Origin of the sequence: Streptomyces sp. NPDC059224, assembly GCF_042754285.1 — a bacterium.
In the GTDB taxonomy this organism is placed as follows: Bacteria; Actinomycetota; Actinomycetes; order Streptomycetales; family Streptomycetaceae; genus Streptomyces.
This window is the reverse complement of the sequence record NZ_JBHZAN010000003.1, coordinates 169894-226210: the sequence shown is the minus strand read 5'-3', so window position 1 is coordinate 226210 and position 56317 is coordinate 169894. Positions and strand designations below refer to the sequence as shown.

Annotated in this window: 51 protein-coding genes, 3 pseudogenes and 1 riboswitch (1 of these 55 cut by a window edge); of the genes and pseudogenes, 29 read left to right on the top strand and 25 right to left on the bottom strand. The window is 72.7% G+C overall.

Annotated elements, in window-relative coordinates; genetic code table 11:
- Together ACFXI4_RS04900 and ACFXI4_RS04895 are read left to right on the top strand one after the other, a co-directional pair.
- Positions 1 to 682, top strand: partial view of a neutral zinc metallopeptidase gene (locus ACFXI4_RS04900; protein ID WP_384988231.1) — the 3' portion only. It extends 209 nt beyond the left edge of the window; only the last 682 of its 891 coding nucleotides appear in the window; its start codon lies off the left edge, out of view; its stop codon occupies positions 680 to 682.
- Positions 683 to 788: 106 nt separating this feature from the next.
- Complete coding sequence (locus ACFXI4_RS04895; protein WP_384988229.1) at positions 789 to 1202, top strand: VOC family protein; 414 nt, start codon at positions 789 to 791, stop codon at positions 1200 to 1202.
- Positions 1203 to 1224: 22 nt separating this feature from the next.
- Here the strand turns inward: ACFXI4_RS04895 and ACFXI4_RS04890 are convergent, their stop codons facing one another.
- The 3 genes from ACFXI4_RS04890 to ACFXI4_RS04880 all read right to left on the bottom strand — a co-directional run bounded on the left by ACFXI4_RS04890 (position 1225) and on the right by ACFXI4_RS04880 (position 4872).
- Positions 1225 to 2619, bottom strand: coding sequence for a hypothetical protein (locus tag ACFXI4_RS04890; protein WP_384988227.1), 1395 nt, complete (start codon positions 2617 to 2619; stop codon positions 1225 to 1227).
- Between the two features lie 332 nt (positions 2620 to 2951).
- A complete protein-coding gene (locus tag ACFXI4_RS04885) occupies positions 2952 to 4079 on the bottom strand; it encodes an alpha/beta hydrolase (RefSeq protein WP_384988225.1) in 1128 nt (375 codons plus the stop codon).
- 61 nt (positions 4080 to 4140) lie between these two features.
- Positions 4141 to 4872, bottom strand: a complete 732-nt coding sequence (locus tag ACFXI4_RS04880) for a class II aldolase/adducin family protein (RefSeq protein WP_384988223.1) — start codon at positions 4870 to 4872, stop codon at positions 4141 to 4143.
- 440 nt (positions 4873 to 5312) lie between these two features.
- On the opposite strand from ACFXI4_RS04880, the gene ACFXI4_RS04875 reads away from it, so the two are divergent.
- The 11 genes from ACFXI4_RS04875 to cobI all read left to right on the top strand — a co-directional run bounded on the left by ACFXI4_RS04875 (position 5313) and on the right by cobI (position 18740).
- Positions 5313 to 5453, top strand: a complete 141-nt coding sequence (locus ACFXI4_RS04875) for a hypothetical protein (protein ID WP_384988221.1) — start codon at positions 5313 to 5315, stop codon at positions 5451 to 5453.
- Positions 5454 to 5486: 33 nt separating this feature from the next.
- On the top strand, positions 5487 to 5873 hold the full coding sequence (locus ACFXI4_RS04870; RefSeq protein ID WP_384988219.1) for a GH25 family lysozyme: 387 nt from the start codon (positions 5487 to 5489) through the stop codon (positions 5871 to 5873).
- A 22-nt stretch (positions 5874 to 5895) separates the two neighbouring features.
- Positions 5896 to 7125 (top strand): anion permease, encoded by a 1230-nt coding sequence (locus ACFXI4_RS04865; protein WP_384988217.1) that lies wholly within the window; start codon positions 5896 to 5898, stop codon positions 7123 to 7125.
- A gap of 19 nt (positions 7126 to 7144) precedes the next feature.
- Positions 7145 to 7372 carry a hypothetical protein gene (locus ACFXI4_RS04860; protein ID WP_362731115.1) on the top strand — a complete coding sequence of 76 codons (228 nt, stop codon included), beginning with the start codon at positions 7145 to 7147 and terminating at the stop codon, positions 7370 to 7372.
- A gap of 190 nt (positions 7373 to 7562) precedes the next feature.
- Positions 7563 to 7707, top strand: a riboswitch (cobalamin riboswitch).
- Between the two features lie 98 nt (positions 7708 to 7805).
- The gene (locus ACFXI4_RS04855) at positions 7806 to 8756 is read left to right on the top strand and encodes a cobalamin biosynthesis protein (protein WP_384988215.1); all 951 of its coding nucleotides are present in this window, start codon (positions 7806 to 7808) and stop codon (positions 8754 to 8756) included.
- Positions 8753 to 10288 carry a cobyric acid synthase gene (locus tag ACFXI4_RS04850; protein ID WP_362724335.1) on the top strand — a complete coding sequence of 512 codons (1536 nt, stop codon included), beginning with the start codon at positions 8753 to 8755 and terminating at the stop codon, positions 10286 to 10288. Before ACFXI4_RS04855 ends, ACFXI4_RS04850 begins: the two co-directional genes overlap by 4 nt.
- On the top strand, positions 10285 to 13938 hold the full coding sequence (cobN, locus tag ACFXI4_RS04845) for a cobaltochelatase subunit CobN (RefSeq protein ID WP_384988212.1): 3654 nt from the start codon (positions 10285 to 10287) through the stop codon (positions 13936 to 13938). Before ACFXI4_RS04850 ends, cobN begins: the two co-directional genes overlap by 4 nt.
- Complete coding sequence (locus ACFXI4_RS04840) at positions 13935 to 15935, top strand: putative cobaltochelatase (protein ID WP_384988210.1); 2001 nt, start codon at positions 13935 to 13937, stop codon at positions 15933 to 15935. Before cobN ends, ACFXI4_RS04840 begins: the two co-directional genes overlap by 4 nt.
- A complete protein-coding gene (gene cobO, locus ACFXI4_RS04835) occupies positions 15935 to 16534 on the top strand; it encodes a cob(I)yrinic acid a,c-diamide adenosyltransferase (RefSeq protein WP_384988208.1) in 600 nt (199 codons plus the stop codon). The genes ACFXI4_RS04840 and cobO overlap by 1 nt, the downstream gene beginning before the upstream one ends.
- Positions 16534 to 18012 carry a cobyrinate a,c-diamide synthase gene (locus ACFXI4_RS04830; RefSeq protein WP_384988206.1) on the top strand — a complete coding sequence of 493 codons (1479 nt, stop codon included), beginning with the start codon at positions 16534 to 16536 and terminating at the stop codon, positions 18010 to 18012. Before cobO ends, ACFXI4_RS04830 begins: the two co-directional genes overlap by 1 nt.
- Positions 18009 to 18740 carry a precorrin-2 C(20)-methyltransferase gene (gene cobI / locus ACFXI4_RS04825; RefSeq protein WP_384988204.1) on the top strand — a complete coding sequence of 244 codons (732 nt, stop codon included), beginning with the start codon at positions 18009 to 18011 and terminating at the stop codon, positions 18738 to 18740. Before ACFXI4_RS04830 ends, cobI begins: the two co-directional genes overlap by 4 nt.
- Before the next feature lie 5 nt (positions 18741 to 18745).
- On the opposite strand, the gene ACFXI4_RS04820 is transcribed toward cobI, so the two are convergent.
- Positions 18746 to 19474, bottom strand: a complete 729-nt coding sequence (locus tag ACFXI4_RS04820; RefSeq protein WP_384988202.1) for a ZIP family metal transporter — start codon at positions 19472 to 19474, stop codon at positions 18746 to 18748.
- An 84-nt stretch (positions 19475 to 19558) separates the two neighbouring features.
- Here ACFXI4_RS04820 and cobM point away from each other — a divergent pair, with 84 nt between their 5' ends.
- From cobM to cobC, 6 genes are read left to right on the top strand one after another with little or no spacing between them, the layout of a single operon-like run.
- A complete protein-coding gene (gene cobM, locus ACFXI4_RS04815) occupies positions 19559 to 20407 on the top strand; it encodes a precorrin-4 C(11)-methyltransferase (RefSeq protein ID WP_384988200.1) in 849 nt (282 codons plus the stop codon).
- Positions 20404 to 21672 (top strand): precorrin-6y C5,15-methyltransferase (decarboxylating) subunit CbiE, encoded by a 1269-nt coding sequence (gene cbiE / locus ACFXI4_RS04810; RefSeq protein ID WP_384988198.1) that lies wholly within the window; start codon positions 20404 to 20406, stop codon positions 21670 to 21672. Before cobM ends, cbiE begins: the two co-directional genes overlap by 4 nt.
- Positions 21669 to 23372, top strand: coding sequence for a precorrin-3B C(17)-methyltransferase (gene cobJ / locus ACFXI4_RS04805; RefSeq protein ID WP_384988196.1), 1704 nt, complete (start codon positions 21669 to 21671; stop codon positions 23370 to 23372). Before cbiE ends, cobJ begins: the two co-directional genes overlap by 4 nt.
- Positions 23369 to 23953: a precorrin-8X methylmutase gene (locus ACFXI4_RS04800; RefSeq protein WP_384988194.1), complete on the top strand. Its 585-nt coding sequence runs from the start codon at positions 23369 to 23371 to the stop codon at positions 23951 to 23953. Before cobJ ends, ACFXI4_RS04800 begins: the two co-directional genes overlap by 4 nt.
- Positions 23950 to 24873, top strand: coding sequence for a sirohydrochlorin chelatase (locus ACFXI4_RS04795; protein ID WP_384988192.1), 924 nt, complete (start codon positions 23950 to 23952; stop codon positions 24871 to 24873). The genes ACFXI4_RS04800 and ACFXI4_RS04795 overlap by 4 nt, the downstream gene beginning before the upstream one ends.
- Entirely contained in the window at positions 24863 to 25939 is a 1077-nt protein-coding gene (cobC, locus tag ACFXI4_RS04790) for an Rv2231c family pyridoxal phosphate-dependent protein CobC (RefSeq protein WP_384988322.1), read from the top strand. The genes ACFXI4_RS04795 and cobC overlap by 11 nt, the downstream gene beginning before the upstream one ends.
- Before the next feature lie 108 nt (positions 25940 to 26047).
- On the opposite strand, the gene ACFXI4_RS04785 is transcribed toward cobC, so the two are convergent.
- The 5 genes from ACFXI4_RS04785 to ACFXI4_RS04765 all read right to left on the bottom strand — a co-directional run bounded on the left by ACFXI4_RS04785 (position 26048) and on the right by ACFXI4_RS04765 (position 30900).
- Positions 26048 to 26953, bottom strand: coding sequence for an SCO1860 family LAETG-anchored protein (locus ACFXI4_RS04785; RefSeq protein WP_384988190.1), 906 nt, complete (start codon positions 26951 to 26953; stop codon positions 26048 to 26050).
- A 142-nt stretch (positions 26954 to 27095) separates the two neighbouring features.
- Positions 27096 to 28187, bottom strand: coding sequence for an amidohydrolase family protein (locus tag ACFXI4_RS04780; protein WP_384988187.1), 1092 nt, complete (start codon positions 28185 to 28187; stop codon positions 27096 to 27098).
- A gap of 246 nt (positions 28188 to 28433) precedes the next feature.
- A complete protein-coding gene (locus ACFXI4_RS04775) occupies positions 28434 to 29219 on the bottom strand; it encodes an amino acid ABC transporter ATP-binding protein (RefSeq protein ID WP_384988185.1) in 786 nt (261 codons plus the stop codon).
- Positions 29216 to 30049, bottom strand: a complete 834-nt coding sequence (locus tag ACFXI4_RS04770; RefSeq protein ID WP_384988183.1) for an amino acid ABC transporter permease — start codon at positions 30047 to 30049, stop codon at positions 29216 to 29218. The genes ACFXI4_RS04775 and ACFXI4_RS04770 overlap by 4 nt, the downstream gene beginning before the upstream one ends.
- Complete coding sequence (locus tag ACFXI4_RS04765) at positions 30046 to 30900, bottom strand: ABC transporter substrate-binding protein (protein ID WP_384988181.1); 855 nt, start codon at positions 30898 to 30900, stop codon at positions 30046 to 30048. The genes ACFXI4_RS04770 and ACFXI4_RS04765 overlap by 4 nt, the downstream gene beginning before the upstream one ends.
- Positions 30901 to 31116: 216 nt before the next feature.
- Between ACFXI4_RS04765 and ACFXI4_RS04760 the strand changes: the two genes are divergently transcribed.
- The 5 genes from ACFXI4_RS04760 to thpD all read left to right on the top strand — a co-directional run bounded on the left by ACFXI4_RS04760 (position 31117) and on the right by thpD (position 35648).
- Complete coding sequence (locus ACFXI4_RS04760) at positions 31117 to 32217, top strand: pyridoxal-phosphate-dependent aminotransferase family protein (RefSeq protein WP_384988320.1); 1101 nt, start codon at positions 31117 to 31119, stop codon at positions 32215 to 32217.
- 312 nt (positions 32218 to 32529) lie between these two features.
- A complete protein-coding gene (gene ectA / locus ACFXI4_RS04755; protein WP_384988179.1) occupies positions 32530 to 33045 on the top strand; it encodes a diaminobutyrate acetyltransferase in 516 nt (171 codons plus the stop codon).
- An 11-nt stretch (positions 33046 to 33056) separates the two neighbouring features.
- Positions 33057 to 34328 carry a diaminobutyrate--2-oxoglutarate transaminase gene (gene ectB, locus ACFXI4_RS04750; protein ID WP_384988177.1) on the top strand — a complete coding sequence of 424 codons (1272 nt, stop codon included), beginning with the start codon at positions 33057 to 33059 and terminating at the stop codon, positions 34326 to 34328.
- 31 nt (positions 34329 to 34359) lie between these two features.
- Positions 34360 to 34758, top strand: coding sequence for an ectoine synthase (locus ACFXI4_RS04745; protein WP_362720622.1), 399 nt, complete (start codon positions 34360 to 34362; stop codon positions 34756 to 34758).
- A gap of 2 nt (positions 34759 to 34760) precedes the next feature.
- Entirely contained in the window at positions 34761 to 35648 is an 888-nt protein-coding gene (gene thpD / locus ACFXI4_RS04740) for an ectoine hydroxylase (protein WP_362720625.1), read from the top strand.
- Between the two features lie 70 nt (positions 35649 to 35718).
- On the opposite strand, the gene ACFXI4_RS04735 is transcribed toward thpD, so the two are convergent.
- From ACFXI4_RS04735 to ACFXI4_RS04715, 5 genes are all read right to left on the bottom strand, one after another.
- Entirely contained in the window at positions 35719 to 36780 is a 1062-nt protein-coding gene (locus ACFXI4_RS04735) for an aminotransferase class V-fold PLP-dependent enzyme (RefSeq protein ID WP_384988174.1), read from the bottom strand.
- A gap of 97 nt (positions 36781 to 36877) precedes the next feature.
- The gene (locus ACFXI4_RS04730; RefSeq protein WP_362720630.1) at positions 36878 to 37594 is read right to left on the bottom strand and encodes a DsbA family oxidoreductase; all 717 of its coding nucleotides are present in this window, start codon (positions 37592 to 37594) and stop codon (positions 36878 to 36880) included.
- Between the two features lie 60 nt (positions 37595 to 37654).
- Positions 37655 to 38158, bottom strand: a complete 504-nt coding sequence (locus tag ACFXI4_RS04725) for a GNAT family N-acetyltransferase (RefSeq protein WP_384988171.1) — start codon at positions 38156 to 38158, stop codon at positions 37655 to 37657.
- Positions 38159 to 38206: 48 nt separating this feature from the next.
- On the bottom strand, positions 38207 to 38815 hold the full coding sequence (locus tag ACFXI4_RS04720; protein WP_362720636.1) for a DUF1349 domain-containing protein: 609 nt from the start codon (positions 38813 to 38815) through the stop codon (positions 38207 to 38209).
- 66 nt (positions 38816 to 38881) lie between these two features.
- Positions 38882 to 40411 carry an aldehyde dehydrogenase (NADP(+)) gene (locus ACFXI4_RS04715; RefSeq protein WP_384988168.1) on the bottom strand — a complete coding sequence of 510 codons (1530 nt, stop codon included), beginning with the start codon at positions 40409 to 40411 and terminating at the stop codon, positions 38882 to 38884.
- 145 nt (positions 40412 to 40556) lie between these two features.
- Between ACFXI4_RS04715 and ACFXI4_RS04710 the strand changes: the two genes are divergently transcribed.
- Positions 40557 to 41330: an IclR family transcriptional regulator gene (locus ACFXI4_RS04710; RefSeq protein ID WP_351694752.1), complete on the top strand. Its 774-nt coding sequence runs from the start codon at positions 40557 to 40559 to the stop codon at positions 41328 to 41330.
- An 81-nt stretch (positions 41331 to 41411) separates the two neighbouring features.
- Positions 41412 to 42869: a peptidoglycan D,D-transpeptidase FtsI family protein gene (locus ACFXI4_RS04705; RefSeq protein WP_384988166.1), complete on the top strand. Its 1458-nt coding sequence runs from the start codon at positions 41412 to 41414 to the stop codon at positions 42867 to 42869.
- 60 nt (positions 42870 to 42929) lie between these two features.
- On the opposite strand, the gene ACFXI4_RS04700 is transcribed toward ACFXI4_RS04705, so the two are convergent.
- A complete protein-coding gene (locus tag ACFXI4_RS04700) occupies positions 42930 to 44381 on the bottom strand; it encodes an NCS2 family permease (RefSeq protein WP_384988164.1) in 1452 nt (483 codons plus the stop codon).
- Between the two features lie 161 nt (positions 44382 to 44542).
- Here ACFXI4_RS04700 and ACFXI4_RS04695 point away from each other — a divergent pair.
- A pseudogene (locus ACFXI4_RS04695) lies at positions 44543 to 44825 on the top strand (sigma factor-like helix-turn-helix DNA-binding protein); the annotation flags it as partial.
- A gap of 440 nt (positions 44826 to 45265) precedes the next feature.
- Here ACFXI4_RS04695 and ACFXI4_RS04690 read toward each other — a convergent pair.
- From ACFXI4_RS04690 to ACFXI4_RS04655, 8 genes and pseudogenes are all read right to left on the bottom strand, one after another.
- A complete protein-coding gene (locus ACFXI4_RS04690) occupies positions 45266 to 46063 on the bottom strand; it encodes an HAD family acid phosphatase (RefSeq protein WP_384988162.1) in 798 nt (265 codons plus the stop codon).
- A gap of 191 nt (positions 46064 to 46254) precedes the next feature.
- Positions 46255 to 46572, bottom strand: a pseudogene (locus ACFXI4_RS04685) (hypothetical protein); the annotation flags it as partial.
- Positions 46491 to 46768: pseudogene (locus ACFXI4_RS04680) on the bottom strand (sugar ABC transporter permease); the annotation flags it as partial. The pseudogenes ACFXI4_RS04685 and ACFXI4_RS04680, both read right to left, overlap by 82 nt.
- Positions 46769 to 46887: 119 nt before the next feature.
- Positions 46888 to 48630 (bottom strand): L-arabinonate dehydratase, encoded by a 1743-nt coding sequence (gene araD / locus ACFXI4_RS04675; RefSeq protein ID WP_384988160.1) that lies wholly within the window; start codon positions 48628 to 48630, stop codon positions 46888 to 46890.
- On the bottom strand, positions 48618 to 49529 hold the full coding sequence (locus ACFXI4_RS04670; protein ID WP_384988158.1) for a dihydrodipicolinate synthase family protein: 912 nt from the start codon (positions 49527 to 49529) through the stop codon (positions 48618 to 48620). The genes araD and ACFXI4_RS04670 overlap by 13 nt, the downstream gene beginning before the upstream one ends.
- A complete protein-coding gene (locus tag ACFXI4_RS04665; RefSeq protein WP_384988156.1) occupies positions 49526 to 50182 on the bottom strand; it encodes a GntR family transcriptional regulator in 657 nt (218 codons plus the stop codon). The genes ACFXI4_RS04670 and ACFXI4_RS04665 overlap by 4 nt, the downstream gene beginning before the upstream one ends.
- A gap of 170 nt (positions 50183 to 50352) precedes the next feature.
- Positions 50353 to 51102 (bottom strand): MBL fold metallo-hydrolase, encoded by a 750-nt coding sequence (locus tag ACFXI4_RS04660; protein WP_384988154.1) that lies wholly within the window; start codon positions 51100 to 51102, stop codon positions 50353 to 50355.
- Positions 51103 to 51176: 74 nt separating this feature from the next.
- On the bottom strand, positions 51177 to 51758 hold the full coding sequence (locus ACFXI4_RS04655) for a TIGR03086 family metal-binding protein (protein ID WP_384988152.1): 582 nt from the start codon (positions 51756 to 51758) through the stop codon (positions 51177 to 51179).
- A gap of 162 nt (positions 51759 to 51920) precedes the next feature.
- Here ACFXI4_RS04655 and ACFXI4_RS04650 point away from each other — a divergent pair, with 162 nt between their 5' ends.
- Positions 51921 to 53147, top strand: a complete 1227-nt coding sequence (locus tag ACFXI4_RS04650; protein WP_384988150.1) for an MFS transporter — start codon at positions 51921 to 51923, stop codon at positions 53145 to 53147.
- Here the strand turns inward: ACFXI4_RS04650 and ACFXI4_RS04645 are convergent.
- Together ACFXI4_RS04645 and ACFXI4_RS04640 are read right to left on the bottom strand one after the other, a co-directional pair.
- A complete protein-coding gene (locus ACFXI4_RS04645; protein ID WP_384988148.1) occupies positions 53090 to 54247 on the bottom strand; it encodes a hypothetical protein in 1158 nt (385 codons plus the stop codon). The two genes, ACFXI4_RS04650 and ACFXI4_RS04645, sit on opposite strands and share 58 nt — an antisense overlap.
- Positions 54244 to 55185 (bottom strand): 5-dehydro-4-deoxyglucarate dehydratase, encoded by a 942-nt coding sequence (locus ACFXI4_RS04640; protein WP_384988146.1) that lies wholly within the window; start codon positions 55183 to 55185, stop codon positions 54244 to 54246. The genes ACFXI4_RS04645 and ACFXI4_RS04640 overlap by 4 nt, the downstream gene beginning before the upstream one ends.
- A 224-nt stretch (positions 55186 to 55409) precedes the next feature.
- Here ACFXI4_RS04640 and ACFXI4_RS04635 point away from each other — a divergent pair, with 224 nt between their 5' ends.
- Positions 55410 to 56219, top strand: coding sequence for an NAD-dependent epimerase/dehydratase family protein (locus tag ACFXI4_RS04635; protein ID WP_384988144.1), 810 nt, complete (start codon positions 55410 to 55412; stop codon positions 56217 to 56219).
- The last annotated feature ends 98 nt before the right edge of the window (positions 56220 to 56317 follow it).

The window sequence follows — 56317 nt, the reverse complement described above, 5'->3', positions numbered from 1 at the left end:
GGTGCAGCAGAGCTGCCGTACCGGACGGGACGCGAACACCAAGGACGACCGCCGGATGGTGGCGGTGGTCAACAGCGTGCAGGACTTCTGGAAGCAGGAGTTCCAGGAGCGCCGGGGCGTCTACACCAACGCCCCGACGGTGTTCTTCACCGGCCGGGTCGGCACCGCCTGCGGTACGGCGACCTCTGCGGTCGGGCCGTTCTACTGCCCGGGCGACCGCAAGGTCTACCTGGACCTCGGGTTCTTCGACGAGCTGCGGTCCAAGTTCGGCGCGAGCGGCGGCCCGTTCGCCCAGGCGTACGTCGTGGCGCACGAGTACGGGCACCATGTGCAGGACCTGATGGGCACGTTGAGCAGGTCGCGGGACAACCTGACCGGGGTGAACAGCAATGCGGTGCGGGTGGAGCTCCAGGCCGACTGCTATGCCGGGGTGTGGGCGCGGCACGCGACGACCACGAAGGACGAGTCGACCGGCCGGCCGCTGATCACCCGCCTGACGGACGCCGACATCCGGGACGGTCTCGACGCGGCGGCGGCGGTGGGCGACGACCGGATCCAGGAGCGCTACCAGGGGCGGGTGACACCCGAGACCTGGACGCACGGGTCGGCGCAGCAGCGCCAGCAGTGGTTCTACCAGGGGTACCGGACCGGGGACATGGCGCGGTGCAACACCTTCCGGTGAGGGCGCGGCGCCTTCGGCCGGGGGCGTTGTCAGTGCCGGGTGCAAGACTGTGCAGCAGGCCGGACGACGGCTCTCGGGGGACCGGCACAGGAGGGGAGTGATCGGCATGGCAGGCACGACCGGCGGACGGCCGAGCATCTATCCGTCACTGCTGTACACGGACGCGAAGGCGGCGATCAGACAACTGACGGAGGCCTTCGGCTTCACCGAACTGTCGGTGTACGAGGGCGAGGACGGCATGGTGCTGCACGCCGAACTGGTGCAGGGCAACGGCGCGGTGATGCTGGGTTCCAAGGGCCGCGGCGGCCGTTTCGACGCGGCGATGGAGGGCGCGGGCCCGACCGGGGTGTACATCGTCGTGGACGACGTAGACGCACACCACCAGCGGGCCGTGGATCACGGCGCCGAGATCCTGATGCCCCCGACGGACCAGGACTACGGCTCGCGGGACTACATGGCCCGGGACGTCGAGGGCAATGTCTGGAGCTTCGGCACCTACGCCCCGGAGACAACGGCCTGACCCGCCCGCCCCGCCCGGCCCGTCAGCCCCCGGTGTGCACCTGGAAGGCCGCCCGGCGGACGGCCTTGGCCAGCGCCGGGTCGGGGTGGGCGGCGGCGAGGGCGACCAGGACCTGCACGGTGCGCGGGTGACCGACGGCCCGCACCTCGTCGAGCAGCGCGGGGACGGTGGGCTGCAGCGCCGACTCCAGGTGGCGGACCAGCAGCGGCGCCTCACCGTGGTCGGCGACCGCGGCGGCCGTGTCCACCCACAGCCAGGTGGCCTCTTCGCGGGTGAGCACCTCGTGCGCGTCCTCCGGGTCGACTCCGTCGTGCTCGGCCAGCCACAGCAGGGCGTACGGCCGCAGGGTCGGCTCGTCGACGACCGCGTGGACGTCCGGTTCGGCGGGGGCGCCCACCACGCGGAGCGCCTCGAAGGCGAGACCGCGCAGCAGGGCGTCCTCGCCGCGGGCGGCGGCGACGAGTTCGGCGACCGCGCTGCCGACGGGGCGGGCGGCGAGCCAGGCCCGGTACTCGGCGCGGGCCGCGTTGGGGCGGAGCTGCGCGCAGCCGCGCAGCATCTCCTCGGCGGCGACCTCGATGTTCCCGGCGGGGCTCTGCGCGGCCACGCAGATCTGCTCCAGCTTGACCCAGACCGCCCAGCTGCCCAGCGGGGTGAGGGTGGCCTGGCCGGTGCCGTAGGTCAGCGCGCCGACGGAGGCGAGCGCGTGCAGGGACCAGTCGAGGAGGGGAGCGAGCTCGGCGTCCTCGGCGGGCGCGGGGTCGTCGGCCGGTGCGCGGTCGGCCAGGTCGGTGCGGGCGGCGGCCATCGCGGCGACGGGGACCGGGGACCCGGCACCGATCCCGGCCTCCGTCTCGTAGGGGACCTCGCAGCGCTCGGTGCGCAGTTCGGTGACCCGCTGCCGCAGCAGGTCCAGGAGCTGCTCGACCGGGACGGGACCGGCGGACAGCTGGAGGAAGGAGAGCACCTGGGGCATGGCCGAGACGACCTCGGCGACGGCCGCGGCCTCGAACTCGGCGGGCTCCGGATGGGCGAGCGACCAGGCGTCGAAGAGGGCGACCCAGCCGCGCAGCACGGCGCTGTCGTCGCGGTCCCAGGCGCGCAGGCGCCACCCTGGGCGTGCGCTGTCGCCGTGCACCTCGACCAGGCCGGCGAGCCGGGCGGTGTCCCAGTCGGCGCGGACCTGAGCCACGGTCAGGCCCAGATCGCCGGACGCGCGTTCGGCGGACGCCTCGGAGAGAGTGGCCTTGCCGTCAGCGGTCGCGCCGTCGCTGCCCGGACCGAGTGCCGTGTCGGCCCAGCGGGCGACTCGGGCCGCTCCGGCCAGCCCGGACCGCGCCATTCTGGCCAGCTCGGCGGGGGCCGGGGTGCCCTCGGGCGGGCGGGGTGCGGGGCGGCGCGCGGGCCGCTGGTTCATCGCTCGGGGGGCTGCGGCCAGGGGTCGCGTTCGGACGAGTCGAAGCCTTGAGTCGCGCGGGATACGGGACGTCACGGGTGCAGTCTTCCGGTTGACGGTCCGAAAACCCAAACGGAATGTCACGGCGGGCGACGGGGCTGGCCAACGCACGGGGCCCGAGGGGAGGCGAAGAGACATGTTCAGGCCAGTGGTACGGCCTTAAACGGAACCCTCGGGACCGGCTGGAATCGGGGCCTCCGGCCTGTGCCGGCACAGGTTCCGGGGCGGCTCGCCCGCCAGGGGCGAATCACATCAATACGGTCATACATGAGGAGTAAGGATATTCATGAACATCACATAAGAGGTGTGAGGAATCTGCGCAGCCGCTCCTCGTACTGCCGGGGGCCGACGTTCCACATGGCGCTGTGCGGGGCGTCCGGCACGGTGTGCAGGGCGATGCGGTCGGGGTGCCGGGCCGCGAGCCGGCGGGAGTACACCCAGGGGGCCACCGCGTCGTCCGGGCCGTGGACGATCAGGGTGGGCACGATGAGCCGCTCCGGGTCGACCGGGTGGCCGACGTGGTCACCGCCCAGGCCCGCGCGGCCCTGGGCGGCGCGCACCGCTAGCGGCAGCAGCGGGTCGGGGGTGTGCCGGGCCTGGGCGAGGGCCCGCAGGGTGGCCTCCCAGTTCAGCACCGGCGAGTCCAGGATCAGCCCGCAGACGCGCTCACGCAGCGCCGAGTGGGCGGCGGCCCGCAGCGCCATGGTGGCGCCGGTGGACCAGCCGTACAGGACCACACGGCGGGCGCCGTAGCGGACGGCGTAGCGGATCGCCGCGTCCAGGTCGCGCCACTCGCTCTCGCCGAGGTGGTTCAGGCCGTCCGGGGGGCGCGGTGCCCCGAGGTCGCCGCGGTAGCCGAGGGCCAGGACGGGCAGCCGCCGGCCGTGCAGGAACCCCATGACGTTCATGGCGAGCTCGCGGGTGGCACCGAGGCCGTGCACCGCGATCACCCAGGTGTCCCGGTAGCCCGGCACGAACCAGGCGGGCAGCGCGCCGAGTTCACCGGGTATGTCGATGTCCGCGTGGTCCAGGCCCAGGGCCGCGCCCGGGTTGCCGACGTGCACGTTGGGGGTGAGCCAGACCTTGTCGCCGGTTTCCAGGGTGCCGTGGGTCACGCGCTCCAGCCGCCGCACGACGGTGTCCGGGGTGGTCGCGGCGGATTCCAGGACGGCGCCGACGACCGCGTGTGAGCCGTCGCCGGCCAGGCCGTAGGTGCCGGGACGTCGCGAGGCGAGATCGCGGGTGAGGGTGATGCGGCCGGCCGCCGTGCCGTGCACGGTGAGCCGGGGCTCGGTGGGCAGGGGCCGGCCGGGCGGCGCCTTGAGCGCGGCGTCACTGGCGAACCGCCCCGCGGCCACGCTGGCCGCGCCGGCGGCGAGTACGGCACCGACGGCGGCGGCCGTGACTTTGACTGGGCGCACCTGTCCAGTGTCGGGGCGGACCGGGACGGCGGCCAGTGGAAGCGGGCCCACGGTGCCGGATTCAGCCCCGCGGCTGGCCGTATCCGCGCAGGCGGTCCGCCACCTGAGCCAGCTGGTCCGGTGAGAGCAGCGCCGGGGTCCGGCCCGGGACCGAGGACGCCGTCAGCCACAGGCGGCACATCCACTCCAGCTGGGCGGTGCGGTCATAGGCCTGGGCCAGGGTGGCGCCATAGGTGACCGTGCCGTGGTTCTGGAGGAGGCATCCGGAGCGTCCGGCCAGGGCGAGGAGCATGTTCTCGGCCAACTCGTCGGTGCCGTACGTCGCATACGGGGCAACCCGGACGGCACCGCCGAGCGCGGCGGACATGTAGTGGATCAGCGGCAGCTCCGGCACGAGGGTCGAGACGGCCGTCGCGTGCACGGCGTGGGTGTGCACGACGGCACCGGCGTCCGTGCCGCCGTAGACCGCGAGATGCATCGGCAGTTCACTGGTCGGGACCAGGGCGCCCAGCACCTGGCGGCCGGCGAGGTCGACGCCCGTCACGTCGTCGGGGGTGAGCGCGTCGTACGGCACGCCCGACGGCGTGACCAGCACGGTGTCGCCGACACGGACCGAGACGTTGCCGGAGGTGCCGACGACCAGCCCGTCGGCCACCGTGCGGCGGGCGGTGGCGACCAGTTCACGCCAGGCGCTCGCCTCCTCCGCATGCACCTTTCGCCTTCGCGGCTCCGACACCCCCTGTGCGCCGCGCCCATACCGCCCGTCACGCTCGTCCCGCCGCTGCTCAGCCATGGCCCGATCCTGTCAGGCGGCGCCCCAACGAGCCTGTACGGCAGAGCACTTTGGGGAGGAAGATCCGAATCCAGCAGAGCGCATAGCGGTACAGAAAGGCACATTTCCGGGCTTGGCGGAAGATCGTCGAAGTTACACCGCTCTTCCAGCCATCCCTGGACGATCTTTCGTGCACGTCGCCGTTCCGGGGGGAAACTCGGCCCGTGACCGCACTCCGTCACACCACCGCCGCCACCACGCCCGCACACTCGCCGCGGCCGCGCTCGTGCTCGCCGGAGCCGCCACCGCCCTCGCCGGGACACCGGCCGGGGCGGCCGGTCCGCCGAAGGCGGCACGACGTCTCCCTCCCACCAGAAGAACATCGACCGGCAATCATGCGCGGCGCCTACCGCTTCGCCCTGCCGGACATGTAGCCGGGCGCCCGGCGGGCCGCGTGTTTCGTGAGCCACGGCGGCACCGGGACGGCGGACGGCTGGACGCTGCCGCCCGCGCTCGACATCGAGTACGACCCGTACGAGGAGAAGCACAGGTGCTACGGGCTGAGCCACTCCGGGACGGTCCGGTGGATCAGGTCCTTGTAGTGACGAGCTGAACCGGGAGACCGGCGGCGGCCGGTGATCCACACGACCGCCCGCTGGTGGAACCTGCGCACCGGCGGCAGCGCCGCCTTCGCCGCGGACCGCGCCCCGTGGATCGCCCGCCACGGCCCGGCGGACGCGGGCGCGCTCCCGGCCCGGTGGTCGCGGTGGACCTTCTGGCAGTACGACAACAGCGGCAGCCTGCCGGGTGACCAGAATCTCCTCAACGGTTCGGCGGCCCGGCTGAAGGCGTTCGCCTCGGGCCGCTGGCCTACGGGCGACTGGGCCGCCGGACCGGACGACGGGACGGCGGTCTCACCCGTCCCCGCGTACGGATACCCTGAGGTCAATTCCAGACACCACAGAGACCATCTCAGTTCACCTTCCGTTCATCCAGGTTGCCTACGGTCCAACGGCCGATGACCTCTAAAGATTGTCTGGGTAAATGGAAAACTTCTCGCTGATCCTCGCGATTGTGGTGGTGACCGCACTCGCGTTTGATTTCACGAACGGTTTCCACGACACCGCCAACGCGATGGCCACGACCATCTCGACCGGCGCGCTCAAGCCCAAGATCGCGGTGACCATGTCCGCCGCGCTCAACCTGGTCGGCGCCTTCCTCTCCGTGGAGGTCGCCAACACCATCTCCAAGGGCCTCGTCGACGAGAACGGCATCCGCCCCGAGGTCATCTTCGCCGCGTTGGTCGGCGCGATCCTCTGGAACCTGGTGACCTGGCTGGTGGGCCTGCCCTCCAGTTCCTCGCACGCCCTGATGGGCGGCCTGATCGGTGCCACCGTCGCCTCCGCCGGCTTCGGCGCGGTCCACAGCGACGTTCTGGTCACCAAGGTCCTGCTCCCGGCGGTCGCCGCCCCCGTGGTCGCGGGCCTCGCGGCGATGCTCTCCACCCGGCTCTCCTACGCGCTCTCCAAGAACGCCGAGGACGAGGCCGCCCGCAAGGGCTACCGGGCCGGCCAGATCGCCTCCGCCGGCCTGGTCTCGCTCGCGCACGGCACCAACGACGCGCAGAAGACGATGGGCATCATCACCCTCGCGCTGATCGCGGGCGGCTCCATCGCCCCCGGCTCCAACCCTCCCACCTGGGTCATCCTCTCCGCCGGCCTGGCCATCGCGCTGGGCACCTACATCGGCGGGTGGCGGATCATCCGCACCATGGGAACGGGCCTGACCGACCTCCAGCCGCAGCAGGGCTTCGCCGCCCAGACCAGCGCGGCCACCGCCATCCTGGCCTCCTCCCACCTCGGCTTCTCCCTCTCCACCACGCACGTCGTCTCCGGTTCCGTGATGGGCGCGGGTCTGGGCCGCAAGGGCGGCACGGTCCGCTGGTCCACCGCAACCCGCATGATGGTCGCCTGGGTGCTCACCCTCCCCGCGGCCGCGCTCGTCGGCGCGCTCGCCGAGTCCGTGACGGACCTCGGCGACTGGGGCACGGCGGTCGTCGCCGTCTTCCTCGTCGCCTCCAGTGCCGCGATCTGGAAGCTCTCCCGTCGCGAGGTGGTGGACAGCGCGAACGTCAACGGCACCGAGCCGGCCGGCGTGGTGACCGCGGCGATGGCCGCCGTGACCCCGCCGCCCGCGGGGACCGTCACGGACGGCCTGACGGCCACCATCCCCTCCCCCGCCGCTCCCGCCACCGACCCGGCCGCGACCGTCTGACCCCCGAGGAAGAACCGACATGAACATCGACTGGGCAGCCATCGGCTCCGTCTTCGGCGTCAGCCTCGTGGTGACCGTGGGCATGGTGGCCCTCTTCACCCTCGGCATCAAGGGTCTGTCCGCCCGCGAACGCGCCACCGCCCAGGGCAACTCCGCGGCCCTGGCCGTCACCACCGCCTACCTGTGCTTCGCGGCCTGCGCGGCCGCCGTGGCCTACGGCATCCACCTGATCGTGGCGAAGTCCTGACCACGGCCGAGAACTGACCACCGCCAAGGCCTGACCACCGCCGAGACCTGACCTCGCCGGCCGCCCGCGGCCGTCGAAAGGCCCCTCCCCGCCCGCCGGGAAGGGGCCTTCGGCATACCCCACGAGCCCGGCTGGACCACCGGTGTGGGCCTTCCCACACACTCCCCTCGCAGGTCAACGGCAAGTTGACTGGTCTTCCGGGGCCGTGGTGGACTTCCGGAGCCAAGTACGGCGGCAAGAGAGGAAGCCGGTGCGAATCCGGCGCGGTCCCGCCACTGTCACCGGGGTAGCAATCCCCGGGAGCCAGGAACTCTCACCGCCGGTCTCGTCGAACCAGGGCGTGGACACCCTGAGTGAGGACATATCGCCATGCGCGGCTGCCGAACGAGGTTGAGTACCCGGCCCATTCCCGCCCCCGCGGCCGGCTGAGCCGATGGGTGCCGGTCGCGTCTTCGCGTACGGCGCCGCCGCCGGCCTTCTCGGCGATCTGCTGCTCGGCGATCCGCGCCACGGGCATCCGGTCGCCGCGTTCGGACGGGCGGCCGGGGCAGTCGAACGGGTGCTGTGGCGGGACCACCGCGGCTGGGGCGCGCTGCACACCGCTGTCTGCGCCGGTGGCGCCGTGGCTCTGGGCGCCCTTGCCCAGCGGCTCGTACGGCCGTCCACCGCCGCGTCCGTCGCGCTCACCGCGAGCGCCACCTGGGCCGTCGTCGGGGGCACTTCACTCGCCCGTGAGGCCGGGGTCATCGGGCGCGCCCTGGAGGCGGGGGACGTGGCGGCCGCCCGGGACCGGCTGCCGCATCTGTGCGGACGGGATCCGCAGGCCCTGGACGCCGACGGGATCGCCCGGGCCGTCGTGGAGTCCGTCGCCGAGAACACCAGCGACGCGGTCGTGGGTGCGCTGGTGTGGGGGGCCGTCGGCGGGGTGCCGGGACTGCTCGGGTTCCGGGCCGTCAACACCCTGGACGCCATGGTGGGGCACAGGTCGGCCCGCTACCGGCGGTACGGGTGGGCCTCGGCGCGGCTGGACGACGTGGCGGGGTGGCCGGGGGCCCGGCTCACCGCCGTACTGGCCGCCGTCGCCGGAGGTGACACCAGGGGGGCCGTGCGGGCCTGGCGGTCCGACGCGGCGAACCACCCGAGTCCCAACGCCGGGCCGGTGGAGGCGTCGTTCGCGGGAGCGCTCGGCGTACGGCTCGGAGGGACGTTGTCGTACGGAGGGCGGGTCGAGCACCGGCCGGTGCTGAACGGGGAGGGACGGGCTGTGGAACTCGCCGACATCGGGCGGGCGGTGCGGTTGTCACGCCGGGTGGGGTGGCTGGCGCTGGGGGTGAGCGCGGCGGGAGCCCTGCTGCGCGGAGCGCGTCCGGGGAGGACCTCATGAACAACGGCGGTCTGCTCGTGGCCGGTACCACCTCCGACGCCGGCAAGAGCGTCGTCACCGCCGGTATCTGCCGGTGGCTGGTGCGCCAGGGCGTCAAGGTCGCGCCGTTCAAGGCGCAGAACATGTCCCTCAACTCCTTCGTCACCCGCGAGGGTGCCGAGATCGGGCGGGCGCAGGCCATGCAGGCCCAGGCCTGCCGGGTGGAGCCGACCGCGCTGATGAACCCCGTGCTGCTCAAGCCGGGCGGCGAACAGAGCAGTCAGGTCGTGCTGCTGGGGAAGCCGGTCGGTGAACTGAGCGCGCGGGGCTACCACGGGGGACGGCAGCAGCGGTTGCTCGGGACCGTGCTCGACTGTCTCGCCGAGTTGCGGGGCACGTATGACGCGGTGATCTGTGAGGGGGCGGGCAGTCCGGCGGAGATCAACCTGCGCCGGACCGACATCGTGAACATGGGGATCGCACGCAACGCGCAGATTCCCGTGCTCGTCGTCGGCGACATCGACCGCGGGGGTGTGTTCGCCTCCTTCTTCGGCACCGTCGCCCTGCTCTCCCCCGAGGACCAGGCCCTCGTCGCCGGATTCCTCGTCAACAAGTTCCGGGGCGACGTCTCCCTGCTGGAACCCGGCCTGGACATGCTGCACGGGCTGACCGGGCGGCACACCTACGGCGTCCTGCCCTTCCGCCACGGGCTCGGTATCGACGAGGAGGACGGGCTGAGGGTCTCGCTGCGCGGGACCGTCCGGGAGTCGAGCACGGCCCCGCCCGTCGGTGCGGACGTGCTGCGGGTCGCCGTCTGCGCCCTGCCCCTGATGTCCAACTTCACGGACGTGGACGCGCTGGCCGCCGAACCGGGTGTCGTGGTGCGGTTCGTGGACCGGCCGGAGGAACTCGCCGACGCCGACCTCGTCATCGTCCCCGGTACCCGGGGGACGGTCCGGGCTCTGGAGTGGCTGCGGGAACGCGGCCTCGCGCGGGCGCTGGAGCGCAGGGCCGTCGAGCAGCGGCCCGTCCTCGGCGTCTGCGGGGGCTTCCAGATCCTCGGCGAGCACATCGAGGACGACGTCGAGAGCCGCCGGGGCCACGTCGACGGGCTCGGGGTGCTGCCCGTACGCGTCCGGTTCGCCCGGGAGAAGACGCTCACCCGGCCCGTCGGGGAGGCCCTCGGCGAGCGGGTCGAGGGGTACGAGATCCATCACGGGGTCGCCGAGGTCACCGGAGGGGAAGCGTTCATCTCCGATGGCCGGGGAGACAGCCTGGACGGGTGCCGGGTCGGCCAGACCTGGGGCACCCACTGGCACGGTTCCCTGGAGTCGGACGGTTTCCGCCGGGCCTTCCTGCGCGAGGTGGCGGCCGCCGCGGGCCGCCGGTTCGTGCCGGCCCCCGACACCTCCTTCGCCGCGCTGCGCGAGGAACAGCTCGACCGGCTCGGCGACCTGATCGAACAGCACGCGGACACCGACGCGCTCTGGCGGCTCATCGAGTCGGGCGCGCCGCAAGGACTGCCTTTCCTTCCACCGGGAGCGCCCGCATGAGCACTGTGTTGTTGTTGTCGACCGCCGACACCGATCTGCTGGCGGCCCGGGCCGCCTCCGGTGCCGGCTACCGGATCGGCAATCCGACGCGCGTCGACGTCACGGAGGAACTGCCCGCGCTGATCGAGGGCGCGGACATCGCCGTCGTACGGCTGCTCGGCGGCAGGCGGGCCTGGGAGGACGGGCTCGCCGCGCTCCGGGCCGCCGGGATCCCGACCGTGCTCCTGGGCGGCGAGGCCGTGCCGGACGCCGAGCTGATGGCCGAGTCGTCGGTGCCGGCCGGTGTGGTCGCGGAGGCGCTGCGCTATCTCGTCGAGGGCGGGCCCGCGAACCTCCTCGAACTGTCCAGGTTCCTGTCCGACACCGTGCTGCTGACCGGCGAGGGGTTCGCCGAGCCGCGGAAGATGCCCGAGTTCGGGGTGCACGGATCGTACGAGATCCGGGCCGGTCGCCCCACGGTCGGCGTGCTCTTCTACCGGGCCCACGAACTCAGCGGCAACACCGCCTTCGTGGACACCCTGTGCGAGGCGATCCAGGCGCGGGGCGCCAACGCCCTTCCGGTGTACTGCGGTTCGCTGCGCGGCGCGGACGCCGGGCTGTACGAGATCCTGGCCGGTGCGGACGCGCTGGTCGCCACCGTGCTGGCGGCCGGCGGCACCCACGCCTCGCAGGCCTCGGCCGGCGGTGACGAGGAGGCCTGGGACATCGGGGCGCTCGCCGACCTGGACGTCCCGGTGCTGCAGGGCCTGTGCCTGACCTCCTCCCGGCAGGCCTGGGGCGAGTCCGACGCCGCCCTCTCCCCCATGGACGCGGCGATGCAGGTCGCCATCCCGGAGTTCGACGGCCGTCTGATCACCGTGCCGTTCTCCTTCAAGGAGCAGGGGCCGGACGGCGTCCCGGTCTACGTCGCCGACCCCGAGCGGGCCGGGCGCGTCGCCGGGATCGCCGTCCGGTACGCCGGGTTGAGGCACAGGCCGAACGCGGAGAAGCGCGTCGCGCTGGTCTTCACCGCCTACCCGACCAAGCACTCGCGGGTCGGCAACGCGGTCGGTCTGGACACGCCCGCCTCGGCGGTACGGGTCCTCGACGCCCTCAAGGAGTCCGGGTACGGCGTGACCGAGTACCCGTCCGGCGGTGACGAGTTGATCCACCGTCTGATCGAGGCCGGCGGGCACGACGTGGAGTGGCTGACGGAGGAGCAGCTGGCCTCGGCGCCCGCGCGGGTACCGCTCGCCGACTACCAGGCGTGGTTCGACAAGCTCGACCCGGCGCTGCGGGACGCGATGACCGAGGCGTGGGGCGAGCCGCCGGGCTCTCTCTACGTCGACGGGGAGGACATCGTCCTCGCCTCCCTGCGGTTCGGGAACGTCGTCGTGATGATCCAGCCGCCGCGCGGCTTCGGCGAGAACCCGATCGCGATCTACCACGACCCGGACATGCCGCCGTCGCACCACTACATGGCCGCCTACCGGTGGCTCGACCACTCCTTCGGCGCGGACGCGATCGTGCACATGGGCAAGCACGGCACGATGGAGTGGCTGCCCGGCAAGGGGCTGGGGCTCGGGGCCGGCTGCGCGCCGGACGCGGTCCTCGGCGACCTGCCCCTGATCTACCCGTTCATCGTCAACGACCCCGGCGAGGGCACCCAGGCCAAGCGGCGCGGGCACGCCACCGTGGTCGACCACCTGGTCCCGCCGATGGCCCGTGCCGACACCTACGGCGACCTGGCCAAGCTGGAGCAGCTGCTCGACGAGTACGCGCTGGTGTCCGACCTGGACCCGGTGAAGGCTCCGGCCGTGCGGGCGCAGATCTGGACACTGGTCAAGGCGGCCGAACTCCACCACGACCTGCATGTGGACGACCAGCCGGACGACGCCGACTTCGACGCGTTCGTCATGCACATCGACGGCTACCTGTGCGAGATCAAGGACGTGCAGATCCGCGACGGCCTGCACATCCTCGGCGGCGGACCGGTCGCCGAGGCGCGCGTGAACCTGGTGCTGGCCGTGCTGCGGGCCTCGCAGGTGTGGGGCGGGCAGGCCAACGCGCTGCCGGGGCTCAGGGCCGCGCTGGCCGCCCACTTCGGCCTGGTGGAGAAGGAGTTGCTGGCCGAGCCCGGCGCGCCCCTGAAGGTGCCGGTCGAACTCTCCGATCTGGTCGAGGGTCCGTCCCGCACGGCAGCCGACGCCGTCGACCTGCTGGAGCAGCTGTGCCGGCGGATCGCGGAAGGGATGGAGGAGCGCGGCTGGGCGGTCGCGGACAGCCGTTCCCTCGTCCGTGACGTCCTCGGCACCGAACTGCCGGACGCCGTGGCGGTGCTGGAGTTCGCCTGCACGGAGGTCGTGCCCCGGCTGGCCCGCACCACGGACGAGATCGGCCACATCCTCAAGGCGCTCGACGGCGGTTACGTCCCGGCGGGACCGTCCGGCTCCCCCACCCGCGGGCTGGTCAACGTCCTGCCGACCGGCCGCAACTTCTACTCGGTGGACCCCAAGGCCATCCCCTCCCGGCTGAGCTGGGAGGTCGGCCAGTCGCTGGCCGACTCGCTGGTGCAGCGCTACCTCCAGGACACCGGCGCCTACCCGAAGTCCGTCGGACTGACGGTGTGGGGCACCTCCGCGATGCGCACCCAGGGTGACGACATCGCCGAGATCCTGGCGCTGCTGGGCTGCCGTCCGCTCTGGGACGAGGCGTCACGCCGCGTGACCGGCTTCGAGGTGGTCCCGCTGGACGAACTGGGCCGGCCGCGCATCGACGTCACGGTCCGGATCTCCGGCTTCTTCCGGGACGCGTTCCCGCACGTGGTCGGGCTGATCGACGACGCCGTGCGCGCGGTCGCCGAGCTGGACGAACCCGCCGACCGGAACTACGTGCGCGCCCACGCCGACGAGGACACCGCCGGGCACGGCGACCGGCGGCGCGCCACCGCCCGTATCTTCGGCTCCAAGCCGGGCGCGTACGGCGCGGGCCTGCTGCCGCTGATCGACGCCCGCAACTGGCGCTCCGACGCCGACCTCGCCGAGGTGTACGCCGTCTGGGGCGGGTACGCCTACGGGCGCGGGCTCGACGGGCGCGCGGCGCGCGGGGACATGGAGACCGCGTTCAGGCGGATCGCGGTCGCCGCGAAGAACGTGGACACCCGCGAGCACGACCTGGTCGACGCCGACGACTACTTCCAGTACCACGGCGGGATGGTGGCGATGGTGCGCCATCTGACCGGTGCCGGCCCCGAGGCGTACGTGGGTGATTCGGCCACCCCCGACCAGGTGCGGACCCGCACCCTCGGCGAGGAGACGCACCGCGTCTTCCGGGCGCGGGTGGTCAACCCGCGGTGGATGGCGGCCATGCGGCGGCACGGCTACAAGGGCGCCTTCGAGATGGCCGCGACCGTCGACTACCTCTTCGGCTACGACGCCACGGCCGGGGTCGTGGACGACTGGATGTACGAGAAACTCAGCGCGGAGTACGTCTTCGACGCGGAGAACCGGGACTTCATGAAGAAGTCCAACCCGTGGGCGCTGCGCGGCATCACCGAACGGCTCCTGGAAGCCGCCGACCGGGGCCTGTGGGCCGAGCCGGACGCCGACACCCTGGAGCGGCTGCGCGCCACCTACCTGGAGCTGGAAGGCGACTTGGAGGGCGACCAGTGACCACCCCCTTCCCCTTTGCGGCCGTCGTGGGTCAGGAGGACCTGCGGCTGGCCCTGCTGCTGAACGCCGTGTCCCCGGCGGTCGGCGGTGTGCTGGTACGCGGCGAGAAGGGCACGGCCAAGTCCACGGCGGTACGCGCCCTTTCGGTGCTGCTGCCGACCGTGGACGTCGTCGCCGGCTGCCGCTTCTCCTGCGACCCGGCCGCCCCGGACCCGGCCTGCCCGGACGGGCCGCACAACCCGCCCGGCGCCTTCGAGTCCCGCCCGGCGCGCATGGTCGAACTGCCGGTGGGCGCCTCCGAGGACCGGCTGGTCGGCGCCCTCGACATCGAACGGGCCCTGGCGGAGGGCGTGAAGGCGTTCGAGCCGGGCCTGCTGGCCGACGCCCACCGGGGCATCCTCTACGTCGACGAGGTCAACCTCCTCCACGACCACCTGGTCGACCTGCTGCTGGACGCGGCCGCGATGGGCGCCTCCTACGTGGAGCGCGAGGGCGTCTCGGTACGGCACGCGGCGAAGTTCCTGCTCGTCGGCACCATGAACCCCGAAGAGGGCGAGCTGCGGCCGCAGTTGCTGGACCGGTTCGGCCTGACCGTGGAGGTGGCCGCCTCGCGCGAACCCGGCCAGCGGGTGGAGGTGGTCCGCCGGCGGCTCGCCTACGACGACGACCCGGCCGGTTTCGCGGCCCGCTGGGCCGACGAGGAGGCCGTCCTACGGCAACGGATCGTGGCGGCACGGGCGTTGCTTCCGTCGGTGCGGCTGGGCGACGGTGCGCTCCGGCAGATAGCGGCGACCTGTGCGGCCTTCGAGGTCGACGGCATGCGCGCCGACATCGTGATGGCGCGGACCGCCACCGCGCTGGCCGCGTGGGCCGGGCGGACCGAGGTGCTGGCGGAGGACGTCCGGCAGGCCGCGCTGCTCGCGCTGCCGCACCGCAGGCGCCGCAACCCCTTCGACGCGCCCGGACTCGACGAGGACAAGCTGGACCAGACGCTGGAGGAGTTCTCCGGCGAGTCCGGGTCCGAGGACGACGATCCCGGTCCGGACGGTCCCGGCGGGGGCGGCGGGCGGCCGGCGCCCGACGACGACCCGCAGGGCGGCGACACGGGTGCGCGGCCCGAGGCCGGGAAGGACGGCGAGCCGCAGGCCCCCGGCGGCGGCTCGGGCGAGCAGGCGCCGACGCGGGCCGCCGAGCCCTTCCGCACCAAGGTCCTGACGGTGCCGGGGATCGGTGCGGGCGCCGCCGGGCGGCGCTCCCGGGCCCGCACCGAGCACGGCCGTACGACGGGTGCGCGGCGGCCCCGGGGCGCTCTGACCAAGCTGCACCTGGCGGCGACCGTGCAGGCCGCGGCCCCGCACCAGCGGGCGCGCGGGCGGTCCGGCCCCGGCCTGGTGGTCCGGCGGGACGATCTGCGGCAGGCGGCCCGGGAGGGCCGCGAGGGCAACCTCGTGCTGTTCGTGGTCGACGCGTCCGGGTCGATGGCGGCCCGGCAGCGGATGAGCGCCGTGAAGGGAGCCGTGCTGTCGCTGCTGCTCGACGCGTACCAGCGGCGGGACAAGGTGGGGCTGGTGACCTTCCGGGGCCCGGCCGCCGAGGTGGCCCTGCCGCCGACCTCGTCGGTGGACGCGGCGGCGGCCCGGCTAGAGGCGCTGCCGACCGGGGGGCGTACGCCCCTCGCCGCCGGGCTGCTCAAGGCGCACGACGTGCTGCGGGTGGAGCGGCTGCGGGATCCGGCGCGGCGGGCCCTGGTGGTCGTGGTGACGGACGGGCGGGCCACGGGCGGCCCCGAGCCGGTCGCGCTCGCCGGGCGGGCGGCCCGGCTGTTCGCCGCCGACCGGGTCGCCTCGGTGGTCGTGGACTGCGAGTCGGGGCCGGTACGGCTCGGGCTCGCCCGGGAGCTGGCCGGTGAGCTGGGCGGTACGGCGGTGACGCTCGACGAGTTGCGGGCGGACTCGATCGCCGGGCTGGTCAAGGACGTGCAGAGGAGGGTCGCGTAATGCCGCAGGGACAGCCGGGTGTCGTACCGGACGACGGGCTGACGACGCGTCAGCGTCGTAACCGGGCTCTTGTCGTCGTGCACACGGGCGTCGGCAAGGGGAAGTCCACCGCCGCGTTCGGGCTCGCGCTGCGCGCCTGGAACCAGGGGTGGCCGATCGGGGTGTTCCAGTTCGTCAAGTCGGCGAAGTGGAAGGTCGGCGAGGAGCGGGCGCTGCGGGTGCTCGGCGACTCCGGGGAGGGCGGGTCCGTCGCCTGGCACAAGATGGGCGAGGGCTGGTCCTGGGTGCAGCGCGACGCGCAGGCGGACAACGAGGACAAGGCCCGGGAGGGCTGGGAGCAGGTCAAGCGGGACCTGGCGGCCCAGACGTACCGGTTGTACGTGCTGGACGAGTTCGCCTACCCCATGCACTGGGGGTGGGTGGACACCGACGAGGTCGTCGAGGTGCTCCGGAACCGGCCCGGGAACCAGCATCTCGTGATCACCGGGCGGAACGCGCCGCAGCGGCTGGTGGACTTCGCCGACCTCGTCACCGACATGTCCAAGGTCAAGCACCCGATGGACGTGGGACAGAAGGGGCAGAGGGGCATCGAGTGGTGATGCGCTCCGTCCCACGGCTGGTCATCGCCGCGCCGTCGTCCGGCAGCGGCAAGACCACCGTCGCCACGGGGCTGATGGCCGCGTTCGCCGCGCGAGGGCTCGCCGTGTCCCCGCACAAGGTCGGACCGGACTACATCGACCCCGGGTACCACGCGCTCGCGACCGGGCGCGTGGGGCGGAACCTCGACGCGTACCTGTGCGGGCCCGACCTGATCGGGCCGCTGTTCGCCCACGGTGCGCGCGGCTGCGACATCGCCGTGGTCGAGGGCGTGATGGGGCTGTACGACGGGGCCGCCGGGGAAGGCGAACTGGCGTCCACCGCCCAGGTCGCCAAGCTGCTGCGGGCGCCGGTGGTGCTGGTCGTGGACGCCTCCTCGCAGTCGCGGTCGGTGGCCGCGCTGGTGCACGGGTTCGCCTCGTGGGATCCACAGGTGCGGGTCGCGGGCGTGATCCTGAACAAGGTGGCGTCGGACCGGCACGAGGCGTTGCTGCGGGAGGCGCTGGAGTCGTCCGGGGTGCCGGTGTTCGGGGTGCTGCGGCGGGTGGCCCAGGTGGATACGCCCTCGCGGCACCTGGGGCTGGTGCCGGTCGCCGAGCGGCGGGGTGCGGCGCTGGACGCGGTGGCGGCGATGGCGGCGCAGGTCTCCGACGGGTGTGACCTGGAGGCGCTGCTGGGACTGGCACGGGGTGCGGGGGTGTTGCCGGGCGAAGCCTGGGACGCGGCCGAGGCGGTTTCCTCGCCCCCGCCGCCCCTGCCCGTCCCGTCCCCGGGGGCCGATGCCCCTTCGGCCCCCGCTTCGGGGGCTGCCGCCCCCGTGCCCCCGCTTCGGCCTGAACGGCCTCGTCCTCGAACGCCGGACGTACCGGGGGGCATGCGGCCCGTCGTCGCCGTCGCCTCCGGGGCCGCCTTCACCTTCTCCTACGCGGAGCACACCGAACTGCTGGCTGCCGCCGGGGCCGACGTCGTGCCCTTCGACCCACTGCGTGATGAGCAACTGCCGGACGGAACAGTCGGGTTGGTCGTAGGCGGGGGTTTCCCCGAGGTGTATGCCGCCGAGCTGTCCGCCAACGAGTCGCTGCGCAGGGCGGTCGGCGACCTCGCCCAGAGCGGTGCTCCGGTCGCCGCCGAGTGTGCCGGGCTGCTCTATCTCTGCCGGGAGCTGGACGGGCGGCCGATGTGCGCGGTGCTCGACGCGTCCGCCCGGATGACCGAGCGGCTGACTCTGGGCTACCGGGACGCCGTGGCCGTGAACGACAGTGTGCTGGCGGTCGCGGGCACGCGGATGCGGGGGCACGAGTTCCACCGCACCGCGGTCGAGCCGGGGGCCGGTGCGGCGCCCGCGTGGGGTGTGCGCACCCCGCGGCCGCGGGTCGAGGGTTTTGTACAGCGGGGCGTGCACGCGAGTTATCTGCACACGCACTGGGCGTCCGAGCCCGGTGTGGCCCGAAGGTTCGTGGAGAGGTGCCGGACGTCATGAGCAGCAGGCTGATCGGAGTCGGGGTGGGTCCCGGTGACCCCGAACTGGTGACCGTGAAGGGCGTCAACGCCCTGCGCGCCGCCGAGGTGGTCGTCGTACCCGTGATGGACAGCGGTGAACGGGGACGTGCCGAGGCGACCGTGCTGCACCACGTCGGCGCGGAGAAGGTCGTCCGGGTCGTGTTCGCACTGAACGAGCGCGGTGACCGGGGGCGGCGCGAGGCCGCCTGGGACGCGGCCGGCGCCAGGGTCGCGGAGTTGCTGCGCGAGCGCGGCTCCGTCGCCTTCGCCACCATCGGGGATCCGAACGTCTACTCGACCTTCACCTATCTCGCGCAGACCGTCACCGGGCTGGTCGAGGACGTGGTCGTGGAGACCGTGCCCGGCATCACCGCCATGCAGGACCTCGCCGCCCGGTCCGGTGCCGTGCTCACCGAGGGCACCGAGCCGCTGACGCTGGTGCCGGTGACGGCGGGTGCCGAGGTGCTGAAGGACGCGCTGAGCGGGCCGGGGACGGTCGTGGCGTACAAGTTCGGGCGGCAGGCCGGGGCGGTCGCCGAGGCGCTGCGGGAGACCGGGCGGATCGGGGACGCCGTGTGGGGGTCGGCGCTGGGGCTCGACGAGGAGTCCATCCGCCCCGCCGCCGAGCTCGACGGCGCCCCGCTGCCGTACCTCTCCACGCTCATCGCGCCGCCGCGCCGGGACGGTGGCAGAGGCGGGAAACTGTGAGCGCCTCAGCCCGAGATGCCCACCACCAGCCAGATGAAGGCGGCACCGGCCACCGTGCACAGCAGGGTGGAGCGTGCCGGGTGTTCATGGTGGGCCTCGGGCAGGATCTCGGCCGCGGCCAGATAGAGCAGGACACCTCCGAAGAGGCCGAGATAGCCGCCGAGCACGGCCTCGGGAATGGTGAGGAAGACGGTGGACAGGGCACCGACGACGGGTGCGCAGGCGTCGGCGACCAGCATGCCCATCGCCCGGCGGCGCGCGTTGCCGTAGAGGCTCGTGATGGTGAAGGTGTTGAAGCCGTCCGCGAAGTCGTGCGCGATCACGGCCAGCGCGACCGCGGTGCCCATCCCGCCGCCCACCTGGAAGGCCGCGCCGATCGCCACGCCGTCCATCGCGCTGTGCCCGACCATCGCGCCGGCCGCCGTCAGACCCACCTCGGGCGCCCGGTGACCGTGCTCGTCGCCGCCGTGCGCGGCCTGGCGCAGCGCCAGGGTGCGTTCCACCAGATGGGCCAGCAGGAAGCCCGCCACGAAGAGCAGCAGGGCGGCCGGTACGCCGAAGACCTCCCGGCCGGCCGCACGCAGCGCCTCCGGCAGCAGGTCCAGGCCGACCACCCCGAGCATCAGGCCGCCGGCCAGGCCCAGGACCAGGTGGCGACGGTCGGTCACGCGCTGTGCCGTCCAGCCGCCGGCCAGCGTCATCAGGAACGCGCCGAGCGCGACGAAGACCGCCATGTGCCCTTGCTATCCGATCGACCGGCCTCAGCGCACATCCAGCAGCGCCTGTAACACCCTTTGTCCAGAGAGGACCGAATTTCCATGGCCGATGCCGCCGCCTCCGCCGCCGTCCCCGGCGACGCCCCGACCGGCAAGGTGACCTTCGTCGGTGCCGGTCCCGGCGCCGCCGATCTGCTGACGTTCCGGGCCGCGCGCGCGATCGCCGAGGCCGACGTGGTGATCTGGGCCGCGAGCCTGGTCCAGGCGGAGGTGCTCCAGCACGCGCGCGAGGACGCGGAGATCCTCGACTCCGCGACGATGTCGTTGGAGGACGTCGTCGCCGTGTACGAGCGGGCCCGGGCGCGGGGGCTGCGGGTCGCCCGGATCCACTCCGGCGATCCGGCCCTTTGGGGCGGCACCCAGGAACAGGTCGACCGGTGCGCCGGGATCGGTGTCGAGGTCGAGATCGTGCCGGGTGTGTCCTCCTTCTCGGCCGTCGCCGCGCTCGCCCAGCGCGAGCTGACCATTCCCGAGGTCGCCCAGTCCGTCGTCCTGACCCGGCTCGGTGGCGGCAAGACGCCGATGCCGCCCGGCGAGGAGGTACGGGAGTTCGCCCGGCACGGCACCACCATGGCGGTCTTCCTCTCGGCGGCGCGCAGCGGGCAGCTGGTGCGGGAACTGCTGGAGGGCGGTTATCCGACGTCCACACCGGTGGTCGTCGCCCACCAGGCGACCTGGCCGGAGGAGCTGGTCGTGAAGTGCACGATCGGCACGCTGGAGGAGACGGTCAAGGAGCACAGGCTCTGGAAGCACACCCTGTTCCTGGTCGGCCCCGCCCTGGACGCCCACGGCACCCGCTCGCACCTCTACCACCCCGGCCACTTCCACGGATTCCGCAGGGCCGACCCCGAGGCCCGGCGGGCCCTGCGGGAGCGGGGGGCGAGTACGTGATCACGGTCATCGGTACGGGCACGGGCACGCCGCTCGCGGCGGACGCGCTGGCCGGGGCCGAGCTGGTGGTCGGCGGGCGGCGGCACCTGGACGCGGCCCGGCTGCCGGAAGGGGCCGAGCGGATCGTCCTCGGGCCGCTGGCACCCGCGCTCGACACCGTCGAGGAGTACGTCGCCAAGGACCGGTCCGTGGCCGTGCTGGCCTCCGGCGACCCCGGGTTCTTCGGGATCGTGCGGGCGCTGGCCGAGCGGTTCGGGCCGGAGCGGCTGGAGGTGCGGGCCGGGGTGTCGTCCGTCGCCGCCGCGTTCGCACGGGTCGGGCTGCCCTGGGACGACGCGGTGGTGGTGAGCGCCCATGGGCGGCAGCCGCGCACGGCGGTCCAGGTGTGCCGGGCGCATCCCAAGGTGGCGGTGCTGACGGGGCCGGGAGCCGGCCCGGCGGAGCTGGCGGCCGCGGTGCCGGCGGACCGGCTGCTGGTGGTGGCGAGCGCGCTCGGTGATCCGGAGCGGGAGCGGGTGGAGCGCATCACGCCCGCCGAGGCCGCCGGCCGCGACTGGGGAGCGGACGTCAGTGTGGTGCTGTGCCTGGACGAGGCCCGGACGCTCGGCGCGGTGCGTACCGTCGCCGGGGTGTCCGCCGGACCGGCCGGATGGGCCCTGGACGAGGGGGAGTTCGCGCACCGGGACTCGATGATCACCAAGTTCGAGGTGCGGGCGCTGGCGCTGGCCCGGCTCGGGCCGCGCCTCGGCGACCTGGTCTGGGACGTCGGTGCCGGCTCCGGGTCCGTCGCGGTGGAGTGCGCGCGACTGGGGGCGGCCGTGGTCGCCGTGGAGAAGGCCGCGGACGGGGTCGCGCGGATCGCCGCCAACGCGCGGGCGCACGGCGTGTACGTGGACGTGGTGCACGGTACGGCGCCCGATGCCCTGGTCGCACTCCCCGATCCCGACGCCGTGTTCGTCGGCGGCGGCGGGCGTGAGCTGGCCGGCGTGGTCGGTGCCTGCGCGCTGCGGGCCCGGCGGACGGTGGTGGTCGCGCTGGCCGCCCTGGACCGGGTGCCGGCCGCGCGCGAGGCGCTGACCGGTGCCGGGTTCTCCTGCGACGGGGTGCTGCTGCAGTCGTCGCGTCTCGCGCCGCTGCCCGGGAACGTCACACGGCTGGCCGCGGCCAATCCCGTGTTCCTGCTGTGGGGGAATCGCATCCCCCGTTCCGAAGAACCCTACGAAAACCTCTCCGAGGACCCCACCGAAGAAGGAGTTGCTCAGTGATCGGCCTCATTTCCGCCACCGCGGCGGGGGCGGTGGCACGCGACCGGCTGGCCGCGGCGTGGCCGGACCGCACGCGGGTGTACGACGGCCCGGTCGGGGACGCCGTGCGGTCCGCGTTCGCGGAGTGCGGGCAACTGGTGTGTTTTCTGGCCACGGGCGCGGTGGTCCGGCTGATCGCCCCGCTGCTGGGCGACAAGACGGCCGACCCGGGTGTGGTCTGCGTCGACGAGGGCGGGCGGTTCGCCGTGTCCCTGGTCGGCGGGCACGCGGGCGGCGCGAACGGACTCGCCCGGGAGGTGGCCGAGGTACTGGAGGCGCAGCCGGTGGTGACCACCGCGACGGACTCCGCCGGACTGCCCGGCCTGGACACCCTGGGCTTCCCGGTCGAGGGCTCGGTGGCGGCCGTGTCACGGGCGTTCCTCGACGGCGAACCCGTCGCCCTGCGCGCCGACTCGACGTGGCCGCTGCCGGCGCTGCCGCTCGCCGAGGAGGGCGCGTACACGGTCCGGCTGACCGACCGCGCGGTCGAACCCGCCGAGCGTGAGGTGCTGTTGCGCCCGCCGTCCCTGGTCGTGGGCGTCGGCGCCTCCCGGGGCGCGCCCGCCGAGGAGGTGCTCGCCCTGATCGAGGGGGCGTTGCGGGACGCGGGGCTCTCCCCCCGCAGCGTCGCCGAACTCGCCACCGTCGACGCCAAGGCCGAGGAGCCCGGCATCGTGGCGGCGGCCGCACGCCTCGGGGTCGCCCTGGTGACGTACACCGCCGAGGAGCTGGCCGGGGTGCCGGTGCCCCACCCCTCGAACGCGCCCCTGGCCGCGGTCGGCACCCCGTCCGTCGCGGAGGCCTCGGCCCTGCTGCGCGGCGGCGAACTCCTGGTGCCCAAGCGGAAGTCGGCCCCCGAGGACGGCCGGCCGGCCATGGCGACCTGTGCCGTCGTACGACGGCCGCCGCGCGGGCGGCTCGCGGTCGTGGGGCTCGGACCCGGCGCCCGTGACCTGCTCACCCCGCGGGCCAGGGCCGAACTGCGGCGCGCCTCCGTGCTCGTCGGGCTCGACCAGTACGTCGACCAGATCCGCGACCTGCTGCGGCCCGGTACCCGCGTCCTGGAGTCGGGGCTCGGCGCCGAGGAGGAGCGGGCCAGGACCGCGGTCGCCGAGGCTCGTGCCGGGCACGCCGTCGCCCTGATCGGCAGCGGCGACGCCGGCGTGTACGCGATGGCCTCCCCCGCGCTCGCCGAGGCCTCCGACGACATCGACGTGACCGGCGTCCCGGGTGTCACCGCGGCACTCGCCGCCGGGGCCGTCCTCGGCGCGCCGCTCGGCCACGACCACGTCTCCATCAGCCTGTCCGACCTGCACACGCCGTGGGAGGTCATCGAGCGCCGGGTGCGCGCGGCGGCCGAGGCGGACATCGTGGTGACCTTCTACAACCCGCGCTCCCGGGGCCGCGACTGGCAGCTCCCGAAGGCGCTCACGATCCTCGCCGGGCACCGTGAGCCGACGACGCCCGTCGGTGTCGTACGCAACGCCTCGCGCCCCGACGAGTCGAGCCGGGTGACCACCCTGGGCGCGCTGGACCCGGCGTGGGTCGACATGATGACCGTCGTGACCGTCGGCAACACGGCGACCAGGAACGTCGCCGGACGGATGGTCACCCCGCGCGGATACCGCTGGCAGGAGAGCGCTCCGGAGGGGGCCGAGTGAACCGGGTCGTCCACCCCATCGAGGAGGAGTCCTTCCGGCGGCTGCGTGCCCGCCTGGACACCTCGCACTTCCCGCCGCTGACCCGCGCCGTGGTGGAGCGGGTCGTCCACTCCGCCGCCGACCTGGAGTACGAGGCCGACCTCGTGACCGACGAGGGTGACCTGGCGGTGGCGCACGCCGCGCTGCACGCCGGGGCGCCGGTCGTCGTGGACGTGGAGATGGTCGCCGCCGGGATCACCCGCCGGAAGACCGTGTGCCGGCTGCGTGACGCCGAGTCCGGTCCTGGGCTCACGCGTTCGGCGCACGCGATCCGGCTGGCCTACGAGGAGGTCGGGCCCGGCGCCCTGTGGGTGATCGGCAACGCGCCCACCGCCCTGGAGGAGCTGCTGACGCTGGACGCCGCCCCCGCGCTCGTCATCGGTCTGCCCGTCGGCTTCGTCGGCGCCGTCGAGTCCAAGGCCGCGTTGCGGGCGAGCGGGCTGCCCGCCGTCAGCAACGTGTCCGAGAAGGGCGGCTCGGCGGTCGCCGCCGCCGCGCTCAACGCCCTGCTGTACCACCCCACTTCCGAGGAGACGCTGTGACCACTCCGCCCGCCCTGCTCATCGCCGGCCACGGCACCCGGGACGAAGCCGGAGCCGAGGCGTTCCGGGACTTCGTACGGGAGCTGGGCCGCCGCCACCCCGAACTGCCCGTCGCCGGCGGCTTCATCGAACTGTCCCCGCCCCCGCTGGGCGAGGCGGTCGCCGAACTGGTGGAACGGGGCGTACGGCGCTTCGCCGCCGTACCCCTGATGCTGGTCTCGGCCGGGCACGCCAAGGGCGACATCCCGGCCGCGCTGGCCCGCGAGAAGGAACGGCACCCGGGGATCTCGTACACCTACGGGCGTCCGCTCGGTCCGCACCCCGCGCTGCTGACCGTGCTGGAACGGCGCCTGGACGAGGCCCTGGGCGCCGGTGCGGGACGCACCCCGCTGGACCGCGCCGACGTGACCGTGCTGCTGGTGGGCCGCGGTTCCACGGACCCCGACGCCAACGCCGAGGTGCACCGGGCGGCGCGGCTGCTGTGGGAGGGGCGCGGCTACGCCGGTGTGGAGACGGCGTTCGTGTCGCTGGCCGCGCCGGACGTGCCGAGCGGACTCGACCGGTGCCTGAAACTGGGCGCGCGCCGGATCGTCGTGCTCCCGTACTTCCTGTTCACCGGGATCCTGCCGGAGCGGGTGCGGCAGCAGACCGAGGGCTGGGCGGCCGCGCGTCCCGAGGCCGAGGTCCGTTGCGCGGACGTCATCGGGCCCGAGCCGGAACTGCTCGACCTGGTGATGGAGCGCTACCGGGAGGCGGCCGCGGACGAGGTGCGGATGAACTGCGACTCGTGTGTGTACCGGATCGCGCTGCCCGGCTTCGAGGACAAGGTGGGGCTGCCGCAGCAGCCCCACTTCCATCCCGACGACGACCACCAGCACGGGCACCACCATCACCACGGCGGGCATGCGCATGCGCACTGACGGCGGCTCCGAGGGCGCGCACGAGCTGCGGCACCACGGCGACGCCGAGGTCCGTGACGACGGTTCCGCCCTGATAGACCTCGCGGTCAACGTACGGGCCGACACGCCTCCGGCCTGGCTGCGGGAACGGATAGCGGGATCGCTGGGCGGTCTGGCGGCCTATCCCGACGGTCGGGCGGCACGGGCGGCGGTCGCGGCGCGGCACGGGCTGCCGGTGGAACGGGTGCTGCTGACGGCGGGCGCGGCCGAGGCGTTCGTGCTGCTGGCGCGCGCGCTGAAGGTGCGCCGGCCGGTGGTGGTGCATCCGCAGTTCACCGAGCCGGAGATGGCGCTGCGGGAGGCGGGGCACACCGTGGGCCGGGTGCTGCTGCGGGAGGCGGACGGGTTCCGGCTCGATCCGGCGGCCGTGCCTCAGGACGCCGACCTGGTGGTGATCGGCAATCCGACCAATCCGACGTCGGTGCTGCATCCCGCGGACACCGTCGCCGGGCTCGCCAGGGCCGGGCGGACGCTGGTGGTGGACGAGGCGTTCATGGACGCGGTGCCCGGTGAGCGGGAGGCGCTGGCCGGGCGGACCGACGTGCCGGGGCTGGTGGTGCTGCGGAGCCTGACGAAGACGTGGGGGCTGGCCGGGCTGCGGGTCGGCTATGTGCTGGCCGCGCCGGAGATCGTCGCCGAGCTGGCCAGGGCGCAGCCGCTGTGGCCGGTGTCGGCGCCGGCGCTGGTGGCGGCCGAGGCGTGCGTGGCGCCGCGCGCGCTGGCGGAGGCCGCGCACGCGGCCCACCGGGCAGCGGCCGACCGGGCCCATCTGGTGGCGGGTCTCGAGGAGTTCGCGCCGGAGGGGGTGCGGGTGGCGGGGCCCGCGGAGGGGCCGTTCGTACTCGTCCGGATGGCCGGGGCGGCCGCGGTGCGGCGGCAGTTGCGGGTGCTGGGGTACGCGGTACGGCGGGGGGACACGTTTCCGGGACTGGACGAGGAGTGGGTGCGGATCGCGGTGCGGGACCGGGGGACGGTCAACGGGTTCCTGCAGGCGCTGGACCGGGCGCTGAGTCTGGTCCGGGGGTGAGCAGGGCGGGGACCGCGCCCTCTTGTCGGGTGCCGGTTGTCCGTGGCTGGTCGTGCCCGCGGGGCGGTAGCCGCGGATCGGCCACCGCCCCGCACCCCTGAAGGGGCGCTATCGCCGGCGCCGGGTCAGCGCCACCGCTCCGCCACCCGCCGCGACCAGGGCCAACGCGCCCCCGGCCACGTACGGCGTCACCGAACTCCCGCCCGTCTCCGCCAGCTTCGTCTCCTTCGCCGGGGCGCCCTGGGGCTTGACGTCGGTCACCGGGTCGGCGGGGTCCGACGGGGCGGCCGGGGCCGGCGGTGTCTCGCAGGTCGCCTTCGCCAGGGTCAACGTTCCTTCCACGTCTGCCACGTTCAGCTTCAGCGGGTTCACCGAGACCTTCAGTTCCAGGGCGCTGGCCGCGGCCGTCGTCGACGTCGTCTCGCGCTTGGACAGGTCGAGGCGGACCTCGCCGACGCCCGGGACCTTGACGTCGGTGGGGCCGCCCGCGCTCAGCGTCACCCGCTTGCCGAGGACCGTGACGGCGCCGAGCACGTTCGCCGAGGCCACCGGCTGCTTGCCGGTCTCGCAGGTGGCCTTGGAGGTGACCGTGTCGAGTTCGACGAGAGACAGCAGGGGCAGGCCGGGCAGGTGCAGCCGGGCGTGCGCGAGGTGGACCGAGCCTTCGGCCAGTCCGTCGGAGACCGTCGCCTTCGCCGAGGCGACGTCGGCGCCCAGGACGCTGAACGGCTTGCCGCCGTCCACTCCGTCGAGGGTGGCGGTCAGCGCGGTGCGGTCGGCGCTCCGCGGTGCCCGGACCTCGTTCAGGGTGACCGCGAGCGGGACGTTCACGGTCTTGTTCAGGAGGGAGACGTCCAGGCCGGTGCGGAGGACGACTGCGCTCGCGCGACCCTGGTCGGTGGTCGCGTGTGCGGTCCCCGCGCCGGCCAGGGCCGCGGGACCGGCGGCCAGGGCGGCGGCCGTCGCGACGGTCGCGAGACGGCGTGCGGGCATGCGGAATGTGTCGCTGTTCAAGGTGGCGGGACCCCCAGAGGAAACTTGCTCGGGACCCGCCAAGAATTACGCACCGTGGGTGAACAGGCGGCGATCCTGCGTGACTTCACTCATTAGTGGACTTTCCGCGCACGCATTCGACCAGCCGGGCACAGGTGTTCCCTTACTCCACGACCTGCCCGTTCAGCACCACCCGGCGGGGGGACGCGAGGACGCGTACGTCCGCGCGCGGATCGCTCTCGTACACCACCAGGTCCGCCGGTGCGCCCTCCTCCAGGCCTGGCCTGCCGAGCCAGGCGCGGGCGGCCCAGCTGGTCGCGGCGAGCGCCTCGACGGGCGGGATCCCGGCGGTGACGAGTTCGGCGACCTCGCCCGCGACCAGGCCGTGGGCGAGGGAGCCGCCGGCGTCGGTGCCGACGTACACCGGGATGCCGGCGTCGTAGGCGGCGCGGACGGTGTCGTAGCGGCGTGCGTGGAGCCGGCGCATATGGGCCGACCAGCGCGGGAACCTGGCGTCGCCGCCGGCCGCGAGGCTCGGGAAGGTGGCGATGTTGACGAGGGTCGGGACGATGGCGACCCCTCGTTCGGCGAAGAGCGGGATCAGCTCCTGCGTCAGGCCCGTCGCGTGCTCGATGCAGTCGATGCCGGCCTCGACCAGGTCCTGCAGCGAGTCCTCGGCGAAGCAGTGGGCGGTGACCCGGGCGCCGAGCCGGTGCGCCTCCGCGATCGCCTCCTGCACCGCGTCCCGCGGCCAGCTGGGGGCCAGGTCGCCGAGGTCGCGGTCGATCCAGTCGCCGACCAGCTTGACCCAGCCGTCGCCGCGCCGGGCTTCCTGGGCGACGTGGGCGACCAGGTCCGCCGGCTCGATCTCGTGGGCGAAGTTCCTGATGTAGCGGCGGGTGCGGGCGATGTGGCGGCCGGCCCGGATGATCTTCGGCAGGTCCTCGCGGTCGTCGACCCAGCGGGTGTCGGACGGCGATCCGGCGTCCCGGATCAGCAGCGTGCCTGCCTCGCGGTCGGTGAGGGCCTGCTTCTCGGCGGTGGCCGCGTCGACCGGGCCGTGCGGGCCGAGGCCGACGTGGCAGTGGGCGTCCACGAGACCGGGGAGCGCCCAGCCCTCGACGGTCGTGATGTCACGGGCGCCGGCGGGACGGTCGTGGCAGACGCGGCCGCCCACCACCCACAGTTCGTCACGGACGTCCTCGGGTCCCACGAGGACCCGGCCCTTCACGTGCAGCACCGGTTGATCGCTCATGGGGGTCAGCCTAGGACGACCGGGAGTCCGTCCCCGATGCGGCTCAGCAGCCGGCCGCCGTGCACCCGGCGCCGCACAGGCAGCCGCCGACGAGGCCGGGGCTGAACTCCCCCGGCAGGACGGTCGCCCGCGACCACGGCCGGGCCGGTGTGCACGTCGCAGGACGCCTCGCAGAGGTTCTCTCCACACGACGTGCGTGCATGGCCGAACCCCCGCGCACGGCCCCGGCGGCCGGGCCCCGGCCGGCTACTTCGGGGACTCCTCCTCCACCTGCGCCATGGCCGGGTCCAGCAGCCGGGACAGGAAGTGGCGGGTGCGCTCGTGCGTGGGGTCGCCGATCACCTGGTCCGGTGTGCCGTCCTCGATCACGACTCCCCCGTCCATGAAGACGACCCGGTCGGCGACCTCGCGCGCGAAGGACATCTCGTGGGTGACCACCATCATGGTCATGCCCTCCCGCGCCAGCATCCGCATCACCGCCAGCACGTCCCCGACCAGCTCCGGGTCGAGGGCCGAGGTCGGCTCGTCGAAGAGCATCACCTCGGGGCCCATCGACAGCGAGCGGGCGATCGCCACCCGCTGCTGCTGGCCGCCGGACAGCGCGGCGGGGTAGGCGTTCGCCTTCTCCGACAGGCCCACCCGCTGGAGGTTCTCGGCGGCCACCCGTGCCGCCGTCGCCCTGTCCCGCCTCAGGACCCGGCGCTGCGGCAGCGTGAGATTCTCGGTCACCGTGAGGTGCGGGAAGAGGTTGAACTGCTGGAAGACCATGCCGATACGGCGGCGTACGGCGTCGATGTCGACGTCGGGATCCGTCAGCTCGGTGCCGCCGACGAACACCTGGCCCTCGGTGGGCTCCTCCAGGAGGTTGACGCAGCGGAGCAGCGTGGACTTCCCGGAGCCGGACGGGCCGATGACGCACACGACCTCGCCCCGGCGGATCTCCAGGTCGATGCCGCGCAGCACCTCGTTGTCGCCGAAGGACTTGTGCAGGTCCTTGACCTGGATCTCGGGTCGGCTCGGGTCGGATGTCATCGCACGGCCTCCTGGGCCTTCCCCTCCATGCGGCGCACCAGGAAGCCGAGCGGGATCGTGACCAGCAGGTAGCACAGTCCGGCGACCAGGATCGGGGTGGAGTTGGCGGTCGTACTGGCCAGGTCGCGGCCGTACTTGGACAGTTCGCGTTCCTCCAGGGTGACACCGAGGAACAGGACCAGGGAGGAGTCCTTGAAGAGGAGCACCAACTCGTTGGTCAGCGGCGGGAGGATGATCCGGAACGCCTGCGGGATCACGATCGAGACCATCGCGCGGGCGGGTGAGAAGCCCAGCGAACGGGCCGCCTCCAACTGCCCCCTGGGGACCGCCTGGATGCCCGCGCGGATCGTCTCGGCCATGTACGCGGCGGCCACCAGGCCCAGGGCGAGCGCCACCTTGCCGTAGGTGCCGCCGACGATCTCGGTGCCGGGGAAGGCGAGCGGGACGACGACCCCGATGAAGATGAAGATCAGCAGGGCGGGCAGGCCGCGGAAGATCTCGATGTAGATGCCGGCCAGCCAGCGGTAGGGGCCGACGGAGGAGAGCCGCATCAGCGCGATCACCATGCCGAGCGCCAGGCCGACGGCGAAGCCGGAGAGCGTGTAGAGCACGGTGTTCTTCAGCGCCAGCGTGATGACGTCCGGGAACATCTGCTTGGCGATGCTCCACTGCGCGAACTGGTTCTTCAGCCGCCCCCAGTCGGCGCCGGCCGCGAAGGCGATCACGGCGGCCACGAAGACGACGTACTGCGCGCCGCGGAAGAGGCGGCGCTTCTGGCGCCGGCTCAGACCCTTCCTGCGGGGCTGGAGTCCGGTCTCCGCGGCGGTCATGAGGCGGCCGCGGAGGCCGCGGAGGTGTCGTACGGCCCGATCCACTTCTCGTAGAGCTTCTGGTAGGTCCCGTCGGCCTTGGCGTCGGCGATCGCCTTGTCGACGGCGGCCAGCAGCTTGGTGTTGCCCTTCTTGACCGTGAAGCCGTACTGCTCACCGGTGTTGATCTGTCCGGCGACCTGGAAGGCTGCGGCGTTGGCCTTGTCCTTCAGCCAGCCCTGGACCACCGGGTAGTCGATGACGACGGCCTTGACCTGGCCGGTGCGCAGTCCGTTGAGGACGGCGTCGGAGGACTCGAAGGAGACCGGGTCGAAGCCCTGCGCCTTCGCGTAGTCCTCGCCGGTGGTCTGCGCCTGTGTGCCCAGCTTCACCCTCTTGGCCTTGGCGTCGGCGAGCGAGGTGATGCCGCTGCCCTTGGCGACGAGCAGGGCCTGGGTGGCGTCGAAGTACGGGACGGAGAAGTCGACGTTCTTCTTGCGTTCGGCGGTGATGGTCATGCCGGCCGCGGCCAGGTCGCACTCGCCGGAGTTGAGGAAGGCGCCGGTCTTGAAGTTCTCGAACGGTGTGTCGAGGATCTGCTGCTTCACGCCGAGGTTCTTGGCGACCAGGTCGATCATCGACACGTCGAAGCCCTGCACCTTGCCGTCGATCTCCGACTGGAAGGGCGGGTACGGCAGGTGGGTGCAGGTGGTGAGCTGACCGGCCTTGACGAGTTCGACCCCGCCGGCGGCCGTTCTGGAGGCGCTGGAGCCGTTGCCGCTCGACGTGCAGCCGGCCACGAGGGCCAGCCCGGCCGCGGCGGTGACGGCGGCCAGGGCACGAGCCCGGCGGTACCCGAGGAGCGTGGTCACGAGACCTCCCGTGAGTCTGTGATGGAGCTTTGCATTCCTTTTGCGGGTTCCGATTATAAGGAGATGTTTGGGTATCTCAAACCAAACCAATGGCAGTGAGGCCGTCCGGCCTAAGAAGTTGCTGGTCTCCGCCGATCGCTGCCGGTCAAGGCACCGCGACGGGCGCCGGTTACGCTCATGCCGACCCGCCCCTCCGTGAGTGAAGAGAGCAGCGCCGTGACCCACCCCTTCCTCGATCTGCCCCTGCTGAGCGCCGCACACTTCGCCGCCATCGAGGACCGCGTGGCCCGCCTCCTCGGCACCCGGCAGGACGTCGTGATCATGCAGGGCGAGGCACTGCTGCCCCTGGAGGGCGCGATCAGGGCGGCCGCCGGGCCGGGGACGACCGCACTGAACGTGATCACCGGCCCCTACGGGCAGACCTTCGGGAACTGGCTGCGGGACTGCGGCGCGACGGTGATCGACCTCACGGTGCCGTTCCACACGGCGGTGACGTCCGCGCAGATCCGGGAGGCGTTCGCCGGGCACCCGGAGATCGACTTCGTCTCCCTGGTGCACGCGGAGGCGGCCACCGGCAACACCAACCCGGTCGGGGAGATCGGTGCGGTGGTGCGGGAGCAGGGCGCCCTCTTCTACCTGGACGCGGTCGCCTCGGTCGGGGCCGAGCCGGTGCTGCCGGACGCCTGGGGCGTGGACCTGTGCGTGATCGGGGCACAGAAGGCGATGGGCGGTCCGGCCGGCGTCTCGGCGGTCTCGGTGAGCGAGCGGGCGTGGGCCCGGATGGCGGCGAACCCCGACGCTCCGCGCCGCTCGTACCTGTCGCTGCTGGACTGGAAGGAGCGCTGGGTCGACGGCGGCCGCAAGGCGCTGCCGCACGCGCCCGCCCAGCTGGAGATGCTCGCCCTGGAGGCATGCCTGGAGCGGATCGAGGCGGACGGACTGGAGACGGTGATGCGCCGTCACCGCGCGGCCGCACTGGCCACCCGGGCCGGAGCAGTGGCCCTGGGCGGCGGCCTGGAGCCCTACGTGCACGAGGAGCCGGACGCGGCGCCGGTCGCCACCACGCTGCGGGTGCCGTCGGGGGTGGTGGCCTCGGAGCTGGTCGCCGAGGCGCTGGCGGGGGACGGCACGCTGCCGCTGGCCGCGGGCGGCGGCCCGCTGGCCACGGAGATGATCCGGGTCAACCACTACGGGGCGAACGCGACGCCGGGCGCGGTCCGGTCGAGCCTGGCGGCGCTCGGCGCGGGGCTGGCGAAGCAGGGCCGGACGGTGGACCTGGAGGGGGCCCGCCGGGCGGTCGAGTCCGCCTGGCGGTAGCGGACCGAAAGGAGCGGAAGGCCGCACCGGCCGCACCGGCGGCGGCACACCGAAAACATTGACGGCGCCAGAATTCAAGGCAATTCCGAATTCCCTTTTGGATCGATGGCTTACCCGAGTTCTTCTGCCCGCTTTTTGCGGTGCTAAACCGAGGTAATTTCATCCAGGTTTCCACCCTGTGACGTACTCCACATAACCGGGCTGTTTGCCCGGTTTGTGACGGAAAATATCGGGACATAAAGGCACGGCAGGTTGAGCCGACAACGACACCTGCCGTGCATTTTTGCATTTGCCTCGCTAAATTCAGTACGCATGACCGCCCCACAAGCAGACCTGATCGTCGAGCACCCGATGGTGACCGACGGTGCCGCCCTGTGGCGTATCGCCAGGGATTCCGGAAACCTCGATCTGAACTCCTCGTACAGCTATCTGCTGTGGTGCCGGGATTTCGCCGCCACGTCGGCGGTGGCGCGCGGCGCGGACGGCGAACCCGTCGGATTCGTCACCGGATACACCCGGCCGGACCGCCCGGGCACGCTGCTCGTCTGGCAGGTCGCCGTGGACGCCGCACAGCGCGGTCGCGGTGTCGCCGCACAACTGCTGGACGGGCTCACGGCCCGGGTGGCCGCAGAACAGCCGCTCACCGCCGTGGAGACCACCATCACGCCCGGGAACACCGCCTCCGAGCGGCTGTTCACCTCGTACGCCGCCCGGCACGGCGCCACCGTCGAGCGCACCGTGCTGTTCGAGGCCGGCGAGTTCCCCGACGGTCCGCACGACCCCGAAGTCCTGTACCGCATCGGCCCCTTGACCCCCACATCGCACTGAGGAGCCTCCTTGTGACCATCACCCAGCCCGACCTGAGCGTCTTCCAGACCCTGGAGTCAGAGGTCCGCAGCTACTGCCGCGCCTGGCCCACCGTGTTCGACCGGGCCCGGGGCAGCCGGATGTACGACGAGGACGGCCACGAGTACCTGGACTTCTTCGCCGGCGCCGGGTCACTCAACTACGGCCACAACAACCCGGTGCTGAAACGGGCGTTGCTCGACTATCTGGAACGCGACGGGGTCACCCACGGCCTCGACATGTCGACCACCGCCAAACGGTCGTTCCTGCAGACCTTCCAGGACCTGGTGCTGCGGCCGCGCGACCTGCCGTACAAGGTCATGTTCCCCGGGCCGACCGGCACCAACGCCGTGGAGTCCGCGCTGAAGCTGGCGCGGAAGGTGAAGGGACGCGAGGCGATCGTGTCGTTCACCAACGCCTTCCACGGGATGTCCCTCGGGTCGCTGGCCGTCACCGGCAACGCGTTCAAGCGGGCCGGAGCCGGTATCCCGCTGGTGCACGGGACGCCGATGCCCTTCGACAACTACTTCGAGGGCAAGATCCCGGACTTCCTCTGGTTCGAACGGCTCCTGGAGGACCAGGGGTCGGGACTCAACAAGCCCGCCGCGGTGATCGTGGAGACCGTGCAGGGCGAGGGCGGCATCAACGTCGCCCGGCCCGAGTGGCTGCGCGCCCTCAAGGAGCTGTGCGAACGGCAGGACATGCTGCTGATCGTCGACGACATCCAGATGGGCTGCGGCCGGACCGGCGCCTTCTTCTCCTTCGAGGAGTCCGGGATCGTCCCCGACATCGTGACGGTGTCGAAGTCCATCAGCGGATATGGACTGCCCATGTCGCTGTGCCTGTTCCGGCCCGAGCTGGACGTCTGGGAGCCGGGCGAGCACAACGGCACCTTCCGCGGCAACAACCCCGCCTTCGTCACCGCGACCGCCGCCCTGGAGTCCTACTGGACCGACGGGCCGGCGATGGAGAAGCAGACCCGGGCCAAGGGCGAGCAGGTCGAGCAGGAGCTCATCGCGATCGTCGAGGAGAACCTCGCCGACGTGCGGGAGTACCGGGGCCGGGGTCTGGTGTGGGGCATGGAGTTCCACGAGAAGGCGCGGGCCGGCCGGATCGCCAAACGCGCCTTCGAACTGGGGCTGCTCATCGAGACGTCGGGGCCGGAGAGCGAGGTCGTCAAGCTGCTGCCCGCCCTGACCACCACCCCGGACGAACTGGACGAGGGGCTGAGCATCCTCGCCCGGGCCGTCCGGGAGACCGTCTGACCAGGATCCAGCTAGGAGGCTGTACACCACCGTGATCGTCCGTTCGTTCAAGGAGATCGAAGGCACCGACCGGCATGTCAAGGCCGCGTCCGGGACCTGGGAGAGCAAACGCATCGTCCTCGCCAAGGAGCGGGTCGGGTTCTCGGTGCACGAGACGATCCTCTACGCGGGTACGGAGACCGAGATGTGGTACGCCAACCACATCGAGGCCGTGGTCTGCGTCGAGGGCGAGGCCGAGCTGACCGACCGTGAGACCGGGACGTCGTACACGATCACGCCCGGCACCATGTACCTCCTCGACGGGCACGAGCGGCACACGCTGCGCGTCAAGGAGGACTTCCGCTGCATCTGCGTGTTCAACCCGCCGGTCACCGGCCGGGAGGACCACGACGAGAACGGCGTCTATCCCCTGCTGACGGAGGAGGGCTGACCATGACCACGATCACCGACCTGTACCCGAGCCGTGGCCCGGCCGAGGTCTCCGTACCCCGCAAGGACCCGGTCGTCTGGTCGGCGCCGGGCGCGGCCGGGCCGATCCCCACGGACCGGCTGGAGGCGTTCGAGCGGGACGGCTTCCTCGCTGTCGACCAGCTGCTCGCGGACGACGAGGTCGCCGTGTACCGGCAGGAACTGGAGCGGCTGATCGCCGACCCGGCGATCCGGGCCGACGAACGCTCGATCGTCGAGCCGAAGACCAAGGAGATCCGCTCGGTCTTCGAGGTGCACCGGATCAGCGAGGTGTTCGCGAACCTGGTGCGCGACCAGCGGGTGGTCGGCCGGGCCCGGCAGATCCTCGGCTCGGACGTCTACGTCCACCAGTCGCGGATCAACGTCAAGCCCGGCTTCGGGGCCAGCGGCTTCTACTGGCACTCGGACTTCGAGACCTGGCACGCCGAGGACGGGCTGCCGAACATGCGCACCGTGTCGGTCTCGATCGCGCTGACCGAGAACCACGACACCAACGGCGGTCTCATGATCATGCCGGGCTCGCACCGGACGTTCCTGGGCTGCGCCGGCGCCACGCCCGAGGACAACTACAAGAAGTCGCTGCAGATGCAGGACGCGGGCACGCCCTCGGACGAGGCGCTGACCGCGATGGCCGGCGAGTACGGCATCAAGCTGTTCACCGGCCGGGCAGGTTCGGCCACCTGGTTCGACTGCAACTGCATGCACGGCTCCGGCGACAACATCACGCCGTTCCCGCGCAGCAACGTCTTCATCGTGTTCAACAGCGTGGAGAACAAGGCGGTCGAGCCGTTCTCGGCCCCGGTCCGCCGTCCTGAGTTCATAGGCGCACGGGACTTCACACCCGTGCGGTGAACTCCCCCGAGACCGGCCGGGCCGGGACCTCCCGTGGGACGGGGTCCCGGCCCGGTCGTGTCCGCGTCCGTCAGCCGCCGAGTACGTCCAGGAGCCGGTCCACGTCCGCGGCGGTGTTGTACAGGTGGAAGGCGGCCCGCAGGTTGCCCGCCCGGTCGGAGACCTCGATGCCGGCGCGGCTGAGGTCCGGCTGCCGGTCCCCGAGCCCGGGCACCGAGACGATCGCCGAACCGGGCGCGGGCAGGGCGGCGTGGCCGAGAGCGGCGAGTCCGGCCCGGAACCGGTCGGCGAGAGCCGTGTCGTGGGCGTGCACGGCGGCCACCCCGAGTTCCTCGACGAGCTCCAGGGAGCGGCGCAGGCCCGCGAAGGTGAACAGGGCGTGGGTGAGGTCGAACCGCCGGGCGGAGTGGGCCAGTTCGGCGACCGGGCCGTAGCAGCTGTCCCACGGCCGTTCGCCCGCGACCCAGCCGGCCAGCAGCGGGGTCAGCCCGCCGAAGTCCTCGGGGACCACGAGAAAGGCCGTACCGTGCGGGCCGAGCAGCCACTTGAAGGAGACCGCGGCCGAGAAGTCGAAGCCGTCGGCGTCCATCGGGAGCCAGCCGGCGGACTGGGAGAAGTCGACGTAGGTACGCGCGCCGTGGTCGCGGGCGGCCTCCCGCAGGGCCGCCAGGTCGGCGACGCGGCCGTCGGCGGACTGGGCGGCGCTGACCGCGACCAGCGCGGTGCCGGGGCGGACCGACTCGGCGATCCGCTCCAGCGGCACGGCGCGCACCTTGAGATCGCCGCGGACGTGGAACGGGTTCAGCACGGAGGTGAAGTCGTCCTCGGCGGTGAGGACTTCGGCGCCCGCGGGCAGCGAGGCGGCGATCACACCGGAGTGCGCGGCGACGGACGCGCCCACCGCGATGCGGGTAGCGGGGACCCCGGCGAGCCGTCCGTACGCGGCCCGGGTCGCCTCCACGTCCTCGTGCAGCGAGGTCAGCGGCCGGCCCTCGGCCCGCAGCAGGGCCGCCTCGTGCAGGGCGGCGACCGTGCGGGCCGGCAGCAGGCCGTTGCTGGCGGTGTTCAGGTAGGTGCTCTTCGGCGTGAACTCGGCGCGGACGAGGCTCGCGAACGTCTCCGTGGTCTCCATGGCTCCACTCTGCGGCCCACGGAACCCCCCGTCCATTGCGGATTTTTACCCAACACCGCTAAGCATTGCTTATACCACCGCTCTGACCTGTGGTTTCTCAGTGCTGCGGGACCGCGCACCCGTCCGGCCCGCAGGCCTCGGCGCCACCCTCGTCGATGAGCTGCAGCGGGGACCGCGCGCCCCAGGCCTGGCCGAGCGCCTGGGTGAAGACCTCGGCGGGCTGGGCGCCGGAGACGCCGTACTTCCGGTCGAGGACGAAGAACGGCACCCCGCGCGCGCCGAGCTCGGCCGCCTCGCGCTCGTCGGCGCGGACGTCGTCGGCGTAGCGGGCCGGGTCGGCGAGCACCCCGCGCACGGCGTCCGCGTCCAGCCCGGCCTCCGCGGCCAGCTCGACGAGCCGTTCGGCACCTTCGGTGAACAGGGACCGCTCCTCGGCGAAGTTCGCCCGGTACAGGATCTGGATGAGTTCGTCCTGGCGGCCCTGCTCCTTGGCGAAGTGCAGCAGCCGGTGCATGTCGAAGGTGTTGCCGTGGTCCCGGCCGCGGGTCTGGTAGTCGAGGCCCTCGGCGGCGGCCTGGGCACCCAGGTTGTCCTCGCCGGCCTGGGCCTGCGCCTCGCTCATGCCGTACTTCTTGGTGAGCATGGCGAGCACGGGCTGGACGTCGTCCGTGGCGCGGCCGGGGTCCAGCTCGAAGGAGCGGTGCACGACCTCGACCTCGTCGCGGTGCGGGAAAGCGGCGAGCGCCTTCTCGAAGCGGGCCTTGCCCACGTAGCACCACGGGCAGGCGATGTCGCTCCAGATCTCGACGCGCATGTTGTCGGCTCTCCAGGTAGTAAGACGTCTTCAACTACCTGAACCTTCAAACAGCGCGCTTCATTCCCCGTCCACCGCGTACCGCAGATACAGGTGGTGGTCGCCGTCGGCGGGCGGCTGTTCCGGGTCCGGCACCCAGCCCTGGCGGACGTAGAAGGCCTGGGCCCGCCGGTTGTCGGTGTGCACGTCGAGCACGGCCGTCCGCCTGCCCTCGGCCCGCCACTGCTCCAGGCAGGCGGCGTGCAGCGCCGTGCCGACACCGGTCCGCCAGTGGTCGGGGTCGACATGGAACTGGAACAGCTTGACCGTTTCCGCCGTCGCGTCCTGCGGCGTACGGAAGGAGGCGACGGCGGTGATCACGCCCGCCTCCACCACGCACAGCACCTGGCCGTCGGGCCGCTCGACGGCTCCCCGCCAGGCCGCCGTCCAGTCGGTGCCGTCGTCCGGGAGGCCGTCCGGGTAGTACGTCGACCTGGCCCGGTGGTGCAGCACGGCGATCTTCTCGGCCTCGGCGGGCAGGGCCGTACGGATCACCCGCAGCCCCTTCAGACGGTCACTGATCATGCAGGACAGGACGCGGACACGCCCGCACCGGTTCCAGGGCGGCGCCGCTCAGCTTCCGTCGCGGAGGTCGGCCGGCCAGTCGGGCCGGAACTCGAGGTGGTCGTACGTCACCACACACCCCTCTCCTATCGGTGACTGGGTCATGAAGCCGACCAGCGCGTCCGCGGTCTCCTTCTCGCCGCCCAGCGTGAACAGCCGCACGAAGACCCACCTCTTGCCGTCGCGGGAGGCGTGGAAGGCGAGCGCGCGCCCGGTCCGGCTGATCCGGAGCCAGACCGAACTCCCCTCCACGGTGAAGGCGTTGGAGTCGTCGGAGTGTCCCCGGGTGACCACCGTGCAGACGGTGGGGACGTCCGGGGAGTTCTCCAGGCAGAGCTTGGCCCAGGCCCGTTCCCCGACGTGGACGTAGAGCACACCGGCGTCGAAGGCGGCGCCGAACCCGACGGTGACCCGGGCGATCAGCTGGAAGTCGCCCTCGGGCGCCCCGAGCAGCCGGGGCGCGTCCGAGGCGGGATCCAGGGCCTCCCCGGTGGGGGACACGAACCGGTCCTGCCGCGCCCCGGCCCACCCGGTGAGCACACCGTCCTCATAGAACCAGTGCCCGTCGGGCCCATAGGTACGCAGGGGAAAGGGAAGTTCGGGGAGTTCGAAGTCCATTGCCACAGTCTCGCAGGGGGCCGCTCCCCCCAAGGGGCGCCGGGGGTCCCCCACGCCACCGCGACGCTACCGCTCCAGAACTCCGTTGAACCGCCGCGGCAGCCCCAGCGGGTTCTCGTCCCGCAGCTCCGCCGGCAGCATCGCCGCCGGCACGCCCTGATACGCCACCGGCCGCAGCCACCGCTCGATGGCCGTACCGCCCACCGAGGTCGACGTCGACGTGGTGGCCGGGTAGGGCCCGCCGTGATGCTGGGCCGGTGCGACGGCGACCCCCGTCGGCCACCCGTTCACCAGCACCCGCCCGGCCAGCGGCGTGAGCTCGGCGAGGATCTCCGCCCCGAGCCCCTCCCCCGCGGCCTCCTCGGCGGAGACGTGCACCGTCGCCGTGAGGTTGCCCGGCAGCCGCGACAGCACCGCCGTCGCCTCGTCCCGGTCCGCGTACCGGACCACCACGGTCACCGGCCCGAAGCACTCCTCGAGGAGCAGGTCGTACGCCCCCTCCTCGGCCAGCCGGCTCGCCGGCACCGTGAGGAACCCCGCGCTGACGGTGTGCTCGCCGCCCGCGCCCGGGGTCACCGGGCTCTCCACGTCGGGGAGCCCGGCGCGCTCGGCGACCCCGGCGACGAAGTTGTCCCGCATCCGGTGGTCGAGCAGCACGCCCGCGTCGGTGTCGCTGACCGCGTCCGTCAGGGACTTGAGCAGGCCGTCACCGGCGGCGTCGGCCGGTACCAGGACCAGGCCCGGTTTCACGCAGAACTGGCCGACGCCCAGCGTCATGGACCCGGCGAGCCCGGTGCCGATCTCCCCGCCGCGCTCGGCGGCCGCGGCCTCGGTGACCAGGACGGGGTTGAGGGAGCCCAGCTCGCCGTGGAAGGGGATCGGGACCGGCCGCGCGGCGGCGGCGTCGAAGAGCGCCCGCCCGCCCCGTACCGAACCGGTGAAGCCGGCCGCGGCGACCAGCGGGTGCCTGATCAGCTCGATGCCGGCCTCGAAGCCGTGCACCAGGCCGACCACCTCGGCGGGGATGCCGTGCGCGGCCGCGGCCCGGCGCAGCACCTTGGCGACCAGCTCGGACAGGCCCGGGTGGTCGGGGTGGGCCTTGACCACGACCGGGTTGCCCGCGGCCAGCGCGCTCGCGGTGTCGCCGCCGGCGACCGAGAAGGCGAAGGGGAAGTTGGAGGCGGAGTAGACGGCGACGACACCCAGCGGGACCTTGTAGCGGCGCAGGTCGGGGACGGGCGGAGTGGCGCCGGCGTCGGGGTGGTTGACGATGACGTCGAGGAAGGCGCCCTCGTCGACGATGTCGGCGAAGGCGCGCAGCTGGTAGGTGGTGCGGGCGAGTTCGCCGGTGAGCCGGACCGGGCCGAGCGCGGTCTCGGCGTCGGCCGCCTCCACCAGGTGGTCCTTGGCCGCGTCGAGTCCGGCGGCGGCGGACCGCAGGAAGGCGGCGCGGACCGTGCGGTCGGCCAGGGAACCGCGTACGGCGTGCGCCGCGGTGACGGTGGCGTCCACCTCCTCGGCTGTGGCTTCCACCGCAACCTGTTCACGCTGCTTCCCGGTACGCGGGTCGACACTCCAGACTGGTGCTGCTGCCACCGCGGGTCCCTCCATGAGTTGCGTTCTGCCGCAGAGCCGGGTCACTCACCAGGGATGTTCGATATACTGAACGCTGTCTCTGATGATGAATATGCTGTTGGAGACTATAACCTCGGTTTCTCGTCCAACGAAGGGGTCAAGGGCGATGTCGGCAGGCGAGACAGGCGGCGGGGCACAGGTCAAGTCCGCGGTACGGACCGTGGAGTTGCTCGAATACTTCGCGGGCCGGCCCGGTATGCACTCCCTCGCGGCGGTCCAGGAGGCCGTGGGCTATCCCAAGTCCAGCCTCTACATGCTGCTGCGCACCCTGGTGGAGCTGGGGTGGGTGGAGACGGACGCGACCGGCACCCGGTACGGCATCGGGGTCCGGGCCCTGCTGGTCGGCACCTCCTACATCGACGGCGACGAGGTGGTCGCGGCGGCCCGCCCGACCCTGGACCGGCTCTCCGACGACACCACGGAGACCATCCACCTGGCGCGTCTCGACGGCACGAACGTGGTCTACCTGGCCACCCGCCAGTCCCAGCACTACCTGCGCCCCTTCACCCGGGTCGGCCGCCGGCTCCCCGCGCACTCGACCTCCCTCGGCAAGGCGCTGCTGGCCACCCACACCGACGAGCAGGTCCGCAAGCTGCTCCCGGAGACCCTCCCGGCGCTCACCGAGCACACCCTCACGGACCGCGAGAAGCTCATCGAGGAGCTCCACCAGATCCGCGAGCAGGGCTTCGCGATCGACCGCGAGGAGAACACGCTCGGGCTGCGCTGCTTCGGGGTGGCGATCCCGTACCGCACCCCGGCCCGCGACGCGATCAGCTGCTCGGTCCCGGTGGCCCGCCTCACCCCCGCCCATGAACAGATGATCAAGGACGCCCTGTTCGACGCCCGGGACCGCCTGACCCTGGCGACGCGACGGCTCTAGCCCGGTTCCGCATGAACGCGTGATGAGAATTCCGCCCGCGCGGGAACGGACGACCCGTCTTCGCTCGTCTGTCTGGGCGGGATGAACAAGACGATCAGGCGGGCGTCCGTCTTCGTGCTGCTGCTCGTGCTCGCTCTGCTGGCCAGGGCGACATGGTTGCAGTACTACGACGGCCAGGCCCTCGCGGACGACACGAAGAACCGGCGGAACGCGATCCAGACGTACTCGCAGCCGCTGGGAAACATCGTCGTGGCCGGTGACGCGATCACCGGCTCGGCACGGACATCGGGCAGCGACCTCGCGTACAAGCGCACCTACACCGCCGGCAAGCTGTACGCGGCGGTGACGGGCTACGCCTCGCAGGCCTATGCCCCCACCCAGTTGGAGGGCATCTACCAGGATCTGCTCAACGGCACCGACACCCGGCTCAAGTCGGTGATGGACACCGTCACCGGGGAGCGCGCCGACCCGGGTGACGTGGTCACGACGATCGACCCGGACGTCCAGAAGGCGGCCTACCAGGCGCTCGGCGACAAGAAGGGCGGGGCGGTCGCGATCGACCCGAAGACCGGCAGGATCCTGGCGGCCGTCTCCACCCCGTCGTACGACCCGGACTCGCTCACCGACGCGAACACGGCCGGCTCGGCCTGGAAGTCGCTGAACGCCGACGCGGACAAGCCGCTCACCAACCGGGCGCTGCGTCAGCCGCTGCCGCCGGGTTCGACGTTCAAACTGGTGGTGGCGGCGGCCGCGCTGGAGGACGGGCTCTACCAGAACGTCGACGAGAAGACGGTCAGCCCCATCCCGTACACCCTGCCGGGCACCACGACCCCGCTGCGGAACGAGAACACGTCGGCGCCCTGCGAGAACGCCCCGATCCGGGTGGCTCTCCAGTACTCCTGCAACAACGTCTTCGGCAAGATGGCCGTCGACCTGGGCCAGGACAAGGTACGGGCGATGGCCGAGAAGTTCGGGTTCAACGACGAGAAGCAGGACGTGCCGGTACGGGCCTGGGCCAGCGTCTACCCCAAGGACATGGACAAGGCCCAGACCGCCCTCTCCGGCATCGGCCAGTTCGACGTCACCGCGACGCCGCTCCAGATGGCCATGGTGTCGGCCGCCGTAGCCAACGGCGGCAAACTCGTGTCCCCGCACATGGTCTCCCAGATCACCGACAGCGGCGGCGACGTGCTGGAGAACTACGACGACGAGACGCGCACCAAGGAGATCGTCAGCTCCTCGACGGCCGACCAGCTGCAGTCCGCGATGCAGACGGTCATCGAGCAGGGCACCGGTACCAACGCGCGGATCGACGGCGTCACGGTGGGCGGCAAGACGGGCACGGCCCAGCACGGCGAGAACAACAGCAAGACGCCCTACGCCTGGTTCACGTCCTACGGCAAGTCGGACAGCACCGGCAAGGAGGTCGCCGTGGCCGTCATGGTCGAACAGTCGGACGCCGCGCGGTCGGAGGTCAGCGGCAACGGCCTGGCGGCGCCGGTGGCCAAGGCGATGATGCGGGCGGCATTGAAGAACTGACCGCGCGGTTCCTCCCCCGGCCTCCGGCGGGGGAGGAACCGGCGCCCCTGCCGGGGCGCTCTACTTCACGCCCAGAACCTGCTCCACCGGGTCGATGGCGAAGTACACCAGGAACAGCGCCGACACCACCCACAGCAGCCAGTTGACCTCCTTCGCCTTCCCGAGCACCGCCTTGATCACCACGTACGCCAGGAACCCCGCCCCGATACCGTCGGTGATCGAGTAGGTGAACGGCATCGCGGCGATCGTCAGGAACGCCGGGATGGCGATCTCGTACCTGTCCCAGTCGATGTGCTTGACGTGGGTCATCATCAGGAAGCCCACGGCGATCAGCGCGGGCGCCGCCGCCTGGAGCGGCACGATCGTCAGCAGCGGGGTCAGGAAGAGCGCGAGCCCGAACAGGCCGCCGGTGATCAGGTTGGCGAACCCGGTGCGCGCCCCCTCGCCGACCCCCGCCGCCGACTCGATGTACGCCGTGTTGGAGGAGGCCGATCCCACGCCGCCGGCCACCGCGGCCGCGCCGTCGATGAACAGCACCCGTCCGATGCCGGGCACCTGGCCCTTCTCGTCCAGCAGCCCGGCCTCCGCGCTGATGCCCACGATCGTGCCCATGGCGTCGAAGAAGTCGGACAGGATCAGCGTGAAGACCAGCAGGACCGCGGTGAGGACACCGGCCTCGGCGAAGCCGCCGAACAGGCTGAAGTGGCCGAAGAGCCCGAAGTCGGGGGTGTCCACGATCTTGTCGGGGACCTTCGGCGTGGTCAGGCCCCAGCTCTTGATGTCGGCGATCGAGTCGATGACGATCGCCACCACGGTCATGGTGACGATGCTGATCAGGATCGCGCCCTTCACCTTGCGCGCGACCAGCGCGATGGTCAGGAGCACGCCAAGACAGAAGACCAGGACGGGCCAGCCGGTCAGCCGGCCGACGGCGCCCAGCTGCACCGGCACGGTGGTGTTCGCGGCGTCCGGGATCCGGCTGACGAACCCGGCGTCCACGAAGCCGATGAAGGCGATGAACAGACCGATGCCGACCCCGATCGCCTGCTTCATCGGCTGCGGGATCGCGTTCATGATCGCTTCCCGCAGCCCGGTCACCACCAGCACGCAGATCAGGATGCCTTCGAGGACGACCAGGCCCATCGCGTCGGACCAGCTCATCAGCGGCGCCAGCTGGAAGGCCACGACGGCGTTGAGGCCGAGGCCGGCCGCGATGGCCAGCGGCAGGTTGCCGCCGACACCCATGATGACCGTCATCACGCAGGCCACCAGCGCGGTGGCGGTGACCAGTTGGCCGGTGTCGAGGGTGTGCCCGAACTTGTCCTTGGCACTGCCGAGGATGATGGGGTTCAGGACAAGGATGTAGGCCATGGTGAAGAAAGTGGCGAAGCCGCCGCGTATCTCACGGCCGAAGGTGGACCCCCGTTCGGAGATCTTGAAGAACCGGTCCACGGTGTTCCCGGCAGGCGGCGCGGCACCCTGCCGCTCCTCCACCTTCTGCGACTCGGACATGGTCGTACTCCTCGTTGCCTGAGTGATCGTGTGCGAATGCTGGCTGGATTGTTCCCGCGTTGAACAGGTTTCAGGTTTTCTCCGTGTTACGGAATCAGTCCGACGGAGACAAAAAGAGCACTGCTACGCTCCGCACCTCGCCGGTGCGTTCCTCTCTCCGTGGAGTGGCCTACGCCCGGGGTGTCGTCGCCCATCCGGCCCGTAGCCGCATCCGCGGCGCCGTGCGCGAGCGGCGCCGGGTCGCCCTGTTCTGGTCGCACCGCAAGGAACGGACCGAGAACCCGGCATCGCCGGCGTGGTCGACGTGCGGAGGGCGCCGCGCCGCCGGCCGTTCCGCAAACGGGCGTGTGGGTGCTTCGGCACGCGTTCGACCTGCCGGAGAAGGACACCGCGCTCGCCCTCGGGATCTCGGTGGGTACGGTGAAGAGCCAGACGTCGAAGGGCTCGACCGCGGGGGCGAGCCGGACGGACCGCTGCGGTCGGACGGCTCGGTGGACCCGCACGGCAACCGTGCGGTTGAAGGTCGCGCAGACCGGCGGGGTGTCCTCGACCGGAGCCTGGCACACCCTGGAGAGACCCGGCTTCACCGGGACCGTGACCGCACGCGACGGCTTCCTGGTCCACCCGTGGACGCTCAGGCCGGGCCGCGAGGTCCCGGCCGCGGCGAGTGGCTGTGCGCGGGCCGGTACAACCACGAACGCGGCGGACGCGGCGCCCGCGCCGGCACCTGCACGATCGCGGCCGCCGCGGGCGGTACGCGGTGACCGGCGGCTTCGGCGGCCGCACGCCGGCCGACGGCGAGTGACGGCACCTGCGCCGCGGGCGGAATGCCCGGCGGAGAGGCGAAGCGGGCCGGAGGAGCTGCCCCGGCCCGCTTCCGTCGCCTACGACACGAAGTAGGTCGGGTTCGGCAGCTTGTACGTGCGGTCCGCGTGGCCGCCGTCCAGGTCCGAGTACTGGTCGCCGAAGTTGGCGATGATGTCGTACCCGAGGTCCTTCTCGATGTGCTTGCGGGTGCCGGACTTGTACTGCACGGTGGTGCAGGTCCAGCTGCCCGCGGTCGCGCAGCCGCTCAGGTACGACGGCGGGTTGGCCGAGTCCTTCAGGAACATGTGCCCGGCGTCGAGGTTCACGTCGGCACCGGTCTTCTTCAGGTTCTCGACGGCGGCGGTGCGCTGCGCCTCGCTGAGACCGGAGTTGTAGAAGACCTCGACCCCCTTCTCCGCCGCGTACCGCACCAGTTCGGCGCTGCCGAAGACGCCCGGACGGTCGGCCTTGTTGACGTAGGCCGCCCAGGTGGCGGAGTTGTACGTGTAGTTGTAGCGCTTCTCGTAGTCGAGGCTGAGCAGCAGCGTGTCGTCGATGTCGAAGACGACGGCGGGCTTCTCGCCCTTGCGGTGGGCCTTGCGCGCGGCCCGGTCGATGTACCGCTCGGCGTCCTTGTCCAGACGCGCCAGGTCCTTGGCGTACTGGCTGGTCGGCGACGCCTGGTAGACGCCGTCGGCGTCGGCGGCGGTGCCGTAGTAGGTGTCGATGTCCTTCACCAGGAGCCCGATGTTGTAGGGCTCGTGGGTGGAGTTCGCGGTCGACTGGCCGGCGGTGGCGGCGCCGGCGCCGTAGAGGGCACCGGCGGCGACCGTACAGGCGGCGGTGACCGCCGCGATCCGAAGTGACTTATGCATGACAGGAGTTCTACGCGCGTCATCCTGGTGGGCGCGAGTCCCGTTGCCTGATCGATATCACTTCCCCGGGCAAAAACCGGGTCAAGCGCCCTGGAGGGAATGGTTCCGGATGTCCGGGTCAGTCCATGCTGGCCCCGATGGTGGTGCTCCCCGTCGTCAGGAAGGTGGTCGCGGGCGGGGGGCTGATCCCGGGGCTTCGGCGTCCCGCCCGCGTTGCCGTGGACGATGACGGCGGCCCGGGGATCACGGCTCGCGCCCCGCAGGGGCGGTCCCGTCTTCTCGGCGGGCACGTTCACGACCTCGCGGTACGTCCCCGGGTGCACGACGATCGTCCACCCCGGCCCGGACACCGCGTCCACGGCCGCCTGGACGGGTGCCGAGCAGGTCGACGTTGTCGAACTCCCCCGCCGCGCGCAGCAGCGTGGCGAGCACGATGGCGTCCTCGACCCGTCTGGGAGTTGCGGAGCAGCACCCACATCGCGGAGGTCAGCGCGCCGGAGACGGCCCAGGGCGGGAAGACCAGCGCCCGGCCAGGCGCCCGCCCGGCGAACGTCTGTTGACGACGAGCACCGGCGCCGGACCGAGGAGCAGCTGCAGCCCGGCTTCCACCACGGCCCACTGGGCGCTGAAGGTCAGCGTGTCCCAGAACTGCGGGTCGTGCGCGAAGGCCCGGGTGAAGTTGCCGATTCCCGCGAAGCCGTTCCGGCCATGACTGTTCCTCGTCCGCTCTGGTGACAGCGGGTGCAGGAAGGCCTGCTGCATGCACGTGGTTGAGGCGCTTCGACGATCATCGGTGCCGGCTGGGGCGGTTGCGGGTGGTGCGGTCAGCCCGCGTACGGGTCGGGGACCTCGCCCGGCCGGGCCAGGAACTCGAAGTCGCAGCCGGTGTCGGCCTGGGTGATCTCCTGGTCGTAGAGCGCTCCGTAGCCGCGGCGCGAGCGCACCGGCGGCGGCGTCCACTCGGCGCGGCGGCGCGCCAGCTCCTCGTCGTCCACGTCGAGCCGCAGACTGCGGGCCGCGACGTCCAGCGTGACGGGGTCCCCGGTGCGGACCAGGGCGAGCGGCCCGCCGACGTAGGACTCGGGCGCGATGTGCAGGACGCAGGCGCCGTAACTCGTGCCGCTCATCCGGGCGTCGGAGATCCGCACCATGTCGCGCACCCCCTGCTTCAGCAGGTGGCCGGGGATGGGGAGCATGCCGTACTCGGGCATGCCGGGGCCGCCCCTGGGCCCCGCGTTGCGCAGCACCAGCACGCTGTCGGCGGTGATGCCGAGGGCGGGGTCGTCAATGGTGCGCTGCATGGTCCGGTAGTCGTCGAAGACGACGGCGGGCCCGGTGTGCCTCAGGAGCCGCGGTTCGGCGGCGATGTGCTTGATGACGGCGCCGTCCGGGCAGAGGTTGCCGCGCAGTACGGCGACTCCGCCCTCGGCGGCCACCGGGTGGTCACGGGTCCTGATGACGTCGTCGTCGTGCACCCGGGCGCCGGCGAGCTGCTCGCGGTAGGTGTCGTGGCAGACCGTCGGACGGTCCAGATGGAGCAGGTCGGGGATACGGGAGAGGAAGCCCGGCAGGCCGCCCGCGAAGTGGAAGTCCTCCATGAGGTGGGTCCGGCCGCCGGGGCGGACGTTGGCGAGGACGGGCACGGTGCGGGCGATGCGGTCGAAGTCGTCCAGGGTGAGCCGGACGCCCGCCCGGCCGGCCATGGCGATGAGGTGGATGACGGCGTTGGTGGAGCCGCCGAGGCCGAGGACGGTGGTGACGGCGTCCTCGAAGGCGTCGCGGGTCAGGAGCCGGGAGAGCCGCAGGCCGCGGTGGACGAGGTCGACGATCCGCATCCCCGCCCGGGCCGCCATCCGCTCGTGCCCCGAGTCGACGGCGGGGATGCTGGACGCGCCCGGGACCGTGACGCCGAGGGCCTCGGCGGCGGCGGTGAGGGTGGAGGCCGTCCCCATGGTCATGCAGTGCCCGGGGGAACGGGCCAGCCCGCTCTCCAGCTCCGCCATCTCGCAGTCGCCGATCAGACCGGCGCGTCTGTCGTCCCAGTACTTCCACATGTCGGTGCCCGAGCCGAGGACCTCGCCCCGCCAGTGGCCGGGGAGCATCGGTCCCGCAGGGACGAAGACGGCCGGCAGGTCGACGGAGGCGGCGCCCATGAGGAGGGCGGGGGTGGACTTGTCGCAGCCGCCCATGAGCACGGCACCGTCGACCGGGTACGACCGCAGCAGTTCCTCGGTCTCCATGGCGAGGAGGTTGCGGTAGAGCATCGGGGTCGGCTTCTGGAAGGTCTCGGAGAGCGTGGCGACCGGGAACTCCAGCGGGAAGCCGCCGGCCTGCCAGACGCCCCGCTTGACGGCCTGCGCCCGGTCACGGAGGTGCACATGACAGGGATTGATGTCCGACCAGGTGTTGAGGATCGCGATGACCGGCTTGCCGAGGTGCTCCTCGGGGAGGTACCCGAGCTGGCGGGTGCGGGCGCGGTGACTGAAGGAGCGCAGGCCTTCGGTGCCGTACCACTGGTGGCTGCGGAGTTCCTCGGGCCGCTTGCGGGGCGCGTTCACACGGACCATCCGGAGGCGATCGCGGCGACCTCGGCACGCTGTTCCACGGGCAGCTGCCTGCTGGGCGGGCGGACGTCGCGGCGGCAGAGGCCGAGGGAGGCGAGGGCCTCCTTGACGACGCTCACGTTGTCGGCGGAGCCGTGGGCCGCGCGGAGTTCCTCGAAGCGGCGGACCTGTCCCCAGACCTTCATGGCGGCCGGGAAGTCCCCGGCTCGAAGCGCTTCGATCATGTTCAGCGACACGGCCGGGGCGACGTTCACCAGGCCGGAGGTGAAGCCGGTGGCGCCGGCCGAGAAGTAGGAGGGGGCGTAGGGCTCGGCGAGACCGGCCACCCAGACGAAGCGGCCGAGACCCGCGTCCCGGGCGAACGCGGCGAATTTGGCGGCGTCGGGGACCGCGTACTTGACGCCGATCACGTTGGGGCAGGCGTCGGCGAGCTCGGCGAGGCGGGCACCGGGCAGCCGGGCGTTGCGGACGTAGGGGACGACGCCCAGTTCGGGCACGGACTCGGCGATGGCGCGGTGGTAGTCCACCCAGCCGCCCTGCGAGACGTACGGGTGGACGGGCTGATGGACCATCACCATCTGCGCGCCACGCTCGCGGGCGTGCCGGGCGGCGGCCACGGCGGTCGGCACGTCGTGTCCCACCCCGACGAGGATCACGGCCCGCTCCCCGGCCTCCTCGACGGTCAGCTCGGTGACCAGCCGCCGTTCCTCGGGGGTGAGGGCGTAGAACTCGCCGGTGTTGCCGTTGGGGGTGAGGGTGCGGATCCCGCCGTCGAGGAGGCGGCGCAGCAGGGCCCGGTGCGCGTCCTGGTCGAGGCTGCCGTCCGGGGCGAAGGGGGTCACCGGGATGGCCACCACGTCGGCCAGGGCCGCCCGTCGGGTCTCCAACGCCACGCTGTTCATGCCTGTCCCTCCGTTGCCCGGGCTTCGGGGTACGCGCGCTCGACGAAGGACGCGATGTGGTCGCGCAGGGCACCGGCGGCGCCGTCGGCGTCGCCCGCCGCGGCCAGCCGCAGGATCTCGCGGTGTTCACCGGCCTCCTGTTCCCAGGAGGGGGAGGCGGCCCAGGCGACGGCGGAGACGAGGGCGGCCTGGTCACGGACCTCGTCGAGCATCCGGCCGAGCAGCGGGTTGCCGCACGGGAGGTAGAGGGCGCGGTGGAAGTCCCGGTTGGCGAGGGAGCGTTCGGCGGTGTCGGTCGCGTGGTCGGCCCGGGCGAGGGCCGCGCGGGCGGCGTCCAGGGAGGCGCCCTGGCGGACGGCCCGGCGCAGCGCCTCGGGTTCGAGCAGAAGCCGTACGTCGTAGACCTCGCGTGCCATGTCCGCGTCCACCATGCGCACCGTGACGCCCTTGTACTGGCTCATCACGACCAGTCCGGTCCCCGCGAGGGTCTTGAGCGCCTCCCGCACGGGGGTCTTCGACACCCCGAACTGCGTGGCCAGCTCGGTCTCCACCAGGGGCTGACCCGGCGTCAGCCGCCCGGTGAGGATGCGGTGCTTGATCGCGTCCAGCACATACTGCGTCCGGGACGGAATCGGCATGGGCACAGAGGTCATGCGCGCCTCTCGGGGTCACCGGCCGGCTCCGGCGAGCCGATCCGACGTATCTGATCTCGCGTATCACGTCTCATGTATGACGTACGAAGTACGACGCGGATGAAGGTAGGAGGACTGCCGTGGTCCGTCAATGCTTCTGACAGAGACCTCCTGCCGGACGAGCCCCGGGTTCAGAGACCCCGGGCCTCGCCCTCCCGGGCCACGCCGGTGGGCCGTCCCGACACCGCGCCCGCCCGTGCCGCCGCCTCCCGGGTCAGCGCCGGCCCCACGTGCGTCACCAGCAGCTCCCGCACACCGGCGTCCCGGGCGATCCGCCCCGCGTCCTCGGAGGTCAGATGCACACGTTCGCCCTCGCGATGCTCGTCGAGATCGGCCTCGCACAGGAAGACGTCCGCGCGGGCGGCCGGCCCGGTCGGCGCGTCGCCGGGCCCGCTGTCCCCGGAGTACGCCGGCACACTCCCCTGGCACCCGGCGCGCAGCCCGTAGGCCTCGGCGTCGTGGGCCACCGCCCGCGCGGCGAGCCGCAGGTTCCAGTGCTGGACCATGTGGCCGTCGTACAGCGGCCGGAAGTCCAGCACTCCGTCCAGGAAGCCCAGGTCCGGCCGGCCGAGGAAGCCGGCCGGCCGCTGCGCGCAGGCCTGCGGCGCGTACACCGGGATCGGCGCGGCCGGCGTCATCCCGCCGAAGGCGTACGCGGAGGCCGCGGCCAGCAGATCCGCACAGTGGTCCGCGTGCAGGTGCGAGATCCAGATCGCCGTGAGCCGGGCCGGATCCGTGTGCCGCTGCAATTCCGCGAAGGTCCCCGTCCCGGCGTCGACCCACACCTGCGCACCCCCGCCCCGCAGCAGACAGCCGGAGCACGGGCGGCCGGGCCGGGGGTGCGGAGAGGCGGTGCCGAGGACGGTGAGGCTCAGTGCCATGGCCGGGAGCGTGCGGATCCGGCACCCCGCCCGCGCACGGTCCGAGTGGATCTACGGCTTTGGGCCCGGTACCGTCACGGCTTCCAGCCGGGGTCCCGGCCGCTCAGCCCGACCGTCCGCGCCAGCAGCGGCGCGCTCTCCGGCACCGCGACCAGCGGGCCGAAGGGGCCCCGGTCGGCCTGCGCCGCCGCCCGCAGGAAGCCGTACGCCGCCTCCAGCGCCGCCGGGTCCGGGGTGTACTCCTGCCCGGTGGCCCGGGCCAGGTCCCAGCCGTGGACGACCAGTTCGTCGGCGGCGACGGCCGCGGCCACCTCCCCCGGCAGGTCGATCCCGCCCGCCCGGGTCATCCCGCCCCACGCGGACGGCTCCCGCCAGGCCCGCGCCAGGGCGTCGAGCGCCTCGGGCAGCTCCCGCCGCCACCCCGGGTCCAGTCCCGGCAGGCCGGCTGAGCGGCTGCCCTCGGTCGAGGCCCCGAGGTCCTTGCGGGCCGCGTCCCGGAAGGCCACGGACAGCCCCGCCACATGGCCCAGCAGATGGCGGACCGCGTACTCCGGACACGGGGTGGCCCCCGTGAGCTGCTCGTCCGTCACCCGTTCCGCGAGCCTCGCCACGATCCGCGCCTGCGGGCCGAGGTCGATCATGGTGCTGCCGGTCATTCCCGCCGCCTCCCAGTTCCGTTCCGGTGATCTCCGTCGGTGGGTGGACCTCACCGCGGCCGAGAACTCATCGCTGCGCCCGCGGCCGGGCGGATTTCCGCCGTCCCTCTAGGGCACCTTCCCGATCCCCGCGCCCCGGCCTTAGGCCCACGATGACCAGGCATGACCACCTCCTGGGCCGTCACCCGGCTGCTCCGTGACCGCAATGCCGGCCTCTGTCTGGCCGGTGTCGTGGTGTCCGGCTTCGGCACCTCGGCGCTCTGGCTGGTGTCGGGCGTCTGGGTCAAGGACCTCACCGGCTCCGACGGCCTCGCCGCCCTGTGCACCGCCGCGCTGTGGGCGCCCACCGTGCTCGGCCCCGCTCTCGGCACCCTCGCCGACCGGGTCCGCCGCAAACCCCTGCTCGTCCGCCTGAACCTCGTCCTCGCCGCTCTCCTGCTCCCCCTCTGGACGGTCGGCTCGCCCGGCTCCGTCTGGCTCCTCTTCACCGTCCTGGTCCTGTACGGCGCGGCGGGCGTCGTCGAGGACGCGGCCGGCTCCGCCCTGGTCGCCGCCGCCGTCGACCCTGCCCTCCGCGGTGACTTCAACGGGCTGCGGACGACCGCCCGCGAGGGCATGAAGCTGGTCGCCCCGCTGACCGGCGCCGCGCTCTACACGGCGTACGGCGGGCCGGCCGTGGCGCTGCTGGACGCCGGCACCTTCGTGCTGGCGGCGGGCGTGTGCGCGCTGCTGCGGGTGCGGGAGGAACGCCCGCGGCCGGCCACCGGGAGCCGGCGGCGGGAGACCGCCGAGGGCGTCCGGCTGGTGTGGGGCCACCCGGCGCTGCGTCCGCTGGTGCGGGCGGGCGGCGCCACGATGTGTCTCGCCTCGCTCGGCAGCAGCCTGAACTACGCGGTGGTGGACGCACTCGGCCACGCCCCCGCCTGGACGGGCGTGATGTACACCGTCCAGGGCGCCGGCTCGGTCGCGGTCGGACTGGTCTCCGGGCCCGCCCTGCGGCGGCTCGGAGAGCGCCGGTTCGCGGCGTACGGCATCGCGCTGACGGGGGTCGCGGTGGCCGCGCGGGCGGTGCCCTGCGACGCGGTGGTGCTGGCGTGCAGCGCGGCGGGCGGGCTCGGCCTGCCGTGTGTGCTGATCGCCGCCCACACCGCCGTACAGCGCGAGATCCCGGCGGCGGCGCTGGGCCGGGCCACCGCGACCGCCGGCACCTTGATGTTCACGCCGAACGTGATCGGGCTGGCCGTCGGGGCCGCCCTCGTGGAACTCGTCGACCACCGGCCGCTGTTGGTGGTCCTCGGCGGCGCGCTGCTGGCCACCGCCCGGTCACTGGCTCAGCGCAGCGCCTCCCGCACCGCCGCCAGGTCCGAGTCGGACGCCAGCCCGGCGTGATACAGCCGCACTTCGGTCGCGCCCAGCGCATGCGCCCGGGCCGCGTCGGCCCCCAGTGTGCCGGGGCTGCCGCCCATCCCGGAGACCACCGTGAAGTTGGCGGCCAGGACGGTGTGCTCGCCCGCGTGCTCCGCGAAGGGCGCCAGCAGGGCCGTACCGCCCGCGCAGGGCACCACGACACCGTCCGCGACCGTCAGCACGTGGGCGGGGTCCACGCCCGCGTTGGCCCCGCAGTGGTAGGCCACCGGGTCGGCGTGCAGCAGGACCTGGAAGCCCTCGGGGGCCGCCGCGCGCACCGCGGCCACGGCCGCCTCCTGGAGCGTGCGGGCCTGCCCGTCGCGCCACGCGCGGGTGGCCGCCGCCACCGGTTCACCGAGCAGCTTCTCGACCGTCGGCCACCCGCCGTCGTCCGCGGCGCCCCGCCACAACGGCTCCAGGGCCTCACGGACGACCGCGGCCAACTCGTCCGCGTCCAGACCCTGTTCGCCGTACCCGGCCCGGCAGACCGGGCAGAAGCAGAGCGCCATCAGGTACTGGCCGGCGTCTGCCAGGCCGACCCCGGCGGTCTTGTCGTGGGCGTGCAGATGCTGCAGGCCGTACCAGCCGAGGGACTCCAGCTCGGTGCCGGCCGCGCCCGGGCGGACGGCGGCCTCGGCGGCGAGGCCGGTCAGGTACGCGCGCGTCGCCGGCTGGGCGATGCAGGGCGCCCAGGGGTAGCGGTCGCCGTAGGCGTTGACGACCGAGGTGTCCGGGTGCTCGGCGCCCAGCCGGGAGCTGTGGGCGAGGACCACCCAGGTGTGGACGTCGAGGCCGGCGCCGGCCAGGGCTTCGGCGGCTTCCCCGTAGGCGTCGCCGGGGGCCCAGTCTCCCGCCGGACAGGGGCGCAGCCGACGGCCCGCCCAGTGGTCGCCCGACGGGTAGTAGACGGCCGCGTACTCGGCGGTGACGATGCGGTGGCGCGGGTGCCGGGGGGTCAGCGCGCGGGTCGAGTGGTAGGCCGAGGCGAGGGTCACCTGGCGCACGCCGAGCGCGGCGATCCGTTCCGGGGCCCCGGGATCCCCGTTCACGTCCCAGGGGTAGACGAACGCCGACGCCTTCACGCGCCCGCCTCCAGCAGCGCGTACCCGCGCTCGATCAGCTGGGCGAGCTGCTTGACGTGGTCCTCGCCGGGTTCGTGCAGCGGGGGCCGGACCTCGCCGACGTCCAGGCCCCGCAGCCGTACGCCCGCCTTCACCAGGGAGACGGCGTAGCCCCGGCCCTGGGCGCGCAGTTCGACGAACGGGCGGTAGAAGCCGTCCAGCAGGCGCTCCACCGTCGGCCGGTCCCCCTCGCGCAGGGCGGTGTGGAAGGCGAGGCCGATCTCGGGGACGAAGCAGAAGACGGCCGAGGAGTAGAGGGAGATGCCGATGGCCTGGTAGGCGAGCTGGGTCTGTTCGGCGGTGGGCAGGCCGTTGAAGTAGAGGAAGTCGCCGGGGACCTCGGTGCGCACGGCGCTGACGACGCGCTGCATCAGGTCCAGGTCGCCGAGGCCGTCCTTGAAGCCCATGATGCCTTCGGTGCGGGCGAGTTCGACGACCGTGGGCGGGGTGAACACCGCGTTGTCGCGCTGGTAGACGATCACCGGGAGATCGGTCGCCGCCGCCACCTCCCGGTAGTGCCGCAGCAGGCCCTCCTGCCCGGCGACCACCAGGTAGGGGGGCATGGCGAGCAGGCCGTCGGCGCCGGCGTCCGCGGCGAGACGCGCGTAGCGCACGGCGAGCGCGGTGCCGTAGCCCGCGCCCGCGATCACCGGTACCCGGCCCTCGGTGGCCGCCACGGCCTCGCCCACGCAGGCCTCGAACTCCTCGGGCAGCAGCGCGTGGAACTCCCCGGTGCCGCAGCACGCGAACACGGCCGCGGCACCGGCCTCGACGCCCCGGCGCACATGCTCGCGGTAGACGTCGAGGTCGAGGGAGCCGTCGGCGCCGTAGGCCGTGACGGGGAAGAAGAGCGGCCCGCGCGGGTCACGGAGCCGCGCGGCGAGAGGGGCTGGCGTCACGGGCGCTCCCTGTTGATGCATGTGTCTGATCAGCGTCCATATTCATGAACGCGACCACGTTACGATTCCCCATTGGTGGCGGTCAAGCCGTGAAACGGGCAACACGAAGGCGGATTACCGCACTCCACGGCACACTTGACCCAGTACGCCCCCGCTCCCTAGCGTGTCCATGGATGTGAATGCCGCCCATGTACGCGATCGGTGTCGAATCAAGGAGACCGCGAATGCCCGCTCCCCGCACGCTACTGCTCACCGGCGCCGCAGGCGGGCTCGGCACCCTGATGCGGTCCCTGCTCCCGGAGTACGGCTACGAACTGCGGCTCTTCGACGTCCGCCCGATCGACGGCGAGCCGGACGCGATCACCGCCGACCTCGGCGACCGGGACGCGCTGCGGGAAGCGGTGCGGGGCGTGGACGCGGTCCTCCATCTCGCGGGGATCTCCCTGGAGGCGCCCTTCGAGAAGATCCTCCGCTCCAACATCGAGGGCACCTACCACCTGTACGAGGCCGCCCGTGAGGCAGGTGTGCCGCGCGTCGTCTTCGCCTCCTCCAACCACGCCGTCGGCTACACCCCGGCCCCGCGCGCGGGCGACCCGCTGATCCCGGTCGACGCCCCTCGCCGCCCCGACACCTTCTACGGCCTGTCCAAGTCCTTCGGGGAGGACCTCGCCCAGCTCTACTGGGACCGGCACGGCCTGGAGACCGTCTCCGTCCGCATCGGCTCCTGCTTCGCCGAGCCGGCCGACGTGCGCATGCTCTCGGTGTGGATGAGCCCGGCCGACGGCGCCCGCCTCTTCCACGCGGCCCTGACCGCCGAGGAGGTCGGCCACACCGTCGTCTACGGCTCCTCCGCCAACACCCGTCTGTGGTGGGACCTCACCGGCGCCCGGGCCCTCGGCTACGAGCCGCGCGACGACTCCGAGCGGTTCGCGCAGAAGCTGATCGCCGAGCACGGCGAGCTGGACCCGGAGAACCCGGCCCACACCCATCTGGGCGGCCGGTTCGTCAACGACCCGCCCATCTGGCCCTACTGACGGCGTACGGGATGCCGGACACGGCGGCGGGGCGGGCACCAACCGTCCCGCCCCCCCCCGCAAACCGGCCCCGGGCAAGCCCGCGGCCCCGAGCCGCA

Bases quoted from the DNA above. Each gene is read 5' to 3' on its own strand.
- ACFXI4_RS04895 (WP_384988229.1), top strand. From the start codon at position 789: ATGGCAGGCACGACCGGCGGACGGCCGAGCATCTATCCGTCACTGCTG.
- ACFXI4_RS04890 (WP_384988227.1), bottom strand. From the start codon at position 2,619: ATGAACCAGCGGCCCGCGCGCCGCCCCGCACCCCGCCCGCCCGAGGGC.
- ACFXI4_RS04880 (WP_384988223.1), bottom strand. From the start codon at position 4,872: ATGGCTGAGCAGCGGCGGGACGAGCGTGACGGGCGGTATGGGCGCGGC.
- ACFXI4_RS04865 (WP_384988217.1), top strand. From the start codon at position 5,896: ATGGAAAACTTCTCGCTGATCCTCGCGATTGTGGTGGTGACCGCACTC.
- ACFXI4_RS04860 (WP_362731115.1), top strand. From the start codon at position 7,145: ATGAACATCGACTGGGCAGCCATCGGCTCCGTCTTCGGCGTCAGCCTC.
- ACFXI4_RS04855 (WP_384988215.1), top strand. From the start codon at position 7,806: ATGGGTGCCGGTCGCGTCTTCGCGTACGGCGCCGCCGCCGGCCTTCTC.
- ACFXI4_RS04850 (WP_362724335.1), top strand. From the start codon at position 8,753: ATGAACAACGGCGGTCTGCTCGTGGCCGGTACCACCTCCGACGCCGGC.
- cobN (WP_384988212.1), top strand. From the start codon at position 10,285: ATGAGCACTGTGTTGTTGTTGTCGACCGCCGACACCGATCTGCTGGCG.
- cobO (WP_384988208.1), top strand. From the start codon at position 15,935: ATGCCGCAGGGACAGCCGGGTGTCGTACCGGACGACGGGCTGACGACG.
- ACFXI4_RS04830 (WP_384988206.1), top strand. From the start codon at position 16,534: ATGCGCTCCGTCCCACGGCTGGTCATCGCCGCGCCGTCGTCCGGCAGC.
- cobI (WP_384988204.1), top strand. From the start codon at position 18,009: ATGAGCAGCAGGCTGATCGGAGTCGGGGTGGGTCCCGGTGACCCCGAA.
- ACFXI4_RS04820 (WP_384988202.1), bottom strand. From the start codon at position 19,474: ATGGCGGTCTTCGTCGCGCTCGGCGCGTTCCTGATGACGCTGGCCGGC.
- cobM (WP_384988200.1), top strand. From the start codon at position 19,559: ATGGCCGATGCCGCCGCCTCCGCCGCCGTCCCCGGCGACGCCCCGACC.
- cobC (WP_384988322.1), top strand. From the start codon at position 24,863: ATGCGCACTGACGGCGGCTCCGAGGGCGCGCACGAGCTGCGGCACCAC.
- ACFXI4_RS04780 (WP_384988187.1), bottom strand. From the start codon at position 28,187: ATGAGCGATCAACCGGTGCTGCACGTGAAGGGCCGGGTCCTCGTGGGA.
- ACFXI4_RS04775 (WP_384988185.1), bottom strand. From the start codon at position 29,219: ATGACATCCGACCCGAGCCGACCCGAGATCCAGGTCAAGGACCTGCAC.
- ACFXI4_RS04770 (WP_384988183.1), bottom strand. From the start codon at position 30,049: ATGACCGCCGCGGAGACCGGACTCCAGCCCCGCAGGAAGGGTCTGAGC.
- ectA (WP_384988179.1), top strand. From the start codon at position 32,530: ATGACCGCCCCACAAGCAGACCTGATCGTCGAGCACCCGATGGTGACC.
- thpD (WP_362720625.1), top strand. From the start codon at position 34,761: ATGACCACGATCACCGACCTGTACCCGAGCCGTGGCCCGGCCGAGGTC.
- ACFXI4_RS04735 (WP_384988174.1), bottom strand. From the start codon at position 36,780: ATGGAGACCACGGAGACGTTCGCGAGCCTCGTCCGCGCCGAGTTCACG.
- ACFXI4_RS04730 (WP_362720630.1), bottom strand. From the start codon at position 37,594: ATGCGCGTCGAGATCTGGAGCGACATCGCCTGCCCGTGGTGCTACGTG.
- ACFXI4_RS04725 (WP_384988171.1), bottom strand. From the start codon at position 38,158: ATGATCAGTGACCGTCTGAAGGGGCTGCGGGTGATCCGTACGGCCCTG.
- ACFXI4_RS04720 (WP_362720636.1), bottom strand. From the start codon at position 38,815: ATGGACTTCGAACTCCCCGAACTTCCCTTTCCCCTGCGTACCTATGGG.
- ACFXI4_RS04710 (WP_351694752.1), top strand. From the start codon at position 40,557: ATGTCGGCAGGCGAGACAGGCGGCGGGGCACAGGTCAAGTCCGCGGTA.
- ACFXI4_RS04705 (WP_384988166.1), top strand. From the start codon at position 41,412: ATGAACAAGACGATCAGGCGGGCGTCCGTCTTCGTGCTGCTGCTCGTG.
- ACFXI4_RS04700 (WP_384988164.1), bottom strand. From the start codon at position 44,381: ATGTCCGAGTCGCAGAAGGTGGAGGAGCGGCAGGGTGCCGCGCCGCCT.
- ACFXI4_RS04690 (WP_384988162.1), bottom strand. From the start codon at position 46,063: ATGCATAAGTCACTTCGGATCGCGGCGGTCACCGCCGCCTGTACGGTC.
- araD (WP_384988160.1), bottom strand. From the start codon at position 48,630: ATGGTCCGTGTGAACGCGCCCCGCAAGCGGCCCGAGGAACTCCGCAGC.
- ACFXI4_RS04670 (WP_384988158.1), bottom strand. From the start codon at position 49,529: ATGAACAGCGTGGCGTTGGAGACCCGACGGGCGGCCCTGGCCGACGTG.
- ACFXI4_RS04665 (WP_384988156.1), bottom strand. From the start codon at position 50,182: ATGACCTCTGTGCCCATGCCGATTCCGTCCCGGACGCAGTATGTGCTG.
- ACFXI4_RS04660 (WP_384988154.1), bottom strand. From the start codon at position 51,102: ATGGCACTGAGCCTCACCGTCCTCGGCACCGCCTCTCCGCACCCCCGG.
- ACFXI4_RS04655 (WP_384988152.1), bottom strand. From the start codon at position 51,758: ATGACCGGCAGCACCATGATCGACCTCGGCCCGCAGGCGCGGATCGTG.
- ACFXI4_RS04650 (WP_384988150.1), top strand. From the start codon at position 51,921: ATGACCACCTCCTGGGCCGTCACCCGGCTGCTCCGTGACCGCAATGCC.
- ACFXI4_RS04635 (WP_384988144.1), top strand. From the start codon at position 55,410: ATGCCCGCTCCCCGCACGCTACTGCTCACCGGCGCCGCAGGCGGGCTC.